51 protein-coding genes (2 of these 51 running past the window's edge) are annotated in these 56600 nt (G+C 66.2%); 21 read left to right on the top strand and 30 right to left on the bottom strand.

What is annotated here, in order from left to right; all coding sequences use genetic code 11:
* A protein-coding gene (locus tag AC3G88_RS09285; RefSeq protein ID WP_488772782.1) for a chemotaxis protein CheW crosses the window boundary here: on the bottom strand, positions 1-366 show its 5' portion. Its footprint begins 108 nt before the window's first position; only the first 366 of its 474 coding nucleotides appear in the window; it begins with the start codon at positions 364-366; its stop codon lies off the left edge, out of view.
* A gap of 21 nt (positions 367-387) precedes the next feature.
* The gene (locus AC3G88_RS09290; RefSeq protein WP_400395652.1) at positions 388-2007 is read right to left on the bottom strand and encodes a methyl-accepting chemotaxis protein; all 1620 of its coding nucleotides are present in this window, start codon (positions 2005-2007) and stop codon (positions 388-390) included.
* 289 nt (positions 2008-2296) lie between these two features.
* On the opposite strand from AC3G88_RS09290, the gene AC3G88_RS09295 reads away from it, so the two are divergent.
* On the top strand, positions 2297-3622 hold the full coding sequence (locus tag AC3G88_RS09295; RefSeq protein ID WP_400395650.1) for a putative bifunctional diguanylate cyclase/phosphodiesterase: 1326 nt from the start codon (positions 2297-2299) through the stop codon (positions 3620-3622).
* 261 nt (positions 3623-3883) lie between these two features.
* A complete protein-coding gene (locus AC3G88_RS09300) occupies positions 3884-6526 on the top strand; it encodes a DUF6600 domain-containing protein (RefSeq protein WP_488893356.1) in 2643 nt (880 codons plus the stop codon).
* A 165-nt stretch (positions 6527-6691) separates the two neighbouring features.
* Here AC3G88_RS09300 and AC3G88_RS09305 read toward each other — a convergent pair whose 3' ends face one another.
* The 7 genes from AC3G88_RS09305 to AC3G88_RS09335 all read right to left on the bottom strand — a co-directional run bounded on the left by AC3G88_RS09305 (position 6692) and on the right by AC3G88_RS09335 (position 12155).
* The gene (locus AC3G88_RS09305) at positions 6692-7864 is read right to left on the bottom strand and encodes an ABC transporter substrate-binding protein (RefSeq protein WP_488772780.1); all 1173 of its coding nucleotides are present in this window, start codon (positions 7862-7864) and stop codon (positions 6692-6694) included.
* A gap of 90 nt (positions 7865-7954) precedes the next feature.
* On the bottom strand, positions 7955-8662 hold the full coding sequence (locus AC3G88_RS09310; protein ID WP_488893357.1) for an ABC transporter ATP-binding protein: 708 nt from the start codon (positions 8660-8662) through the stop codon (positions 7955-7957).
* On the bottom strand, positions 8649-9413 hold the full coding sequence (locus AC3G88_RS09315; protein WP_488772778.1) for an ABC transporter ATP-binding protein: 765 nt from the start codon (positions 9411-9413) through the stop codon (positions 8649-8651). Before AC3G88_RS09315 ends, AC3G88_RS09310 begins: the two co-directional genes overlap by 14 nt.
* Entirely contained in the window at positions 9406-10434 is a 1029-nt protein-coding gene (locus AC3G88_RS09320; RefSeq protein WP_488893358.1) for a branched-chain amino acid ABC transporter permease, read from the bottom strand. Before AC3G88_RS09320 ends, AC3G88_RS09315 begins: the two co-directional genes overlap by 8 nt.
* A 13-nt stretch (positions 10435-10447) precedes the next feature.
* Positions 10448-11311 (bottom strand): branched-chain amino acid ABC transporter permease, encoded by an 864-nt coding sequence (locus AC3G88_RS09325; protein ID WP_153949226.1) that lies wholly within the window; start codon positions 11309-11311, stop codon positions 10448-10450.
* A gap of 316 nt (positions 11312-11627) precedes the next feature.
* A complete protein-coding gene (locus AC3G88_RS09330; protein WP_488772776.1) occupies positions 11628-11948 on the bottom strand; it encodes a hypothetical protein in 321 nt (106 codons plus the stop codon).
* 63 nt (positions 11949-12011) lie between these two features.
* Positions 12012-12155 carry a hypothetical protein gene (locus AC3G88_RS09335; protein ID WP_488772775.1) on the bottom strand — a complete coding sequence of 48 codons (144 nt, stop codon included), beginning with the start codon at positions 12153-12155 and terminating at the stop codon, positions 12012-12014.
* Between the two features lie 168 nt (positions 12156-12323).
* Between AC3G88_RS09335 and AC3G88_RS09340 the strand changes: the two genes are divergently transcribed.
* The 3 genes from AC3G88_RS09340 to AC3G88_RS09350 are packed head-to-tail and all read left to right on the top strand — an operon-like array spanning position 12324 to position 15062.
* Positions 12324-13166: an IclR family transcriptional regulator gene (locus AC3G88_RS09340; protein WP_153949229.1), complete on the top strand. Its 843-nt coding sequence runs from the start codon at positions 12324-12326 to the stop codon at positions 13164-13166.
* A 30-nt stretch (positions 13167-13196) separates the two neighbouring features.
* Entirely contained in the window at positions 13197-14009 is an 813-nt protein-coding gene (locus tag AC3G88_RS09345; protein WP_153949230.1) for an SDR family oxidoreductase, read from the top strand.
* A 57-nt stretch (positions 14010-14066) separates the two neighbouring features.
* Positions 14067-15062 carry a tripartite tricarboxylate transporter substrate binding protein gene (locus AC3G88_RS09350; protein WP_488772774.1) on the top strand — a complete coding sequence of 332 codons (996 nt, stop codon included), beginning with the start codon at positions 14067-14069 and terminating at the stop codon, positions 15060-15062.
* A gap of 29 nt (positions 15063-15091) precedes the next feature.
* On the opposite strand, the gene AC3G88_RS09355 is transcribed toward AC3G88_RS09350, so the two are convergent.
* Positions 15092-15784, bottom strand: coding sequence for a winged helix-turn-helix domain-containing protein (locus tag AC3G88_RS09355; RefSeq protein WP_488772773.1), 693 nt, complete (start codon positions 15782-15784; stop codon positions 15092-15094).
* A 668-nt stretch (positions 15785-16452) separates the two neighbouring features.
* Here AC3G88_RS09355 and AC3G88_RS09360 point away from each other — a divergent pair.
* Together AC3G88_RS09360 and AC3G88_RS09365 are read left to right on the top strand one after the other, a co-directional pair.
* Positions 16453-19149 carry a glycoside hydrolase family 18 protein gene (locus AC3G88_RS09360; RefSeq protein ID WP_488772772.1) on the top strand — a complete coding sequence of 899 codons (2697 nt, stop codon included), beginning with the start codon at positions 16453-16455 and terminating at the stop codon, positions 19147-19149.
* A gap of 119 nt (positions 19150-19268) precedes the next feature.
* A complete protein-coding gene (locus AC3G88_RS09365) occupies positions 19269-19511 on the top strand; it encodes a hypothetical protein (RefSeq protein WP_153949234.1) in 243 nt (80 codons plus the stop codon).
* On the opposite strand, the gene AC3G88_RS09370 is transcribed toward AC3G88_RS09365, so the two are convergent.
* The 4 genes from AC3G88_RS09370 to AC3G88_RS09385 all read right to left on the bottom strand — a co-directional run bounded on the left by AC3G88_RS09370 (position 19503) and on the right by AC3G88_RS09385 (position 26498).
* Positions 19503-20882 (bottom strand): MFS transporter, encoded by a 1380-nt coding sequence (locus AC3G88_RS09370; protein WP_488772771.1) that lies wholly within the window; start codon positions 20880-20882, stop codon positions 19503-19505. The genes AC3G88_RS09365 and AC3G88_RS09370 overlap by 9 nt on opposite strands.
* 179 nt (positions 20883-21061) lie before the next feature.
* Complete coding sequence (locus AC3G88_RS09375; protein WP_488893359.1) at positions 21062-24568, bottom strand: ATP-binding protein; 3507 nt, start codon at positions 24566-24568, stop codon at positions 21062-21064.
* 9 nt (positions 24569-24577) lie between these two features.
* Positions 24578-25222 (bottom strand): response regulator, encoded by a 645-nt coding sequence (locus AC3G88_RS09380; protein WP_153949237.1) that lies wholly within the window; start codon positions 25220-25222, stop codon positions 24578-24580.
* A gap of 340 nt (positions 25223-25562) precedes the next feature.
* The gene (locus AC3G88_RS09385) at positions 25563-26498 is read right to left on the bottom strand and encodes a hypothetical protein (RefSeq protein ID WP_488772769.1); all 936 of its coding nucleotides are present in this window, start codon (positions 26496-26498) and stop codon (positions 25563-25565) included.
* Between the two features lie 391 nt (positions 26499-26889).
* Here AC3G88_RS09385 and AC3G88_RS09390 point away from each other — a divergent pair, with 391 nt between their 5' ends.
* Positions 26890-27141 carry a hypothetical protein gene (locus AC3G88_RS09390; protein WP_153949238.1) on the top strand — a complete coding sequence of 84 codons (252 nt, stop codon included), beginning with the start codon at positions 26890-26892 and terminating at the stop codon, positions 27139-27141.
* 45 nt (positions 27142-27186) lie between these two features.
* Here AC3G88_RS09390 and AC3G88_RS09395 read toward each other — a convergent pair whose 3' ends face one another.
* The 5 genes from AC3G88_RS09395 to AC3G88_RS09415 form a co-directional block, all read right to left on the bottom strand.
* On the bottom strand, positions 27187-27630 hold the full coding sequence (locus AC3G88_RS09395) for a BLUF domain-containing protein (protein WP_488772767.1): 444 nt from the start codon (positions 27628-27630) through the stop codon (positions 27187-27189).
* A gap of 27 nt (positions 27631-27657) precedes the next feature.
* On the bottom strand, positions 27658-28380 hold the full coding sequence (folE, locus tag AC3G88_RS09400) for a GTP cyclohydrolase I (protein ID WP_488772766.1): 723 nt from the start codon (positions 28378-28380) through the stop codon (positions 27658-27660).
* Between the two features lie 77 nt (positions 28381-28457).
* Complete coding sequence (locus AC3G88_RS09405) at positions 28458-29717, bottom strand: arsenic transporter (protein WP_488772838.1); 1260 nt, start codon at positions 29715-29717, stop codon at positions 28458-28460.
* Between the two features lie 72 nt (positions 29718-29789).
* Positions 29790-31853, bottom strand: a complete 2064-nt coding sequence (locus tag AC3G88_RS09410) for a penicillin-binding protein 1A (RefSeq protein WP_488772765.1) — start codon at positions 31851-31853, stop codon at positions 29790-29792.
* Positions 31854-31863: 10 nt separating this feature from the next.
* Entirely contained in the window at positions 31864-32775 is a 912-nt protein-coding gene (locus AC3G88_RS09415) for an alpha/beta hydrolase (protein ID WP_488772764.1), read from the bottom strand.
* Between the two features lie 168 nt (positions 32776-32943).
* Between AC3G88_RS09415 and AC3G88_RS09420 the strand changes: the two genes are divergently transcribed.
* On the top strand, positions 32944-33177 hold the full coding sequence (locus AC3G88_RS09420) for a hypothetical protein (RefSeq protein WP_400394213.1): 234 nt from the start codon (positions 32944-32946) through the stop codon (positions 33175-33177).
* Between the two features lie 59 nt (positions 33178-33236).
* Here AC3G88_RS09420 and bglX read toward each other — a convergent pair whose 3' ends face one another.
* A complete protein-coding gene (bglX, locus tag AC3G88_RS09425; RefSeq protein ID WP_488772837.1) occupies positions 33237-35555 on the bottom strand; it encodes a beta-glucosidase BglX in 2319 nt (772 codons plus the stop codon).
* 296 nt (positions 35556-35851) lie between these two features.
* On the opposite strand from bglX, the gene AC3G88_RS09430 reads away from it, so the two are divergent.
* Positions 35852-37408, top strand: a complete 1557-nt coding sequence (locus tag AC3G88_RS09430; protein ID WP_488772836.1) for a glucan biosynthesis protein G — start codon at positions 35852-35854, stop codon at positions 37406-37408.
* Positions 37409-37459: 51 nt separating this feature from the next.
* On the opposite strand, the gene AC3G88_RS09435 is transcribed toward AC3G88_RS09430, so the two are convergent.
* Complete coding sequence (locus AC3G88_RS09435; RefSeq protein WP_153949246.1) at positions 37460-37699, bottom strand: DUF3820 family protein; 240 nt, start codon at positions 37697-37699, stop codon at positions 37460-37462.
* Between the two features lie 163 nt (positions 37700-37862).
* On the opposite strand from AC3G88_RS09435, the gene AC3G88_RS09440 reads away from it, so the two are divergent.
* Positions 37863-38156 carry a nicotinamide mononucleotide transporter gene (locus tag AC3G88_RS09440; protein ID WP_488772763.1) on the top strand — a complete coding sequence of 98 codons (294 nt, stop codon included), beginning with the start codon at positions 37863-37865 and terminating at the stop codon, positions 38154-38156.
* Positions 38157-38248: 92 nt separating this feature from the next.
* Entirely contained in the window at positions 38249-38398 is a 150-nt protein-coding gene (locus AC3G88_RS09445; RefSeq protein ID WP_487522784.1) for a hypothetical protein, read from the top strand.
* A 39-nt stretch (positions 38399-38437) separates the two neighbouring features.
* Here the strand turns inward: AC3G88_RS09445 and AC3G88_RS09450 are convergent, their stop codons facing one another.
* Positions 38438-39226 (bottom strand): NAD(P)H-dependent oxidoreductase, encoded by a 789-nt coding sequence (locus AC3G88_RS09450; protein WP_487522785.1) that lies wholly within the window; start codon positions 39224-39226, stop codon positions 38438-38440.
* A 107-nt stretch (positions 39227-39333) separates the two neighbouring features.
* Here AC3G88_RS09450 and AC3G88_RS09455 point away from each other — a divergent pair, with 107 nt between their 5' ends.
* The gene (locus tag AC3G88_RS09455; RefSeq protein WP_488772762.1) at positions 39334-40236 is read left to right on the top strand and encodes a LysR family transcriptional regulator; all 903 of its coding nucleotides are present in this window, start codon (positions 39334-39336) and stop codon (positions 40234-40236) included.
* A gap of 16 nt (positions 40237-40252) precedes the next feature.
* Here the strand turns inward: AC3G88_RS09455 and AC3G88_RS09460 are convergent, their stop codons facing one another.
* On the bottom strand, positions 40253-40717 hold the full coding sequence (locus AC3G88_RS09460) for a hypothetical protein (protein WP_488772760.1): 465 nt from the start codon (positions 40715-40717) through the stop codon (positions 40253-40255).
* A 407-nt stretch (positions 40718-41124) separates the two neighbouring features.
* Here AC3G88_RS09460 and AC3G88_RS09465 point away from each other — a divergent pair, with 407 nt between their 5' ends.
* Positions 41125-42369 (top strand): MFS transporter, encoded by a 1245-nt coding sequence (locus AC3G88_RS09465; protein WP_488772759.1) that lies wholly within the window; start codon positions 41125-41127, stop codon positions 42367-42369.
* Here the strand turns inward: AC3G88_RS09465 and AC3G88_RS09470 are convergent.
* Both AC3G88_RS09470 and AC3G88_RS09475 read right to left on the bottom strand, forming a co-directional pair.
* Complete coding sequence (locus AC3G88_RS09470) at positions 42353-43504, bottom strand: zinc-binding metallopeptidase family protein (RefSeq protein ID WP_488772758.1); 1152 nt, start codon at positions 43502-43504, stop codon at positions 42353-42355. The two genes, AC3G88_RS09465 and AC3G88_RS09470, sit on opposite strands and share 17 nt — an antisense overlap.
* Positions 43505-43618: 114 nt before the next feature.
* Positions 43619-44344 (bottom strand): DUF2076 domain-containing protein, encoded by a 726-nt coding sequence (locus AC3G88_RS09475; protein WP_488772757.1) that lies wholly within the window; start codon positions 44342-44344, stop codon positions 43619-43621.
* Positions 44345-44474: 130 nt separating this feature from the next.
* Here AC3G88_RS09475 and pip point away from each other — a divergent pair, with 130 nt between their 5' ends.
* The gene (pip, locus tag AC3G88_RS09480) at positions 44475-45425 is read left to right on the top strand and encodes a prolyl aminopeptidase (protein WP_488772756.1); all 951 of its coding nucleotides are present in this window, start codon (positions 44475-44477) and stop codon (positions 45423-45425) included.
* A gap of 395 nt (positions 45426-45820) precedes the next feature.
* Here pip and AC3G88_RS09485 read toward each other — a convergent pair whose 3' ends face one another.
* On the bottom strand, positions 45821-48259 hold the full coding sequence (locus AC3G88_RS09485; RefSeq protein WP_488772755.1) for a DUF3772 domain-containing protein: 2439 nt from the start codon (positions 48257-48259) through the stop codon (positions 45821-45823).
* Positions 48260-48413: 154 nt separating this feature from the next.
* On the opposite strand from AC3G88_RS09485, the gene AC3G88_RS09490 reads away from it, so the two are divergent.
* The gene (locus AC3G88_RS09490) at positions 48414-48818 is read left to right on the top strand and encodes a VOC family protein (RefSeq protein ID WP_488772754.1); all 405 of its coding nucleotides are present in this window, start codon (positions 48414-48416) and stop codon (positions 48816-48818) included.
* A gap of 117 nt (positions 48819-48935) precedes the next feature.
* Entirely contained in the window at positions 48936-49313 is a 378-nt protein-coding gene (locus tag AC3G88_RS09495; protein WP_153949257.1) for a c-type cytochrome, read from the top strand.
* Positions 49314-49334: 21 nt separating this feature from the next.
* Here AC3G88_RS09495 and AC3G88_RS09500 read toward each other — a convergent pair whose 3' ends face one another.
* Entirely contained in the window at positions 49335-50225 is an 891-nt protein-coding gene (locus tag AC3G88_RS09500) for a LysR family transcriptional regulator (RefSeq protein ID WP_488772753.1), read from the bottom strand.
* Between the two features lie 115 nt (positions 50226-50340).
* Here AC3G88_RS09500 and AC3G88_RS09505 point away from each other — a divergent pair, with 115 nt between their 5' ends.
* The 3 genes from AC3G88_RS09505 to AC3G88_RS09515 are packed head-to-tail and all read left to right on the top strand — an operon-like array spanning position 50341 to position 54149.
* Positions 50341-51912 carry an AMP-binding protein gene (locus AC3G88_RS09505; protein ID WP_488772752.1) on the top strand — a complete coding sequence of 524 codons (1572 nt, stop codon included), beginning with the start codon at positions 50341-50343 and terminating at the stop codon, positions 51910-51912.
* A 16-nt stretch (positions 51913-51928) separates the two neighbouring features.
* On the top strand, positions 51929-53104 hold the full coding sequence (locus AC3G88_RS09510; protein ID WP_488772751.1) for an acyl-CoA dehydrogenase family protein: 1176 nt from the start codon (positions 51929-51931) through the stop codon (positions 53102-53104).
* A 46-nt stretch (positions 53105-53150) separates the two neighbouring features.
* Positions 53151-54149 carry a tripartite tricarboxylate transporter substrate-binding protein gene (locus AC3G88_RS09515; RefSeq protein ID WP_488772750.1) on the top strand — a complete coding sequence of 333 codons (999 nt, stop codon included), beginning with the start codon at positions 53151-53153 and terminating at the stop codon, positions 54147-54149.
* 73 nt (positions 54150-54222) lie between these two features.
* Here the strand turns inward: AC3G88_RS09515 and AC3G88_RS09520 are convergent, their stop codons facing one another.
* The 3 genes from AC3G88_RS09520 to AC3G88_RS09530 all read right to left on the bottom strand — a co-directional run bounded on the left by AC3G88_RS09520 (position 54223) and on the right by AC3G88_RS09530 (position 56453).
* Complete coding sequence (locus AC3G88_RS09520) at positions 54223-54732, bottom strand: pilin (RefSeq protein WP_488772749.1); 510 nt, start codon at positions 54730-54732, stop codon at positions 54223-54225.
* 237 nt (positions 54733-54969) lie between these two features.
* Positions 54970-55287, bottom strand: a complete 318-nt coding sequence (locus AC3G88_RS09525; protein ID WP_488772748.1) for a YnfA family protein — start codon at positions 55285-55287, stop codon at positions 54970-54972.
* A gap of 224 nt (positions 55288-55511) precedes the next feature.
* Positions 55512-56453 (bottom strand): LysR family transcriptional regulator, encoded by a 942-nt coding sequence (locus tag AC3G88_RS09530; RefSeq protein ID WP_488772747.1) that lies wholly within the window; start codon positions 56451-56453, stop codon positions 55512-55514.
* Positions 56454-56585: 132 nt separating this feature from the next.
* Between AC3G88_RS09530 and AC3G88_RS09535 the strand changes: the two genes are divergently transcribed.
* A protein-coding gene (locus AC3G88_RS09535; protein WP_488772745.1) for a gamma-glutamyltransferase family protein crosses the window boundary here: on the top strand, positions 56586-56600 show its 5' portion. Its footprint extends 1815 nt past the window's final position; the window shows 15 of its 1830 coding nt (coding positions 1-15); its start codon is at positions 56586-56588; the stop codon falls past the right edge of the window.

Raw genomic sequence — 56600 nt, forward strand, 5'->3', positions numbered from 1 at the left:
AAGATAACGCGCCGGGCCCGGGTCGATGCCGCTGTCGACGAACGACGCCGGGTCGCAGCGCAGGGTATCGGTGGCGTATTCCAGCCGCAGCCCCAGCAAATGCATGGCGTCATCGGCCGCACCGGGGCGCCGGTAGTGGACCAGCACGGTGCGCGTGCTGGTGCGCGCGCCGGCTGTCACGCCGGTCGCCAGCGCGGTCACGTCGATCACGGGCACGGTCTGCCCGCGCCGCGTCATCAGCCCGCTGACCCACGGGGGCGACCCGGGAATCTGCTTGGTGGCGGTCAGCGGCAAGACCTCGGCCACTTCGGCGCTATCCAGCGCGTAGTAGTCGGGGCCGATGCGAAACAGCAGGAAGAGCGCCATGGGGACGGGCGGCTGGGCCGCTCAGACCTTGAAACGCGACACGCCGCTGCGCAGTTCGTTGGCAACCAGCGTCAGTTCGTCGATGGCCTGGCTCGACTGGCGCAGCGATTCCACGGTCTGCTGCGCCGCCTCGGACAGCTGCATCAGCGCCTGGTTGATCTGCTCGGCGCCGCCGGCCTGGGCCTGCATGCCTTCGTTGACCATCTGCACGCGCGGGGCCAGCGACTGCACCTGGCCGATGATCTGCGACAGCTGGTCGCCCACCTGGGTCACCTCGGACATGCCGCGCCGCACTTCCTCGGAGAACTTGTCCATGCCCATCACGCCGGCCGACACGGCCGACTGGATCTCGCGCACGATCTGCTCGATGTCGTAGGTGGCCACGGCGGTCTGATCCGCCAGGCGGCGGATCTCGGTGGCCACCACCGAAAAGCCGCGGCCGTATTCGCCGGCTTTTTCGGCCTCGATCGCGGCGTTCAGCGACAGCAGGTTGGTCTGGTCGGCTACCCGGGCGATGGTGGTCACCACCTGGTTGATATTGCCGGCCTTCTCGTTGAGCGTGGCCAGCCGGGCGTTGACCGATCCGGCGGCGTCCATCACGTGGTGCATGGTGGTTTCCATGCGCGACAGCCCCACCTGGCCGGTACCGGCCAGTCCGGCGGTCTGTTCCGCCGCGTGCGACACCTCGTTCATGGTGCGCACCAGGTCGCGCGAGGTGGCCGCGATCTCGCGCGACGTGGCGCCGATCTGCGTGGTGGTGGCGGCCGTTTCGGTGGCCGTGGCCTGCTGCTGGCGCGCCGTGGCGGCGATCTCGTTGACGGAGGTCGTGACCTGGATGGCCGATCGCTGGGCCTGCCCGACCAGCGAGGTCAGCTCGCCGGCCATCTGGTTGAAGCCGGCCTCCACGGCCTGGAATTCGTCGCGGCGGTTCAGTGTCATGCGCTGGCGCAGGTCGCCGCCACGCATGGCGCCCAGCAGCGACACGATCGAACGCATCGGGGCGGTGATCGCCCGCAGGAGCAGGTAGCCGCAGACCAGGGCAGCCAGCACGGCGATGGCCAGCGCCACCTCGATGCTGGTCTTGGCGGCGCTGACCGAATCGACGATGCCGGCGGCGGCCCGGTCGCTGACGGCGCCGTTGTCGTCCACCAGATCCTGCAGCGTCTTGCGGCCTTCGGCCCAGACGTCATGGGCGCCGCCGCGCAGCGCGGCTTCGGCGGCGGCCGTATCGCGCCAGCGCGTGGGATCGAGATAAGGCTGGGCAGCTTGCTCGTATCTTGCGCGAACGTCGAGGAACGCCTTGAAACGGGCTCTATCCTCTTCGCGCTGGATTGAATCGGCATACAGCTTCTGAAGCTTGTCCAGCCGGCGCGTGGCGTCCTCGGTCTGGGACAGCAGCCTGGCGCGCTGGGCCGGGTCGGATGCCGTGACGGTCTGCCAGGCCAGCACGTAGATTTCGCCCCAGACGCCGCGCATGCCGGCGCTGTAGTTCAGGCCGGGCAGCGCGTCGGTGCGCATGACCGTGGTTTCATGCTCGATGGCGGACAGGCGGTTGTAGGCCGTCACGCTCATCAGGGTCATGACCAGCAGGATGAAGGTGAAGCTTGCCAGGATGCGCGTGCGGATGGTCCAGTGGTTCACGGTCGATGGAGTTTCTCGTTGGGCGGACGGCCGCGGCCGGCGGGACTGGCGGGGGGCGGTCTGCCAGGGCCCACACTCGGATAAGGGGTATCCCTCGAATGGGTGGTAGGCGTTTGCGGCGTAGGGTACTGTAACGTCCGGGTCATTTCAACGCCGGCGGCCTTCCGCCAGCCCGCGCCGTTGCGCGGCAGCGGCGCCAATTTGTAGCCCTTGCTTTTTTCAAAGTTTTCGTCACACTTGCCAGATAGCTTGAGCGGGGAAAATGTTCATCACAACTGATAGGGCAGGGATGGTGGCCAAGTCGGAGGCACAGGTGACTGGCGCCTTGCCGCCGGCGGATCTGGATCCGCTGACCGGCGTGGTCGTCCGCCAGGCATTCTTGAAGCGGGTCGAAGCACGTCTGCATGGCGAGACGACGCCCCGCTTTGCCCTGTTGCTGGTGGGCGTCGACGATTTCCGCGCCTTCAATGACATGCACGGCCACCTGGAAGGCGACGCGATCCTTCAGCATGTGGCCCGCCGCCTGCGCGACGCCTCGCCGCGCGATGCCGTGGTCGGCCGGGTGGGCGGCGACGAGTTCGGCGTGCTGCTGACCTCCATTTCCGATCCCACGCTGGTGCGCCACGTCAGCGCGGCCATCCTGTCGATGCTGTCCGCCCCCTATGAGCTGGGCGGCAACCGCCATCACGTGCTGGCCAGCCTGGGCGCCTGCGTGATGCCGGCCGGCGGCGATTCCACGGCCGACGTGCTCGCGGCGGCCAGCCTGGCGCTGGCCCGGGCCAAGCACGACGGCGGCCGCACCATCCGCTTCTTCAAGCCGCAGATGCGCGCCGACGTGACGACGCGCCTGTCGCTCGTCCAGGCCCTGCGCGAAGCCTACGCCCAACGCCAGTTCGAATTGCTCTACCAGCCGCAGGTGGATTTGCGCGACGGCCGCGTGGTGGGCGCCGAAGCGCTGATGCGCTGGCGTCATCCCACGCTGGGCCTGCTGACCCCGGCGGCGTTCATCGACGCGCTGGCCGCCAGCAGCGTGGCCGCCGACGTGGGCATGTGGCTGCTGCATACGGCCTGCGCGCAGGCGCGGGCGTGGTCGCTGACCTTCCCCGACGCGCCGCGCGTCGCCATCAACCTGTTTGCGGCGCAGCTGGCCGAAAGCCGGCTGCTGACCGAGGTTCGCCACGTGCTGCGCGCGCTGGAACTGCCCCCGGACCGGCTGGAGATCGAGATTACCGAGACCATCGCGCTGCAACAGGGCGACGAGGTATCTGACCAGCTCCAGGCGTTGCGCCGCGACGGGGTGACGCTGACCTGCGACGATTTCGGCACCGGCTACGCGTCGCTGAGCTTCCTGAAGTCGTTCCCGGTGGACCGGCTCAAGATCGACCAGTCCTTCATCCGCAACGTCACCCACGACAATGTGGATGCCGCCATCGTGCGCTCGGTGATCAATGTCGGTCAGAGCCTGCGGATCGGCGTGGTGGCCGAGGGCGTGGAAACCGCCGAGCAGCGCGACTTCCTGCTGCGCAACGGCTGCATCGAAGCCCAGGGTTATCTGTACGGCAGGCCGATGCCGGCCGACCGCCTGACCGACTTCCTGCGCAACCAGCCGCGCTGAGTGGCGGCGCCGAACGCCGATGCTGCAATGCAGCGTCGGGCGCCTTCGTCCCTCTGGGGCCACGCCGGCCTGCCCATAATCCCTGCATCTGCAAGACTTGTATCCGCCTTTGTCCCGCATGCCAGCGCGCGGCGGCGGGGAAATATGTGCTTACAAAGTCTGGTACACAGGCCCGACGCTCCGCCGTTATCCGATATACGGTGGCAGCGGGTGCTTGCCGCCAAGGTCGCCGGCACGGCCCACCGGAATCAGGTAATCGATATGCAATCCCGTCATCGCTTCACGCTCGTGCCAGCCGCCATCGGCCTGGCCGCCGCCGTCCTGGTCCAGGTGAACGCCCGGGCACAGGACTACAGCCCGGGCGCGCCGGGTTTGCCGCCCGGCTATATCCAGCAGGACCCCAACGATGCCAACGTACTGGGCGATCCGTCCGCGATGGTGGCCGACCCGCCATCGCGCATTGCCACGGTCACCGACATGGCCGGCGGCCTGAGCTTCGCGCCAGCCGGCTCGGACGATTGGGCGGCCGTGGGGTTGAACCGGCCGATCACGACCGGCGACCGGCTCTGGGTGGACCCGGGCGGCCGCGCCGAACTGCACGCCGGCGCCACGGCGGTGCGGCTGGGCGGGGGCACTGCCGCGACGATCCTGAACCTCGACGACCGCGCCACCCAGGTAAAGCTGACCCAGGGCACGCTGCAACTGCGCGTGCGGGCGCTGCCGGCAGACCAGCAGGTGGAAATCGATACGCCAAATCTGGCATTTGTACCGCGCGAGCCGGGCGACTACCGGATCGACGTGTCGCCCGACGGGACGTCCACGCTTGTGTCGATGCGCCATGGCAGCGCCGTGCTGTATGGAGATACCCGGTCGATCGAACTCGGTCGCGGGCAGCGCATGCGGTTTGCGGGCACCGACCTGGCGGACGCGGGCACGGGCAACTATCCGCCGCCCGACAGCTTCGACCAGTGGACCGCCGCGCGCGATGCACGCGCAGACGCGTCGCCGTCGGCGCGCTATGTGCCGCCCGACATGACCGGATACACCGCGCTGGACGATTACGGCGACTGGCAGCAGGACCCCGGCTATGGCGCCGTGTGGTTCCCGCGCGAGGTGGCGCCGGGCTGGGCGCCTTACAGCACGGGCCGCTGGGCGTGGGTGGCGCCGTGGGGCTGGACCTGGATCGACGACGCGCCGTGGGGCTTTGCGCCGTCGCACTACGGGCGTTGGGCCCACTTCGGCAGCCGTTGGGGCTGGGTGCCGGGGCCGGTGGCGGTGCGCCCCTGCTACGCGCCGGCCGTGGTCGGTTTCATCGGCGGCACCAGCGTCCGCATCGGCGGCGGCCCGGGCGTGGCCTGGTATCCGCTGGGGCCGCGCGACGTCTACCGGCCCGTGTACCGGGCCAGTCCGCGCTATGTCACGCGTATCAACAATTTTCCGGTCAACGACACGTGGATGCGCGGCGGCGACCGTGACCGCTGGGTGAACCGCAATGTGCCGGGCGCGATCACGGGCATGCCGTCGCGCAATTTCGTGGAGGGCCGGCCCGTACCGCGGGGCAGCCATCGCGACGAATGGCGCCAGCTGCCGGCGGGCGAAGCGCGCGGCGGGCCGATCATGGCCCCGGTGAAGGCCAGCCTGATCGGCGGCGCGCGGCCGCAGGGTCTGCCGCCGATGGCGCGACAGGGATTTGAACGGCAAGCCATCGCCGCGCACCCGCCCGGGCGCGTTGGTGTGGACGACCTGGCCCGCCGTTTTGCCCGCGAGGGCGGGACGGGCGGCGCCGGGCCGGCCTGGCACGGGCCGACGCCCGGCGCGGACTACCGCCGTCAGGGTCAGCCCGGTCAGCCCGGCCGTGACGACGCGCGCCGCGGCCCGCAACCGGGGCAGGCCTGGCAGCCCGACGTCCGCATGAGCCAGGCCGCGCAGGCAGGCCGTGGGCCGGGGCAGCGGCCCGACGGGCTGCGCAGCGGGGTGTCGGATGCCCAGCGCCAGCAGTTCGAGCAGCAGCGTGACCAGCAGCGCCAGTTGCACGACCAGCAACGGCAGATGCAGGACCAGCAGCGGCTGTCCACGGACAACCAGCGGCAGCAACAGCAGGCGCTGCAGCGGCAGATGCAGGATCAACAGCGGCAGATGCAGGACCAGCAGCGGCAATCGCAGGATGCGCAGCGCCGGCAGCAATTCGACCAGCAGCGCGCGCAACAGGAGCGCCAGCAGCAGGACGTCCAGCGGCAGGCGCAGGAGCGCCAGCAGCAGTTTGACCAGCAGCGCGTGCAGCAGGAGCGCCAGCAGCAGGACGTCCAGCGCCAGGCCCAGGAACGCCAGCGACAGTTCGACCAGCAGCGCGCACAACAGGAGCGTCAACAGCAGGACGTCCAGCGACAGGCGCAAGAGCGCCAGCGGCAGTTCGACCAGCAGCGCGCGCAGCAGGAGCGTCAACAGCAGGACGTCCAGCGACAGGCGCAGGAGCGCCAGCGGCAGTTCGACCAGCAGCGCGCGCAGCAGGAGCGTCAGCAGCAGGACATGCAGCGGCAGGCGCAGATGCGCGATCAGCAGCAGCGGCAGGTCCAGGAACAGCAGCGCCAGCAGATGGAGCAGCAACGTCAGCAGGCCGCGCAGCGCCAGCAACTGGAGCAGGCGCGTCAGTTCCAGGAACAGCAGCGTCAGCAGTTCGAGCAGCAGCGGCAACAGGCCGTGCAGCGCCAGCAGATGGAGCAGCAGCGCCAGGCGCAGGAGCAACAGCGCCAGGCGCAGGAGCAGCAGCGCCAGCAGCAGGACCGGCAGCGGCAGTTCCAGGAGCAGCAACGCCAGCAACAGCAACAGCAGCAGCAGCAACAGCGGGCCCAGCAGGAACAAGCCCGCCATGCGCAGCAACAGGCGCGTAACGACGAGCGGCGCTGATCGCCGGGTGCGGTAAAGACAAAGGGCGTCCGGTTGTGCCGGACGCCCTTCGTTTCTCTCCACTTACGCTTTTTTTTAGACTGCTACATCAGTGCTGGCATGCCCGCCAGCGGGGTACAACTCCCTCCGCCTCTCTCTCTCTTCCTTGTGGTGCTGCTGCACTCCTTACTTGGCCAGTTCCGACAGCCGCACCGGCTCGATCTTGCCCTTCTGGACCCAACCCACCACGGTATCGGCCACCGAGCCGCCCTTGGCGTCGATGCCATCCACTTCGTTCGGATTCACTTCCTTGGGCAGTGCCTTCACCGCGTCGGGCATCTTGGCGCGGATTGCCGCGGCGTCGGTGGTGGTGCCGGCCAGCTTCATCGCGTTGGCCAGTGCCCATGTCATCGTGTAGTTCAGCGACATCTCCGTGGTGGCATCGCGGCCGTCGTGCAGCTTCTTGTACCGGGCGTTGTAGGCCTGCGCGGCCGGCCGGGCGTCGTTGACCAGCGGCATCACGCCGATCGAGCCTTCCAGCATGGCCAGGCCGTTCGTGACCTTGGCCATCTCGTCCATCTTGGCCTGGTCCATGATGATGAAGCCGCCCTTGAAGCCCAGTTCGCGGGCCTGCTTGACCACCAGCGCGGTAGGCTCGGACGGGCCGCCCACGAACATCACGTCGGGTTTGTCGGCGATGGCGCGCGACACGCCGGTGTAGAAGTCCGTGGCCTTGGTGTACGACATCGGATTGTTGCCCACCACCTTGCCGCCGGCACCTTCCCAGGCCGGTACGAACGCCTGCACCCAGGCCTTGGCGTAGTCGTGATCGGCCGGCACCATCGCCACGTTCTTGCCGTAGCGTTTCATCTGGGCCTTCACGAACGGCTCGATATAGCCGGTGTAGGCCGGGGGGATGCGGATCGTGAGCTTGTTGCCGGCGTCGGTGATGCGCGGCACGCTCGAATAGGCCATGACCAGGAATTTTTCCTGCTCGTTGAATGCCTGCAGCGCGAAGATGCCACCCGAGTGCGGCACGAACACGGCCGGCGTCTTGTGCTGCTGCACCAGCCGGCGCGCATTGATGGCGGCTTCGGCGGGCGCGTACTTGTCGTCCAGCGCCACCACTTCGAGCTTCACCTTTTTGCCGGCCACCTGCAGGCCGGCCGCGTTGATTTCATCCACGGCCATCTGGATGCCGGACAGCACGTTCTTGCCATAGAGCGCGGCGCCACCGGACAGCGGACCCGTGTAGCCGATCTTGACCACTTCCTGGGCCAGAGCGGGCGACGCGGCGACGATGGCGGCGGCTGCGCAGGTGGCCAGCGCGAAGAAACGACCCAATGTCTTCTGTTGCATGTGTTGTCTCCTTTGGATTCTATTGTTTACGCTTTTCGTTTACGCTTTTCGCTCCCCTCCCGCGCGCGGGAAAGGGGAGAACATCAATGGCTACCCGCCGATATACGCCTTGCGTATCCCTTCGTCCTTCAGCAGCGCGTCGCGGTCGCCTTCCATCACGATGCGGCCGCTTTCGATGACATAGGCGCGATGGGCGATGCCAAGCGCCGCGTAGGCGTTCTGTTCCGCCAGCAGCACCGTCGTGCCGGCCCGGTTGATGCGCTGGATCACCTCGAACATCTGCTTGACCACCAGCGGCGCCAGCCCCAGCGACGGTTCGTCGAGCAGCAATGCGCGGGGGCGGCCCATCAGCGCGCGGCCCAGTGCCACCATCTGCTGCTGTCCGCCTGACAGCGATCCGGCCGGGTCGTCCTTCTTCTGGCGCAGGATCGGGAACATCTCGTAGACCTCTTCCAGCGTGGTGCGGATGCCGCTGCGGTCGCGCCGATGCACGTAGGCGCCCAGCGTCAGGTTCTTCTCGACGCTCATGGCCGGAAACAGCTTGCGGCCCTCGGGGCAATGCACCAGCCCGGCCTGCACGATCTGCGACGGCTTCATGCCGCCCAGCTCGCGTCCGTCGAAGCGCATGCTGCCGCCCCTGGTACGGTGGATGCCGCTCATCGCCAGGAAGATCGAGCTCTTGCCGGCGCCGTTGGCGCCCAGCAGCACCACCAGCTCGCTGGCCCTGGCGTGCAGCGTGATGTTGTCCAGCGCGCGGAAGCTGCCGTACGACAGCGAGACACGTTCAAGCTGCAACATGGTCGGCTCCCAGATAGGCTTCGATGACGCGCGGGTCCTGCTGGATCTGCGCGGGCGTGCCCTCGGCGATCTTCTCGCCATAGTTGAGCACCATGATCTTGTCGGCCAGCCGCATGATCATGTCCATCTTGTGTTCGATCAGGCAGACCGTCTTGCCATGGCGCACCATCTTGCGGATCAGCTCCGCCAGGCCGACGGTTTCCTCGGGGTTCACGCCGCCGGCCGGTTCGTCGAGTAGCAGCAGGTCGGGGTCGGTGGCCAGCGCCAGGGCAAAGGCCACGCGCTTGCGGGCTTCCTGCGTGATATCGGCGGCCACTTCGTGTGCCAGGTGCGACAAGCCGACAAAGTCGAGCGCCGCCTCGGCCTTCTCGCGGCAGAGCTTTTCTTCGTCGCGCAGGCGGCGCGAGTTCAGCAGCACGTCAGCCAGGCCCGACTTCGTGCGCAGGCGGTGGCCGACGATCAGGTTGTCCAGCACCGTGGCGCGATCGAACAGCGACGTGGCCTGGAACGTCCGGGCCACGCCCAGCCGGGCGATCTGGTCGGCGCGCTGGCCGGCCACGTCCTGGCCCCGGATGAGGATCTGGCCCGACGACGGCGCATGCGTGCCGGCGATCAGGTTGAAGAACGTGGTCTTGCCGGCGCCGTTGGGGCCGATGATCGCGTTGATGTGGCCGGTCTCGAACGTCACGGAAACATCGTGCACCGCGGTCAGGCCGCCGAATTTCTTCGTCAGGTTGCGGATCTCAAGCATTCTCGGCTCCCGGGCGGGTGGTGGGGACGGGGGCGGGTTGCGCCGCCCGTGCGGCGGCCAGTTGGCCACGGCGCTGCGCGGCGGCGCGACGGGCCTGGCGCTTGAGGAACGATCCCACGATGCCATCGGGCACGAAGATGATCAGCAGGATCAGCACCGGGCCGAATACCAGCATGCGGTAGTCCTGCAGGAATTGCAGGGTCTGCGTGACCCACGGCACCAGCACGGCGCCCAGCAGCGGCCCAAGCAGCGTGCCGGTGCCGCCGACCAGCATCGACATCACCATGTCGAAGGTGATGTCGGTGCGGGCGATGTCCGGCCCCAGAAAGCGCACCTGGCCGGCATAGAGCGCGCCGGCGAATCCGGCGTAGGCCACCGACAGCACAAACGACAGCACCTTGGTGCGCATCAGGTTGATGCCCAGCGCCTCGGCCAGCGCGTCGCTGTTGCGCACGGCCATGAAGCTGCGGCCCAGCAGCGAGCCTACGATGCGGTGCATCACGAACGTGCCGATAGCCAGGAAGAACAGCACGAGGTAGTACTGCGCCTGCACGCTGTCGAACGCGACCGGTCCGATCGGGGCCGGCACCGGAATGCCGATCAGGCCCACCGCGCCGTGGGTCAGACCTTCCCACTTCTCGATGATCAGGTAGATGATGTAGCCCACGCAGAGCGTGAAGATCGAGAAGTAGTGGCCCTTCAGGCGCAGCGACACCACGCCCACGCCGTAACCCAGCACCATGCAGACCACGCCCGACAGCGCGAAGGCCAGCCAGAACGGCAGCTGGTGGTCAACGGTCAGGATGCCCAGCGTATAGGCGCCGATGGCCATGAAGCCGCCGTGCGCCAGGTTGAGCTGGCCCGTGTAGCCGGTCAGCAGGTTCAGCCCGAGCGTGGCGATGGCGGTGATGAACGCCAGCGTCATCACGGTCAGGAAGTAGCTGTTCGGGACCACCAGCGGGAACGCGATGGCGGCCGCCAGCAGCAGCGCCCAGCCGGTCTTGCCTTGCAGTGCTTTCATGTCGGTGTCCTCCTCAGGCGGCGCGGCCGGCGAACAGGCCCTGCGGCCGCACCGACAGGATGATCACAAGCAGCAGGAACGCGATGATGTCCTTGTAGTCGGTGGAGATGTAGAAGCCACCGAAGCTCTCGGCCATGCCGATGATCAGCCCGCCGACGATGGCGCCCGGAATGCTGCCCATGCCGCCCAGGATGATGATCACGAACGCCTTGGTGATGACCAGGTTGCCCATGCTTGGGTACACCAGGTTGATCGGCGCGTAGAGCGTGGCGGCAATCGCGGCCAGTGCCCCGGAGATGGCAAACACCAGCAGCGTCACGCGCGTGGCGTCGATGCCGACCAGCGCCGCGCCTTCGCGGTTCTGCGCCATGGCAACGATCGTCGAGCCGGTGACCGTCCGCGTCAGGAACAGATGCAGCAGCACCATGAGCCCGAACGCGGCGACGATGATCAGCACGCGCTGCAGCGGCGCGGTGAGGCCGAAGATGTCCACCATCTGGCCGTAGGGCGTGGGCATGCGGTGGAAATCGGCCCCCCACAGCGCCTGCGCCCCGGCTTCGAGAAACAGCAGGATGCCGATGGCGGCGATCATGTCGTGGATCTCGGGCGCATTGCGCAGCGGATGAAAGACCAGCCGGTCCGCCAGCATCGACAGCACGGCCACGACCGCCGCAGCGGCCAGCATGGCCAGCCAGTAGTTCAGCCCGAGCGTGGTCATCGCGTAGTACGACACATACGCGCCGGCCATGTACAACGCGCCATGCGCGAAGTTGGGCACGTGAAGGATGCCGTAGACAAGGGTTAGTCCCAATGCCACCAGGCTGTAGACGCCGCCCAGTGTGAGACCGTTGAGGAACTGCTGGAAAAACAATGCCATGCGTTGTCTCCTTGCGTTGGTGTGCCGTGACGGCACCCGCGCTGTCTCCGACGCCGTGTCGCGTTCTCGCACGGTCGTTCGTTTTCGGCGACTTTGCATAGCGTTTCAGCGAGCGTCAAGCAATCGGACGTAGTATTCCGATACGCGAAATAGGGAGTCCGCATCCCGCCGTGTTGCGTCGGTGAATTCCCTGATTTCAGCGTGCAAGTGGCTCGGGGTGGGAAGGCGTGGGCCTTATTTGCGCCGCCTATGACGCGTATGTCTTCACTGCATGGGCAGGGCCGGGAAAACCCCCGGGGGAAGGACGCGCCGCGCCTTAAAGAATTTCCGATATCCAGTCCGTAGCGATGACCCCGATCAGCACGAGCAATGGCATGACGCATACCCTGCGCCAAGGCAAAGCCATCGAGCCCGCCCACATGCCAAGCAGGGCAAGCACACATGCACATGCAATGAGCGTGGCAGTGAGCAGGTAAGCTGCCAGCGACCGATATGCCCAGCGGTTCGCCATGGCGCCGCCGTCGCCGCCGAAGTGATACGGCGCCGAATCCCGCCATGCGTTGAGTGCATCAATCCCGACGGCTAGCAGTAGTAGCACTGCGAGGCAGGTCGCAAGCCACCTAATAGCTGACTTCAAGGGTCATGTCCTTTGCGTACAGAATCAACTCGTGGACGAATGCCGGCATGTTCGAGGTGAGATCTATGCAGCCTGCGGAGCCGGGTTCAAGGCCGCCATGGACTCGGCCTGCAGGAACTGGCTGGCGTCGATGGCTCGGCAAATGCCGCGTTCATCCAGCCACATGTTGATAGCCTCCCAGTTAGTGTTGGCGAGCCAGTGTGGCAAGGTCACTCCGGGGGTGGAATCGTAGCCGTCCGAATTTTGCCCAGGCGCCCGGTTGAACCGTCGCGGAATGGCGACTGCGTCCTTCGGTCCATGAACCGTACTTCTGACGGACATGTTTTCGCTACATAGCGACGTGCATCGGGCACGGAAACTGATATCAATCGCACCATGAAGCGCACGACCTCGATTCCGCAGCCGCCCGATTCCGCCCTTGTGTCGAGCGAGGCCGCGCACGCGATGGATGGCGAGGACCGCAACTTCGTCACGGCGCTGGCGCGGGGGCTGGAACTGCTGCGCGCCTTTGGCCCGGACGACGACTTCCTGGGCAACGCCGAACTGTCCCGGCGTACGGGTATTCCCCGACCCACGGTGTCGCGGCTCACCTACACACTGGCCAGCGTCGGCTATCTCGTCTATGTGGAAGACCAGGAAAAGTACCGCATCGGCCAGGGCGCGATGCTGCCCGGGCAGCGTTATCTGTCCGGCGCCGGCATCCGCAATATCGCGCAGCCGCTGATGCAGTCTCTTGCATTTGCGACGGGATGCACCGTGGCGCTGGCGGCGCCCGATCGGCATGACATGCTCTACCTGGAAGTCTGCCAGCCACGTGGCGCGCTGGTCATGCGGCTCACGCCGGGATCGCGCTTGCCGATGGCGACGTCGGCCATCGGCCGCGCCTGGTTGGCTGGGCTGCCCGTGGCGCGGCGTACGGCCGTGATGACCGAACTGGAACGCCAGCACGGCACGCGCTGGCCCGGCGTGCGGACGCGGCTCGAACGTGCCATGCGCGAGCACGCGCGCCGGGGCTTCTGCGTGGCGCATGCCGAGTGGGACAGGTCGGTCAGCGGCGCGGCGGCGCCCGTCCGGCTGGCGGATGGCTCCGAAGTGCTGTCGATCAATATCGGCGGCGCGTCGACGCGGCTGTCTCCGGAAGTCCTCGAAGGCAACCTTGGGCCGCGCATTCGTGAGCTGGCCGACACACTTGCAACGCGGCTGTGGCAGTCCGCGTGACCGGATTCTGAAAACGGGAAGGAGATATCGATGGAGATTCGTAACAAGACTGTGATCGTGACGGGTGGCGGTACGGGCATCGGACGCGCGCTGGTGCTGGCGTTTGCCAGGGCCGGCGCCCGCGGCGTGGCCGTGGCCGACATCGATGCCGCCGGCGCCGCGCAGGTGGCTGCCGAAGCGGCGGCCGCCGCGCCGCAGTGCCAGGTGTTCTCGCAGCGGGTGGACGTGGCCGATGCCGCCGCGGTGCAGGGCCTGGTCGATACCGCCACGCAACGCTTTGGCCAGGTCGACGTCTTCTGCTCGAACGCCGGCATCATCCTGCGCAAGGGGCTGGAGGCATCCGCCGAAGAGTGGCAGCGGATCTGGGACATCAACGTGATGGCCCATATCCATGCCGCCAAGGCCGTGCTGCCGCAGATGCTGGAGCGCGGCGACGGCTATCTGGTCAATACGGTCTCCGCCGCCGGCCTGTTGTCGCAGATCGGCTCGGCGCCGTATGCCGTGACCAAGCACGCAGCCATCGGCTTTGCCGAGTGGCTATCGATCACATATGGCGACCGTGGCATCAAGGTGAGCTGCATCTGCCCGCAGGGCGTGCAGACGAAGATGCTGTTCGGCGAGGACGGCGAGCGCAAGGGGTTCCTGCAGGCGGGCTCGGTCACGCCGGAACACGTGGCCGAGAAGACGCTGGAGGGCATGGCCGCCGAGAGTTTCCTGGTGCTGCCGCATCCGGAGGTGCTGGAATACTATCGGCGCAAGGGGCAGGACTATGATCGCTGGTTGCGCGGCATGCGTCGCCTGCACGACCAGGTGTCAAAGGAATTCGGCAATATTGCCGTGTAGTCGCAAGGCAATGGCAATTCCGGTATCTAAATAAAGAACGATTCAGGAGACAGAATCATGCGTGCTCGAATGATCCGGCGCCGCCAGGTGCTGGGGATGCTGGCTGCCACGGCCGCTCTCGCCGCCGTGTCCGCCGCGCCTGCCGTGCTGGCCGCCGACGCCTACCCGACCAAGCCCGTCCGCATCGTGGTGGGTTTTCCGAGCGGCGGGGCGCCCGATATCCTGGCACGCATCGTTTCCGAGAAGTTTTCGCTGGGTCAGCCGGTGGTGGTCGACAACAAGCCCGGTGCCGGCGGCAATATCGGCGGCGAGGCGGTGGCCCATGCCGCGCCGGACGGCTACACGCTGGCCATGGGCACGGTGGGCACGCATTCGATCAACGGCGCGCTCTACAGCAAGATGCCGTATGACATGGTGAAGGACTTCACGCCGGTGATCCTGCTGGCGTCGACCCCCAACGTGCTCGTCGTGCACCCGTCGGTGCCGGCGAAAAACGTCCAGGAACTGATCGCACTGGCCAAGTCGAAGCCGGGCCAGCTGACGTTCGGCACGCCGGGCGTGGGGACGTCGCTGCATGTGGCGGGCGAACTGTTCAACACCATGGCCGGCACCAAGATCGTTCACGTGCCGTACAAGGGCCGGGCCATGGCCATTCCAGACCTGCTGGGTGGCCATATTACGATGATGTTCGACAACCTGCCCTCGGCATTGCCGGTGGTGAAGGAGGGCAAGCTGCGGGCGCTGGGTGTGACCAGTGCGCAGCGATCGGCGTCGGCGCCGGACATTCCGACCATCGCGGAGCAGGGGCTGCCCGGTTATGAGGCCACCTCCTGGTTCGCGATCTTCGCGCCGGCCCACACGCCGAAGGACGTGGTGGCCAAGCTCAACACCGAACTGAACCGCATCTTCACGCAGCCCGACGTCCAGGCCAAGCTGAAGACGCTGGGCCTGGACCCCGTGCTGGGCACGCCTGACAAGCTCGCCGACTACCAGCGCGGCGAGATTGCCAAGTGGGCCAAGGTCGTCAAGGATTCCGGCGCGAAGGCCGAGTAGCGACATGGAGCCAGGGCGGCGGCTAGCGGTCAGAGGACACGCGCCGCCGTGCCAGTCTGCGGACGAAAGCGGTAGCCCACCTTGGGCACCGCCGATACGCAACTGTCCAGGCCCAGCGGATGCAGCGCGCGCCGCAGCCGCGACACCAGCTGCGTCAGGCAGTTTTCATCCACCATCGCGCCCGGCCCCCAGACCGCGGCAATGATCTGCTGCCGCGACATGACTTTCTCGCCGTGGTCCCTCAGCACGATCAGCAACCGCAACTCGAAGCGCGTGAGCTTGGCGATGACGCCGTTGCACGAGATGATGCCCTGCGACTCGTCGATATGCAGCGCATCGTCGATATCCGAAAATGCCGAGACTGACGATGTGGAGATCGGCATGCCCAGGCGCGCCAGCACATGGGCCAGGCCCCGCGCCTGCTCCAGCGCGGAATCCACCGGCGGCACCGCTTCCGGCGCGGGCGGGACCGTGGTGGTGTACGGCACCGGAATGAACCGATAGCCCTGGCGCGGCACGGTCACGATATGGGCGTCCAGGCTGACCGGACTCAGCGCCTTGCGGAGGCGGTACACCAGTTGGACCAGGTAGAGTTCGTCCACCAGTGCGGCGCGTTTTCCCCAGACACCCTTCAACAGGGAATCGCGGGATTTGATGGCGGCCTTGCCTTCCACCAGCAGGCGCAGCAGTTTCTTTTGCTGGCCGGTTATCTTGGCTACCACGCCGCCGCGTAATACACGGTCGGTGTCCCAATCAAAGAATACCGAATCGCTATTCCGGATCATTTCGATTACCCCATGTCGTCTGCGATGGACGACAAGCGTATCGACACGCAGAAATAGCTCCCATGGAAGATATTTCTTCGGAATCTGACCCGCACGGGTGACGGCTCAACGCCGTTCTCTGCCGTATATCGCCAATTACGGAAACAATGGACGGTGCTGTGGGCTCACCATCTTCGTCTGGATAAGGAATATCCGTGCGTGCTGATCGATTGTCAGGACAAGATGACCTGACGATATTAAAGTCCGCGGACGCGGGATACCGCCCGCATCATAACCCATACGGGTATTAAGTTATTGCCGCAGTCAGGCATTGCGCGACCGATGGATTTGCACGAATCCACGTCATCCATTAGCGGCGATGGGTCATTGCCGATCCATGTCCGGGGATTAGCGGGTATTGGCGCGGAAACCCGATTGCGTATATGCACGGGGGCAAATCGGAGAATCCGGGTTGAAACGGATATGACCGTTTATATTCCACGCCGGATCCATGTCATTGCAGTGGCCGGAAGAGAAAGATGCGTCTGGCCGCCGGTATCACGGGCCGGAATCAAAAAGGCGCAACACGCCGGCGGCATTCAAACCATTCTGCAAGGACAGATGTCATGACAAAGAAATCGTGTGACAGCAACGACCAACCGGCCGGCCAGGCAACTCAGGGGCGCGCCGGCTGGAACTCGCGCACATATCGCAGCGGGGACCCCTCGGATACGGAGCCGCCGCGTGTGCCGCTGCGCCGCTTTGCCGGCGTGCGCAATGTGCTGGGCAGCGGGCGCAACAACAGCAAGCTGGTCTACGCGCAAGATCCGGGCGATCCCAATATTCCGGATTCGAAGGGCGCGTCGGACCGCACCTACAAGCAAAACAACTACGATCCGGCCACCGAGGTCGAGAAGTACTCGTACACCTCGACCCGTGTTGCCAAGCGCGTGTACAACACCTACGGTGCGACGCAGAAAGGTACGCAGGTTTTCGGCTACTACACCGACTGGTCGCAGTACGACGGCCGGCTGGATGGCAATTACGCCAATAGCGCCGCAGGCCGTGGCACCGACCTGATGCTGCTCAATGCATCGGCTTACGATCGTCTGATCATCGGGTTCGCCGGCATCGTGGGCGACACGGGCGAGAAGCAGTACACGATCGACCAGGCGGCGGTGGATTTTGGCAAGAAGCTCAACGAAGCCACCTTCACCGACCCGTGGGGCGATGTGGCGTCGTACCGCAACGTGGGCTTCAGCGGCTGGGTCAGCAACGACTACCGAGAGCTGTTCGACCAGAGCAAGGCCCAGGGCGTACTGGGCGGCCTGGCCAAGCTCAAGCAGCAGAATCCGAACCTGAAGCTGTCGTTCAGCCTGGGCGGCTGGACGATGAGCGGCGCCTTCCACGCCGCAACGGCCGATGCCACGCGGCGCCAGACGCTGATCGAGAGCATCGCCTATATCTTCGACCGGTTCCCGATGTTCACCGAGGTCGACCTGGACTGGGAATATCCGGGCATGCCCGGCGCGGGCAATCCGCATGGCCCCGAGGACGCGGCCCACTTCCAGGCGCTGGTGCGTGGCATCAAGCAGCGCCTGCCCCACGTGCGGGTGAGTATCGCGGCGGGCGCGGCCATGGACACGATGATTGCCGCAGACATCCCGGGCATGCTGCCCGCCGGTGTGGAGGGCATCAACCTGATGACCTACGACTTCTTCGGCACGCCATGGGCCGAGAAGCTGGCGCACCACACGAACCTGTACGACTACGAGGGCAGCCAGTTCAGCATCGACAAGTCGGTGCAGTACCTGCTGAGCGTGGGCGTGCCGTCGAAGAACATCTTCGTCGGCTACGCGGCCTACAGCCGCAGCGCGCGCAATGCCGTGATCGAAAGCTGGTCGCCGCTGGTGGGGACGTACAGCCCGGGTACCGGCACGACCACCGGCACCTACGAGTCGGGTGCGAGCGAGTTCTACGACATCCTGTACAACTACCTCGACCTCGAAAACCGCACGGGCATCAACGGGTTCAACGTGTACACGGACCAGGAGGCCGACGCCGATTACCTGTTCAATCCGGAAACCGGCCTGTTCCTGTCGATCGACACGCCGCGCTCGGTGAAGGCAAAGGGCGAGTACGTGCTCCAGCACAACCTGGGCGGCCTGTTCACCTGGACCATCGACATGGACAACGGCGTGCTGCTGAACGCCGCACGTGAAGGCCTGGGGGCGACGGCGAAGACCGAAGTCGTCGACATGGAGCCGTTCTACTTCGAAGGGATCAACACCGGCAATGTGGGCGCCACGGTGGCCGTGATCGAAGGGCCGACCGAGGCGTTCGAGGGTGACGAGGTGTCGTTCTCGGGGCTGCGCTCGCATGGCGCCGAACCGCTCACCTACAAGTGGAGCGCGCCCGGCCTGACGTTCCTGGACGGCAAGACCTCCGCCGTGGTGGAGGGCGCGCTGCCGCTGGTCACCCGTACCTACACGGTGACGCTGACGGTGACCGATGCCAACGGCAAGACGGCCACCGACAGCCAGAACCTGGTGGTCAAGAAGAAGACCCAGGAGCCGCCCACTTCCCGGATCACCGTGCTGCTGGAATCGGGCACGCCGTATGCACTGTCGGCCGAAGCGTCGTTCGACCCCGATGACAATCCCCTGACCTATGTCTGGGATGCGCCGGACCTGCCGTTCGACGGCAGCACCGACGAAACGGTGGAAAGCACCGCGCCGTCGGTGACGGCGCCGACCGACTATTGGGTCAAGCTGACCGTGAACGACGGCACCGAAACGGACCAGAGCGCGATCTTCCTGACCATCGTGCCGGGCGAGGCCTCCGAAGGCGACGTGGTGGCCGTTATTACCGGACGGACGCAGGTCGAAAGCGGCGCCCCGATCCAGTTGTCCGCCGCCGACTCCAGCGGCCCGCCGCCGCTGCTGTTCTCGTGGTCGGCGCCGGGCCTGTCGTTCAATGGTGCGGATTCGGTCACGGTCAACGCCAACGCGCCGCTGGTGGACCGCGACACGATCATCGAGGTGAAGCTGACCGCCACCGGCCTGGCAGGCACGGGCGACAAGGACACCACGTCGGTACAACTGCGCGTGCTGGCAGGCGGCAGTTCGGACACCTCCGGCACGTGGCGTCCGCAATCGTACGAGACCGGCGCCGAGGTGACCAACAACTACGAGGGCCAGGGGCTGCACAAGTACCGCGCCAAGTGGTGGGTGGGCGCCGACCAGGAGCCGGGCGATCCGAACTACACGTCGACGGTGGAAGGTGGCGATTCCAAGCCGTGGCTCGACCTGGGCCCGGCCTGAACTGACCAGGAAGTACCCAGCCGGCGGGTAAGCCGGTAGCGGTTCCGGGCAACGCGCTGTCAGGCAGGACGGTGCATTGCCCGGTTTTTTTGTTGGCTGGCCGATGTCACGAGGAAATCATGGCGAATCGATACGTGCGCAAGGGGCGCGGCATGGGCGGCGTGTTTGGCACGGCGGCGCTGGTGCTGCTGCTGGCGGGTTGTACCGTGATTTCGGTGGAAGGTGATCACAACCGGATTCGCGATGCCGGCGGCCACGGCGGCCTGGCGGTCCCGGCACCGGATGATGCGTCCACGTGGCACGAGCGCCTGGAGCGGATCGAGCGCGCGCTGGGCATGGCCCATCGGGACGCGCTACGCTGAGGGGCCCGCCGTATCCGCAACCTGGCGATCGCGCAACCGGCTCAGGCTGACAATGGCGCCGAGGGTGGCCACCAGGGCGGCCACATACAGCGCGGTCCGCGCGGCGTCGCCGCGATCCAGGCTGAACAGCACGGCAACGACGGCGGTGCCTGTGGTTTGTCCAAGCAGGCGCGTCGTGGCCTGTGCACCGCTCGCGCCACCGCTGCGCTCGTGCGGCGTGGCGCTGATCATGGCGCGGTTGTTGGGCGACTGGAAGAACCCGAAGCCGATTCCGCATAGCGCGGTGCGCCAGGCGATGTCGAGGCTGCCGGCATCGGGGCTCAGCACCGCCAGGCCGACCAGCCCGGCAGCCAGCATCAGCAGCCCCGCACCGGCCAGCACGCTGGCGGGATACCGGTCCGACAACCGGCCCGACAGGGCGGCCATGAGGGCCACCATCAGCGGCCACGGTGTGATCAGCAGGCCGGTTTCCGCCAGGCTGCGGCCAAGCTGGTATTCGAGGTAGAACGGCAGCGCCACAAACGCCAGCATCTGCGTCATGAAGGAACAGAACGAGGTGCCAACGGCCAGCGTGAAGGCGCGGCTGGCAAACAGGTCTACCGGCACAAGCGGCGCCGGCTGGCCCTGCTGCCGGCGTACCAGCAGCCAGCCAAGCAGGATGGACAGCAACAGGCCGGTCACCCCGGCGATCCGCAACGTATCGTGTCCCAGCCCATCCACGCCCAGTACGAAAAGCCCGATCACCACGGCGGACAGCACGGCGCTGGGATAGTCAAAGGCGCGCGGCTGCGGCGGCGTTTCGGGCAGCGCGCGGCGCGATAGCGCAAGCGCAAAGATAGCGACTGGCACGTTGACTGCAAAAAGCCAGGGCCAACTGCCGAATCCGAGGATCAGGGCGCCCAGCGACGGCCCCACGGCAATGGTCACCCCGACCACGAGCGCGTTGAGACCGATGCCGCGGCCCAGCCGGGTCGGCGGGTAGATATAGCGGACCAGTGCCGTATTGACACTCATGATGCCCGCGCCGCCGATGCCCTGGATGACACGCGCCGCCACCAGCACCGGCAGGTTGGGTGACAGCGCGCAGAGCAGTGACCCCACCAGGAACGTGGCCAGCCCGACCCGGTAGACGCGCTTGTACCCGAGGATTTCGCCGAGTGATGACAGCGGCAGCAGGAAGATCGTGACCGAGAGCTGATAGGCATTCACGACCCAGATGGTTCGTGCCGGGTCGCTCTGTAGATCCCGCGAAATGGACGGAAGCGCGATATTGGCGATCGATCCATCGAGAACGGCCATGACCAGGCCGCAAAACACTGTCAGGATTGCCCAGGTACGCTGGGGGCGCGGGAGACCTTGGTGGGACTGCATCGGGAGAGGACGGACGGCTTGCGCTGTTCTTGGAAAGCCCTGAACACGCAGTGGAATACCGCGACGGCGCGCTCGGACGCGCCATTATGGTCCGCCCGGCCTGGCCGTGCAACGACGGCAATCCTCTCCCGATGCATGTGTGGCGTGTTCGCACGGCCGCGCCGCCATGTGCCGACAGGTCAGGCGTCCAGCCCGGCGGTCTCGTCGCGGAACGTGCGCACCGCTTCATGCAGCGCAGTGCCGGCGGCGGCGATGGCCGGTGTCCACCCGCTGGCCTTGCTGCAAAGCGATTCCACCTGGCGGCACAACCGCACCATGTCCTGTGCATCGATCACCAGAAAGGCACCGGCCGACCGATGCGCCCAATGGCGGAGCGCCACCGGGTCATGACGCAGCAGGATGGCTGCCAGCTCCGGGCCGTCGTCCTTCAAGTGTTCGAGCAGCATGCTCTTGTAGCGCGCAATCTCGGTGGATGGAATTGGCGGGTTGGCCTGCTGGCCGCTTGCCGGTAGGGCGTCGTGCGCGTTGGGATGGTCTGCTGCCTGGTTGCCCGGGATCGCTTGCAGCGCCTGTTCGAGCGCCTTCAATGACGCCGGCTTGGCGATATGGCCGGTAAATCCCCGGTCCCTCCACGCGCCCGCCTGTTCCGTGTGCGTGACCGCGCTGAACGCCAGGACCGGCACGACCGGATCGATGGCGCGGATCGCGGCAAGCAATTCATAGCCGTCCATGACCGGCATATGGACGTCGGTCAGGACGGCATCGAAGTGGCCATGCTCGAAGGCGGACAGTGCCTGACGCCCGTCGCCAACCACAATCGGGTCCCAGCCGAGGGCACTCAGTTGTTCGGCGATCAGCGCCTGGTTCAGCGCGTTGTCCTCGGCAACCAGAATCGTGGGGCGTGGCAAGTCGCCACCGGCGGAGGCCGCATCGGGGCGAGTCGGGCCGATTTCACCGTCGCGGTGCGCGTTGCCCAGGCTGTCGTCTGCGTGGGCGGCGGTGGCCGTGGCGTCGACGGCGTCGGCGGCGTTAGCTGGCTCCGCGTCCAGAGCGGCCAGTGTGCCAGCCAGGATGGCATTGTGGCTGAACGTCGAAACCTCGAATACGCCGTGGCCGCGGTCGGCAGGGTGCTCCGGGCCGTCCCGCGTCACCCACACCACGTTGGCCGGGTGCAACTGCCGAAGGTCCGCAACGGTATCGAGCCCGTATTCGCCGGTCACCACGAAAATATGGGGTCGATTGGCCCGCAGCCACGCCTGGGCGGCGCCGAGTTGACGGAACACGTCGCACCGCCAGCCCGCGCGCTCCAGCCAGGCCTGCAGCATGGCACCCGAATCCGATTCCTGGCAAAGAATCATGGCCCGCGTGCCGCGCGTCACCGGGTCGGGCGGCGAGGTCTTTGTGGCCGCGGCGCCCAGTGGCACCACCACGGTGAACGCGCTGCCAACACCTTCGACGCTTTCCACCGTGATATGGCCGTTCATCAGTTCGGTCAGCCTGGCGCAGATCGACAGTCCAAGTCCGGTACCGCCATATCGGGCCGATGTACTGGCTTCCCCCTGGACGAACGGGTGGAAAATGCGCACGACCAGCGCGGGCGGCATGCCGATGCCCGAGTCCCGCACGCGGCAGACCAGCAGGCTGCGGTCCTGCGTGTCGATGGTGACCTCCGCGCTGAGCGTCACTTTGCCGCACAGGGTGAACTTGAAGGCATTGCTGAGCAGGTTGTTGATGACCTGGGCAATGCGGGTCCGGTCGCCGGTCAGCACTGTGTCCAGCGTTGGGGAGAGATGCACGTAAAAGCGGATCGGCTTGCCCTGCGCCATCGGCGCATAGGACATCGACAGGCTTTCGAGATCGTCAATCGGCCGGAACGGTTCGGCGACCAGTTTCATTTCGCCGGCGTCGATCTTCGAAAAGTCCAGAATGTCGTTGACGATCCGCTGAAGCCCTTCCGATGCCAGTTGTAGCGCCCGGAGCCGTGGCGCCTGCGCTTCCAGCCCGTCCGTACGTGCCAATAGCTCCAGATTGCCAAGCAATGCGTTCAATGGCGTCCGGATCTCGTGGCTCATCGAGGCAAAGAAGTTCGACCGCGCGCGCATCATCGCTTCGGCCGTCTCGCGCGCCTCTCGCAGCTGCAGTTCAAGCTGGTGCTGCGCCGTGATGTCCTGGACCGCGCAGAACAGTACCGATTCGTCGCGATATCTGGCCGGCGCGCAGGTCACCTGCAGAAACTGCCGGGGTGCCCCCGCGGAAGCTTCCTGAACCGGCGATGCCGGCGTGCCTGCCACCGCCACCGCCGCCGCCGCGGCGGGCACTGTCACCTGGACGATCGAGGCGAGCCGCGTCTGGCCGGACGAGGCGGCCTGATTGCGCAGCGCATCCATGATGGACGCCGGCATGCGAGCGCCCTGGGTGCAGCCGAGTAGCGAGTCGGCGACGGCGTTCGACGTCAGGATCGACTCGTCATGCTGGCGCACGATGCACAGCCCGATCGGCGTGGCACTGACCAGAATATGGTTGATGGTCTCGTTCTCGAGCGAACGCGCGGCTTCGGCGTGGCTGCGGCGCAGAAGATGGATGTCCCAGTAGCGCGCGGTCAGCACGATGCCCAGGATCAGCAGCAGCCCGGCGCCGAGCATGGCGAACAGTTCCGTCGCGATCGCATTCAGCAGTGTGCCGTACGAGAGCTGGTAGATCAGTGTGCCGAATGCGGGGTCCAGCGGCTGCACCAGCAGCAGCCCATAGCGTGTCGGGGTAGGGGTGTCGACGGGAAGGCTTCTGGCATGCCGCGGGATGTCGTCGGACAGCGAGGTATCGGCATCCGGGGATACGTCGATACTGGCGTTGTCGCGATTCACTAGCCAGAGCGTGGCCGGATCGGGGGGGCGTGCAAGGCCGGCGAGAAACGACCGGGCCGGAATGCTCGCTGCAACAAGGATGGCGTGCCCGTTCCCATCCGTGCCCCGCGCGTCCAGAGTCGCAATCATGGCGCGCGTGCGAAGAATCGGGTCGCTGACGGGCCCGACCCAATGCGGCGCCGTCAGGTCCGGACCCGCGCCATGGCTGGCGACACCGCGCGCAAGGTCGTCTCGCAGGCGGGTCACGAGCGCGGCATCGATTTGCGTGTTGGGGGGGATACCCCCCGGAGACACCAGGATGGCGAACGACGCATCGGGCGCGACCACGTACGCCTGCATGTCGAGCCCGAATGACATGCTGGTAGTGAGCGTGGCCGTGGCGATCTGCTGCAGTTGCCAGATCCTGTGCGGCAGCGTGTTCGCCCAGGCCTCGCGCGCGGCGTTGGTCACCAGCAGCACATACTTCCCATCGGACGACCGCGCCGCACCGGTACGGCGGACCTGCGCAAGCAGTTCGGGGTCGGGCGGCGCATCGCTGGATGCGGCGAGATAGTAGTCGACAGTCAGTGCCGTACGGCGCAGGAACGACGTCTGGCTCTGCAGCTTGACGGAGATGCCGCTCACATATTGCGCGACATGGCTGCGGCGAGCATCGAGATGACGCGCGGCCGCCAGTCCGGCCAGCAACAGCCCGGAAACGATGACGATGGCGATCAGCAGCCCGACGGTGGCGTAATAGAGTTGTTGCTGGCGCCGCGCGTTATGCGCGAGAGCGGCAAACGACTGCGCCAGGGACTCCTGGGTACGATCCAGTATCTGCTGCATGACGAAAGCTCAGATCAGCCCGTTCTCGTAGGCGTAGCGAATCAGATCCGTATTGGTCTGGACGTTGAGCTTGCGCATGGCCACGGTCTTCTGGCTGGAAATCGTACTGACTGACCGGCCCAGCTTGCTGGCGATCTCGTTGAGCTGGAAGCCCTGGGCATACAGCCGCACCACCTCGAGTTCGCGTAGCGTCAGTTCTGTGGCTGGCGCGGCCGAGGCAACGCTGTCGAGCACGGCGCGGATGGAGGGCGAATAGAAATTGCCGTTGCTGACGGTCACATGGATGCAGGCCCGGACGATCTCGTCGAGTTCGTCTTCCTTGCTGACGAACGCGCGGGCGCCGAGTTTCATGGCGCGGATGACAACACCGGGGTTGGTTTGCGCACTGACGATGACAATGCGCGTTTCCGGATAGAGGCGCCCCAGCCTGCGCAGCAGGTTGAAGCCGTCCAGTGACGTATCGCCATGCCCCATGCTGAAGTCGGTGACGGCGACGTCCACCGGGTTCTGGGCCAGGGCGCCGACCAGCTCGCTGCCGTTCGTGCATTCACATTTCACCTGGAAGCCCGGTGTGCGCTGCAGGCAGTCGCGCAGGGCCGTGACGACAAGGGGATGGTCGTCAGCCAGAGCGACCCGAATGGTTTTTGCAGGCATGCCTCAAAGTCCTTTTCGCAGACAGATGACGCGTCCAGTAGGAATCGCGACTCGTTTTGGTGCTTTTTCAAGCATAGGAAAAATACTCCATCCGTTCCCGAAAATCACATTTCTATGACAAGACGAATTGCGCATTGTCAGATTTCAATTACATAGAAAATTCTCGTCGGATTTCAGCATTGGAAGACAGGATGGAGGGCAATAACGCGGCGTTTCCAGGCCGCGTTGGCCATGCATGGACGATGTGCCGTTCCATCGAACCATGCATCGGATCGGTCGCATTTTGGCGCTTGCGGACCGATCAAGAAATAGTCATTCAACTAGATTGTTGGCATGACCATTACGAACGCGTCTCTGACAGTATTTTTACCTGCCGGTCGATGGCGTCGGTAAATGCCCGGTACTGCGGCAGCAGCCTGCTCACGCGTTCGACGAAGCCCGCGCAGCGTTGGGACTGGACCGGTGGCCCCCCTTTCAACAGCATGGCCGCGGGGTGCGACAGCGCGGCATGTTTCGTCAGGTATTCGGGAAGGTGGTTCGATCCGCGCAAGCGCATCAGCATAAGAAGCTCGACTGGAATCGTCTGCTCGACCGGATGATCGAAATCAAATAACGAGTGATCGGTATCCAGCCGGCATTGCATGAGGTGACGGTCGGCCAGTTCGAACGCCAGCGGCATGAAGGTTTCGTCGTCGGCCTGCCAGCGTTCGACGATGCGGGCCAGCAGCGCGTCGCTCTTGTGGAAGACGGTTTGCGGAACGCTGACGCCCAGCGCCTGCCCGGCGATGTTCACGATCATCCCGGTCATGCCATTCATCGGGTGCAGTGCCGCGAGGTCGCTGTCGATGCCGAACCAGGCGTCCAGGCAGAAGGTGCCGAGTTCCTTCCAGTCGAGCGCCAGCAGCATGGCGATCTGCTGGGACATGTCGCGCTCGTAGGTCTGTCGGCGTGTCGGGCCGCTCCATTGCTCCTTGTGCAGGGCCAGCGCGTGCGTGCCGGACAGCGATTCCACAACGCCCAGCTGCAGTGACAGCCAGTTCGGCGTGGCGCAGGTGTCGCCATTGTCCAGGTCGATCGCGCGCCATTGCCTGAGCCGGCCCAGCCAGAATATCGCACGCGCGGCCCGCGGGACGGGAACGGCCGAAGGTGTGGCGGTGAAGGTTGCAAGCGTGTCCCGGTACATGCCATGCAGGGCGTTCGCTTGCGCCTGCGCAGTATGGAAGATGGTCTGACGCCGTTGCTCGTCTTCCGTCTCGTGTGTGATCTTCTTCCGCATTGTCGTTTCCATAGGGATGGAGATAAGAAGATCGACACTACGAGTCCCTGCGATTACAGTCCATCACTTTTCATTGAAAAATCAGGAAATTGTTCAAGACGACTGCGCAGAAATGCAGGAGGCGAAAGAATGATGCGGATGCAAAAAAGAAGATTCAGTTTTTTAGTCGAATTACTATTTATCTTCGATTCTTAAAGTGTGTGGGGCGCAGGCTTAGCCGTCCTGGTGCACTGTAGACGACGTCCCGTTGCACGTCGCCGGGTGTAATAGGCCATGTGATGCTTGCGATTCAATACATTCGAAGTGCGCGTGGTCTTTCGCACTGCATCACGTACAGCATTGAAAAGTGGCATGCTATGTCCGCGCGCAAATACCCGCGTGGAGGTGTGCCATGACGATGCGTCAATTCGACGAGTTTCCCCCTCAGGAACGGCAGGAGGTCGAGGCGGTGTTCAGACAGGTCGGTCTCGCCTTGCAGGAATTCGACATTTCCGATGTCAATGGCACGGCGGCACGCCAGGTGACGGTGCGAAGGCAGGCGACCGGCGCCGAAAGCGTCTACGACGCCGGGCCGGGCACGTCATGGGTGGAAGAACTGGAGAGCGACCTGGAGTGCGGGCTGTTCGGGCAATTGTCGGCCTGAGCCCATCCGCCCACGGCGACGCGCATTCCCCACCAGACGCCAGGTTCAGCTTCGTCCGCGATCCGGACTGCGTCCGACGATGGAGGCGCCGGCAATCAGTTCCCTGAGCAAGGCCAGCGATGCGGTGCCAGGCATGCGGTATGGGTCGAGTTCGCCCTGTGCCGAATACTTGAGCAGCGTCGCGGCGTTGATCTTTCCGGCATTCACGCGTCCCATCGACCAGCCGGAAAATGCCCGCTCGGCGATCTCCTCGTAGTGCAGCAGGACCACTTCGTGATGGCGCCTGTCCTGGCCGATATTGAGGTAAAGCCGGGATACCGCATCGCGGCTGCCCTCCAGCGCCTGCAGGAAAATGCTGTTGCTGTGGCACAGCACGCCGGTAATGCCGTGGCGGGGGTTGTGCGCCAGGCTGGTTTCGAGGATGGCATCCAGCACATCGGCGGCCAGTGGTTCCCTGGCGCGGCTGGCGTAGAGCAGACGAACTAGCATGGTGGCCTCCTGCGGTGGCGGGGCGGATCAGCGGCGGTTCAGGTTCAGCAGCGTCAGGAATTCGCGGCGCAGCTTGTCGTCCTTCAGGAACGAGCCGCGCATCACGCTATTGGTCATCTTGGCGTCGGTGTCGCGCACCCCGCGCCAGTGCATGCAGAAATGCTCGGCTTCCATGACGATGGCCAGGCCATCGGGATTCATCTTTTCCTGGAGCAGGTCCGCCACCTGGGCCACCGCCTCTTCCTGGATCTGCGGGCGGCACATGATCCATTCGGCCAGCCGGGCGTACTTGGACAGGCCGATCAGGTTCGAGTGCCGGTTCGGCATGACCCCCACCCAAAGGCTGCCGATAATCGGGCACAGATGGTGTGAGCAGGCGCTTCGCACCCGGATCGGGCCCACGATCATCAGCTCGTTCAGCTGTTCGACGTTCGGGAATTCCGTGACTTCCGGGGCCTTGGCGTACCGTCCGGCAAAGATCTCCTTCAGGTACATCTTGGCGACGCGTCGGGCCGTCTCGCGGGTGTTGTGATCCTGGTCGACGTCGATCACCAGCGTGCGCAGCACGTCTTCCATGCGCGCTTCGACCTCGGCCTGCAGGGCATCGAGTTCGCCGTGCTCGAGAAAGCGCGCGATGTTGTCATTGGCATGAAAACGCTCTCCGGCCTCGGTGATGCGGGCCCGGATCCGATCGGAAACCGGAGTATTGGCAGGGTGCCTGGCCCCCACGGGGTGATCCTTGTGTGACATGTGCGGCCGCTGGAGATCGGCGGAAAAGGGGCGCGGTGCGCGGTGCTTCACTATAAGCGAAAACGGCCGGCGCGGATTCAGCGCAGGACGGCAAGCGCCGGCAGCAGGGCCAGCGGCATCACGATCGCCCCCGTTTTAAGGAATGTGCCAGCACTGACGGCGTGGCCCTCGCGGCGCAGGGCGGTCAGCCACAGCAGCGTGGCCAGCGATCCGGTGACCGACAGGTTCGGCCCCAGGTCGACGCCAATCAGCACGGCCGCCGTCACAGTCTCCGAGGCGTGGCCGGCGGCCAGCGCCGACGCGGCAAACAGCCCGGCCGGCAGGTTGTTGACGATATTGCTGACGATGCCCACCGCCGCCCCCGCCATGCCGGCGCCGACCGCCGCATCGGTGCCCTGACGCATGGACAGTTCGCGCACCCAGTCGGCCAACTCCGCGGTGAGGCCGGTCTGCGACAGGCCGGCCACCAGCACGAACAGCCCCGCCACCATCGGCAGCACGCCCCAGGATACCTCGGCCAGCGACGGGCGCAGCAGGCGCGGCTGCGTGGCGCAGACGGCCAGCAGCGTGGCGGCGCCGCCGATGAACGTGGGCCAGCCCAGGTCCATGCCACGCAGCGATGCCGTCAGCAGTGCCGCGCCGGTCAGGATGATGCCTGCCGTGGTCAGCCATGCCTGCAGGGTCAGCGGCGGCGTTTCCACGTCGTCGGCAATGCGCTCGGCCAGCGCGTCGCGCTGGGTCCAGTACAGGGCCACGAACGTCATGACGATGGCCACGGCAGACGGCAGCGAAAACCGCGCCAGCCAGCCCAGCAGCGGCGGCATGCGTTCGCCGAACAGCACGAGGTTGGCCGGGTTCGAGATCGGCAGCACGAAGCTTGCCGCGTTGGCGATGAACGCGCAGGCGTAGAGGTAGGGCAGGGGATGCCGTACGCGTGCCGCGCGCGTGGCGGCCAGCACGGCGGGTGTCAGCACCACCGCCGTGGCATCGTTCGACATGAAGGCCGTCACGGCGATGCCAAAGCCATAGACCAGCACGAACAGGCGCCGCGCCGACCCACGGGCGCTGCGCACGGCCAGGGCCGCGACATGGTCGAACAGCCCGGTCTTGCGCGCCAGTTCGGAGATCAGCATCATCCCCGCCAGGAACAGGTAGACGTCGTTGCCGCGTGCCACCGCTTCGAGCGCATCGCGCCAGGGCAGCAGGCCCGCCACGCAAAGCAGCAGCGCGCCGGCCATGGCCCAGAATGGCTCCGGCAGCCGGAACGGGCGGAACAGCACCCCCAGGGTGGCCAGCATGGCAACGGCCCAGATCAGCGGCGTGGCGTAGGCGGGCATGGTCGGCATCAGAAGGGCGCAGTCAAAAGGGGGGGTGTCAAAAAAGTGGCGTCAAAGGGATGACACCGACGATCAAAGGGGGGCGCCGCTGGCGCGCGGCGCGCTGGCCGATGCCGGCATGTCCAGTGCGGCGGGCGTCGGGGGCGGGGTCATGGGCGCACCCGGCCCGCCGGGTGCGCTGCCATCGGCGGGCAGGTCCGGCACGGCCGGTGGCGGCGGCAAGCCCAGCGACGCCAGGCCGTGCGTGCCGTCGGCGTTCTCGGCGTAGGCCAAGTCGTTGTTGAACTGGGCCAGCTGCGGCGGCGTCGCGAAGCTGGCGTCGGGCACGCCCGCCAGGCGTCCTTCCATATAGGCGGCCCAGATCGGCAGTGCCGTGGTTGCGCCGAACTCGTGGCGGCCCAGCGTGCGGTTGTCGTCAAAGCCCATCCAGGCCACGGTGACCACCTGCCCGCCGTAGCCCGCGAACCAGCCGTCCACCGAATCGTTCGTGGTGCCGGTCTTGCCGGCGACGTCTTCGCGGCGCAGGTAGCGTTTGACGCCGGCGCCCGTGCCTTCGTCCACCACGCTTTGCAGCAGGCTGTTCATGACAAAGGCATTACGCTCGGAGATCACGCGCGGCGGCTCGCTCGTGTCGGCGGCAAACAGAACACGGCCGTCTCCGTCGGTGATCTTCTCGATCAGGTACGGCTCGACGCGGTGGCCCTGGTTGGCGAACACGCCGTAGGCGGCCGCCAGCCGCAGCGGCGACGTGGTGCCCGTGCCCAGCGCCATCGGCAGATACGGCGGCAGGCGCTTGGTGGCGAAGCCGAACTTGCCGGCGAAATCGATCGCATACGGAATGCCGATGGCCTGCAGCGTGCGGATGGCCGGCAGGTTGCGCGATTCGGCCAGTGCCTGGCGGACCGTGATCGGGCCGACAAAGCGGCCGTCGTCGTTGCCCGGCTGCCAGCGTGGCGAGTTGTCGAGCGGTGCGTCGTTGATCAGCGTGCCCGGCGAGATGCCTCGTTCCAGCGCCGCCGAATAGATGAACGGCTTGAACGTCGAGCCCGGCTGGCGCTGCGCCTGCGTGGCGTGGTTGTAGCGGTTCGCGTTGAAGTCGCTGCCGCCGACCATGGCCTCGATGGCGCCGCTGCGGGCGTCCAGCGAGATCAGCGCCGCCTGGGGCAGCGCCTTGGCGGCCTTTTCCGCGCCATGCCGCTTGCCGTAACGCTCGATGCCGGCCTGCACGGCGTCATACGCCAGCGTCTGGTGCATCGACGACACCGTGGTGTAGACGTTGATGCCACGGGTATAGGCCTCGTCGCCGAAACGGTCATGCGCCAGCTGGCGCGCCAGTTCGGCCACGTATTCGGCGTGCCCGTCGAAGCGGCCATTGGCATCGTGATTGACCACGATCTGCGCATTGCGCGCCTCGCGATACTGGTCCTGCGTTATCATGCCCAGCGCCAGCATGCGGCTGAGCACGTACTCCTGGCGGCGCTTGGCGCGGGGCAGGTTGACCACCGGATTCATCGTCGAGGGGGCCTTGGGCAGGCCCGCCAGCATGGCCGTCTCGGCCAGCGACAGTTGCGCCAGCGGCTTGCCGAAGTAGGTCTGCGCGGCGCTGCCGAAGCCGTAGGCGTGCTCGCCCAGGTAGACCTGGTTCATATAGAGCTCGAGGATGCGCTCCTTGGGCAGCGATCGGTCGATCTCGAAGGCCAGCAGGATTTCATACCACTTGCGCGACAGCGTCTTCTCGCGCGACAGGTAGAAATTGCGGGCCACCTGCATCGTGATGGTGGAAGCGCCCTGGGCGTAGCCTTCGCCAATATTGGCCAGCGCGGCACGTACCAGGCCCGGCACGTCCACGCCGACATGGCTGTAGAACTGGTCGTCCTCGGCGGCCAGCAGCGCATCGGACATCAGCTTCGGCATGCGGTCGATCGGGATGAACTCGCGATGCTCGGTGCCGAATTCGCCAATCTGCACGTTGTCACGGGTGAAGACACGCAGCGGCACCTGGGGGCGATAGTCGCGCAGTGCGTCGACGGACGGCAACTGCCGCAAGCTGACCACGGCGGCAAAACCGGCCAGCAGCACACCGGCAGCGGCCAGGCCAGCGGTCACGGCCGCGGCCTTGACTACGATTCTTTTCATGGCGCGCATTCTACCGTGCTGCGGAAAGCGGCAACGGCACACCGGAATCGGTCATGTCGGCAGGCGGCGCTTTGGCCGCGCGGCGGGGCGCTTCCATCGGCGGAGGTGGTTGATGCGGCACCTGGCGGGCAAATTCGCACAGCGCGAGCCAGGTTTCGGGCAATTCGACAATGGTGTAGTGGTCCGCCCCGGCAATGGTCTGCACCGCCACCGGCCCTGGCCACGCGGCCATCAGCCGTTCGGAGCACGCATGCGGCACCACGTCGTCCCGTTCGGCAAGCAGCACCTTGGTGCTCTGCACGACCTTCTTGCAGTGGGAGATCGAGTCGAAGTGATGGCGCATCAGCTGGCGCAGCGGCACCAGCGGAAAGCGTTTGCGCACGATCTCCAGCAGCGAATCGTAGGGGGTGATCAGCTGCAGGCTCTCGAAATCCTGCAGGTCGGCCAGCTGGATGGCCACTCCGGTACCCAGCGAGCGGCCTACCACATGCACGCGCACACCCGGAAAGGCGCGGCGGATATGCAGCAGGAACTGGCTCGCATCGGCCACGGCGGCGGCCTCGGACGGCATGCCGTCCGAGTGGCCCAGCCCACGGTAGTCGAAGGTGGCGAAGCCCATGCCGGCGGGCAGCCATTTCATGAACTGCAGCGTTTCCAGGACGTCCTCGCCGCGGCCCGGCAGGTAGAACAGCAGGTCGCGCACGCCTTCGTGGTCGGCGTGGTAGGTGTAGCCCCGGAACAGGCCGCCCGGCACCGGATGCGAATAGGCGTCGATGCCGTCGGGCAGGTCGCGCGGCGGGCGCCGGCGCGCGTCGAACAGCAGGCGCTCCTGGTTGACGGTGAGGTAGGTCCAATAGCAGGCAAAACCGCCGGCCGTCACAAGGGTGGCGGCCAGTGTCCTGCGCAATAACGACGATGACATGGGGGCGTTGAACGGTGACGTCGGGCGGTGACGGATGGGGTCACGGACAGTAATGTCCCGTCCAGCCTACCCGAATTTCTGGCAATGCGGCGTTGGACCCGGCAGGATGCCCGCAAGTTCTTGTACGATATGTCGCATATCGACATCAAGGCCACCGGGGGCTGTTGCATGAGTGACGAACAGAAGCGCGCCGAGGAGGCGCAGGCAATGGAGCGCGTGGTCAATGCCACGCGCCAGGTGCAGGTGGCTTTCACCGCGCTGCAAAGCCAGTATCCGCCGGAAGGTGGCGGCAAGCCATCGAAGATCGCCTTGCAGACCTTCGATGCCGCGCTGCAGGCGCTGGAAGACGCCCAGGCAGCGTTCGACGCCGTGCTCAACGACCTGCTGGACGGCAACCGATAAGGCTTCCTGCCGAGGATATCCAGCCCCGACCCCTTGCGGGACCGGGGCGCTGATATCGATCATTCGAGCGTGAACTTCGCTTCCTTGACAGCAGCCGAGTCAAAACCCACCTGCACGCTGAACTCGCCCGGTTCGGCCACGTATTCGAGCCTGGCGTTGTAGAACTTGAGCTTGTCTTCGCCGATCGGGAAATCGATCACGCGCGATTCGCCCGGTGCCAGCATCACTTTGCGGAAGTCCTTCAACTCCTTGACCGGCCGCACGGTCGATGCCATCACGTCCTGCAGATACAGCTGCGCGACGGCTTCGCCGGCACGGTCGCCGGTGTTCTTCACGGTCACGCTGGCCGTAAGCTGGCCGTTGCGCGCCAGCCTGGTGCCCGACAGCCGCACGTCGGACATGCTGAACGTGGTGTAGCTCAGGCCGTAGCCGAACGGGTAGAGCGGGCCGTATTCCTCCTCGAAGTACTGCGAGGTGTAGTTCGGCGCCTTGCCGGGCGTGAACGGCCGGCCGATCCGCAGCGCGTTGTAGTAGGTGGGAATCTGGCCCAGCGAGCGCGGGAACGTGACCGGCAGCTTGCCCGACGGATTGGCGTCGCCGAACAGCAGGTCGGCGATGGCATGGCCGCCTTCGGTGCCGGGATACCAGGCCTCCAGAATGGCGTCGGCGTTCTCCTTTTCCCAGTTGATCGTCAACGGCCGGCCGTTCATCAGCACCAGCACCAGCGGCTTGCCGGTGCGCTTGAGCGCCTTGAGCAGCGCCAGCTGGCTGCCGGGCAGGCCCAGGCTCGACCGGCTCGATGCCTCGTGCGACATGCCCCGCGTCTCGCCCACGGCCACCACCACCGTGTCCGCGCCGCGCGCCACGCGCACGGCTTCCTCGATCATGTCGCCGTCCGGGCGCTTGTCCTGCACCACCTCGGGGTTGTCCCAGTTCAGGAAGTTCAGGTAGCCCACCACGCGCGGGTCGTCGGTGATATTGACGCCGCGCGCGTACGTCACCTGGCCCTTGCCGGCCAGCGCGTCGCGCATGCCCTGCAGCAGCGTGACCGATTGCTTGTCCACGCCGGCGGCCGACCAGCTGCCCATCATGTCGATCTGCGAATCGGCCAGCGGGCCGATCACGGCCACCGTGCCGGCCTTCTTCAGCGGCAGCGTGCGATTGCGGTTTTCCAGCAGCACCATCGACTTGCGGGCCGCCTCGCGCGCCTCGGCGCGGTGCAGGCGGCTTTCGGCATTGACATCGGGCGGATCGTCGGCAGCGCGGCCGATACGGCGGAACGGGTCCTGGAACAGGCCCATGTCGTACTTGGCGGTCAGCACTTCGCGTACGGCTTCATCGATCAGCGACATCGGCACCGCGCCGGACTTGACCAGCGTGGGCAACTGCTCCAGGTAGCGCGTATCGGCCATGCTCATGTCCACGCCGGCCTCGATGGCCAGCCTGGCGGCGTCGCGGCCCGTGGTGGCCACGCCATGGCGCAGCAGTTCGTCGATGGCGCCGTGGTCGCTGACGGTCACGCCCTTGAAGCCCCATTCCTTGCGCAGCAGGTCACGCAGCAGCCATTTGTTGGACGTGGCCGGCTGGCCGTTGACCGAGTTCAGCGCGATCATCACGCCGCCGGCGCCCGCGTCCAGGCCGGCGCGGTAGGGCGGCAGATAGTCGTTGTACATGCGCTGCGGGCTCATGTCGACGGTGTTGTAGTCGCGGCCGCCTTCCACGGCGCCGTACAGCGCGAAATGCTTGACGAATGCCATCACGCTGTCCGGATTGGCCGGCGATGTCCCCTGGAAACCCTTCACGCTGGCGCGCGCGCATTGGGATACCAGGAACGGGTCTTCGCCGAAGCCTTCCGACGTGCGGCCCCAGCGCGGGTCGCGCGAGATGTCGACCATCGGCGCGAAGGTGGCGTCCAGGCTGTCCGATGCGGCCTCCAGGCCCGAAATCCGCGCGGCCTTTTCCACCACGGCCATGTCCCAGCTCGACGCCAGGCCCAGGCTGATCGGGAAGACGGTGCGGTGGCCGTGCACCACGTCATAGGCAAAGAAGATCGGAATCTTCATGCGGCTGCGCATGGCCGCTTCCTGCAGCGGGCGGTTGTCCTTGCGCGTGACGGAGTTGAACGTGCCGCCCACGCGTCCAGCCGTGATTTCCTCCATCAGCTTCGGGGCGGGCATCTCTGGCCCGATGCTGATCAGCCGCAACTGGCCGATTTTCTCGTCGAGCGTCATCCGACCGATCAGGCCGTCGACGAACGCCTGCCGGTCGGTGGCAGGCGGGGTGCCGGCCGATACCGGGGCGGCAGTTTCGGCGGCAGCGGCGCCGGCAAACATGGGCGCGCAGGCAAGGCTGGCGGCAACGGCCAGCGTGGAAAGCATTCGCATTATTCGTTGTCTCTGATGGGCGGACTGGCGGACGCACTGCCGGGATCATCGCCCTGCATGATGCGGGAAGGACGCTTCGCCGGCTGTCGCCACGTGTCTGACAGGCACGTCAGGAGAAATCGGTTATTTTTCTGAACTGCGCCGCAAGTTTACAGCCTTACTGTGCCTAAAATGGCCGGTTTGTGGCCGCTGTGTGGCTTTTTTCCGATGTAATTCCAGGAGGTTGATTGGTGTTTGCCGCTTTCGTCGCCCGCCCCGTCGCGTCGTTTCGTAACAGGTTGCAACTTGCCTTGCCGGGCGTCGCCATTGCTGCGTGCCTGCTCGGCACCGCGCCGGCGCACGCCTTTTCGCTCGACGACGTGACCGCCCGCGCGAAGACCCTGGCCGACCGGCCCTATGCGGCGCCGGCCAGCAACCTGCCGCCCGTGTTCGCACAGATGCAGTTCGGGGACTACATCAAGATCCAGCCGAAGATGGACAACGTGGAATGGAAGGGGCAGGGCACGCCGTTCAAGCTCGGCTTCTACCATCAGGGCATGCATTTCAGCACGCCGGTGCGGGTCAACGAGATCGTCGACAGCCGCATCCACGAGATCAAGTACGAACCCAGCCGCTTTGACTTCGGCGATCTGAAGCTCGACAAGGCTGCCACCAACAAGCTGGGGTACGCGGGCTTTCGCGTGCTGTACCCGATCAACCGTGCCGACAAGCTCGACGAAGTGATGAGCGTGCTGGGGGCCAGCTATTTCCGCGTGATCGGCAAGGGGCAGGTCTATGGGCTGTCCGCGCGCGGCCTGGCGATCAACACCGGCCTGTCGGAGCCCGAGGAATTCCCGGCCTTCCGCGAGTTCTGGATCGAGCGCCCGAAGCCCGAGGACAAGCGCCTGGTGTTCTACGCGCTGCTCGATTCGCAGAACGCCACGGGCGCCTATCGCTTCGAACTGCAGCCCGATTCTGATGCGGTGCTGAAGGTGCAGGCGCGCGTGTTCATGCGCGGCGCGGTGAAGAAGGTGGGCATTGCGCCGCTGACCAGCATGTTCCTGTTCGGCCCGCAGCAGATGCGCGATGCCAACAATTTCCGCCCAGCGCTGCATGACTCGAACGGCCTGGCGATCCATACCGGCGACGGCGAATGGCTGTGGCGCCCGCTGAACAACCCGAAGTACGTCGCGCTGAGCATGTTCCAGGTGAACAATCCGCGCGGCTTTGGCTTGATGCAGCGCGGCCGCGACTTCGCGTCGTATGAAGATCTGAAGGACCGCTACGACCTGCGCCCCAGCGCATGGATCGAGCCGCAGGGCGACTGGGGGCGCGGCAAGGTCGAACTGGTGGAAATTCCCACGCCGGACGAAACCAACGACAACATCGTGTCGTTCTGGACGCCCGACCAGCTGCCGCCCAAAGGCACGCCAATCAAGGCCGACTACACGATCCACTGGACCATGGACGAGCGCGGCATGTTCGCCAAGGACCTGGCGTGGGCCAAACAGACGCTGCGCACGGCCGGCGAGATCACGCAGAAGAACCTGATCCGTCATCTGGACGGCAGCCTGGGCTTCGTGATCGACTTCGAAGGCGGCCCGCTGGCCTCGCTGCCGGCAAATACGCCGGTGCAGGCGCAGTTCAGCGTGGGCGACAACGCCGAGGTCATCGAAAACGTGCTGCAGCCCAATCCGGTGACCAAGGGCTATCGGGTGACGCTGCGCATCAAGGTCAAGGATCCGAACAAGGTGGTGGAAATGCGCGAGGCGCTGGTGGCCAACGGCAAGCCGCTCAGCGAGACCTGGAGCTACCAGATCCCGCCGGGTACCGCCAACCAGCCGACGCCGGCCCAGGCCGTCAAGTAACGGCGGCCGGCACGATCGAAGGCAAAGGGCCAGCCACGCGGCTGGCCACTGTTATTTCCGCGCGCGGCCGGACACGCGCTCGCGCAGCGGCTTCAGCAGGTCGGACAGGCCGTTGTGGTCAAGCTCGTGCATCAGCGCCAGCAGCCGGCCGATCTCTCCGGGCGGAAAGCCCTCGCGCGCAAACCAGTTCAGGTAGTTGCCCGGCAGGTCGGCAATCAGCGTGCCCTTGTGCTTGCCGAAGGGCATCTCGCGCGTGACGAGCAGGAGTAGCGATTCGCTGTCCGGCAGCATGGATCGTGTTCCCGTGGTGAAGAGCGGGCATTGTAGCGCCGCATCGGGCGGCCGCCGCGTAGCACGCCCGCCGCCATGCGGACATACCGCTTGCGTGATCCCGCCCATTTCCGGTAGTCTCCGTTTTGCATACAAAAAATGAACGCAAACAGGAGACAACCCCATGGAGCTTGCCGCTCAACTTCCTCAATTGCTGACTGGACTCGAATGGTCGGGGTGCGCCCTGGCCATGAGTGGATCGTTCCTGGTGGCGTTGCACAACCGTGCATCGCGCTGGGGATGGATTGCCTACCTGTGCTCGAACCTGGTGTGGAGTGCATTTGCGCTGGTCACGGGTACCTATGGCCTGTTTGTCCAGCAGCTCGGCTTTACGGCGACGAGCCTGTACGGGCTGTATCGTCACACACGTCACTACCGCCAGGCGGCGCGTGAGGCACGCGGGGCGCAGGCGGCCTGAGCGGTCAGGACTGGCCGGCGGGCCGGGAAACGTGAAACTTCCCGGCCCACCCTGACGTCGAAGCCTGCATTGCAACGATTCAGGCTCGGCCCATGCGCGTCATTTTCACAACCCTCGGCATATGGTTTCTGCTGGCTGCGGCCCAAGGGTGTACCACCGTTTCCGATACCGGAGAGCGGCAATCGAGCGTGACCGCCTACGGCACCGTCGATGCCGGTGTCAGCGTCACCCGGGACCGCTGAGGCCCGTGGCCGCCGCCGGGCTCTCTCGATTTCCGCATCTCAGGCCGCTTCGGACACATGTACGGCATAGCCGGTCTGTCCCGGGGCGATATCGGGCCGTAGCGTCAGTGCCGGTATCTCGTAGGCGCCGCTGTTCTGCGGCCGAAACGCGATGGGCGCGGCCGTGAACAGTTGGTCCAGGCGCTCGCCCAGTGCATCGGTCGTGGCCTGGAAGCGCGCCGCGTCCATGCGGCTGGTGCGATAGACCACGAACGGCGGCAGCACGTCGAAGCCCGGGTAGTACAGGATGCCGTGCTGGATCGGGAACAGGATGTCGTCCATCGGCCCATTGATGCCGCGCGGGCCGTAGTGCGATTCCCAGCCGCCCGTGGTCACCACCAGCATCGCCCGCTTGCCGGCCAGATTGCCTTCGCCGTAGCGGTCGCCCCAGCGCTCGTCCGAGTGCTCGCCCACGCCGTATGCGAAACCGTAGGCGTACACACGCTCGACCCAGCCCTTGAGGATGGCCGGCATCGAGAACCACCAGAGCGGGAACTGCAGGATCACGGCATCCGCCCAGCGCAGCTTTTCCTGTTCCGCGGCGATATCGGGGCTCTGCACGCCGTTTTCGAAGGCGTGGCGCGAATCGAGCGACGGGTGGAAGGGCGCGCCGCCGGGACGCCGCTCCAGCGTATCGCCGGCATCGAGCGGTGCCTTCCACTGCATCGCATAGAGATCCGAAACCTGCACCCGGTGCCCGGCGGCTTCGAGCCGTTGCACCGCGAAATCCCGCAGCGACCCGTTCAGCGACGTGGGCTCGGGGTGGGCGTAAACAATCAGTACGTTCATGACAGCCTTCCATTGATCAGTCGGTGAAGGCAGGATAGGCGTGGCTTCGGTATATTAGAAATGAATATCCGGAATTCCAGCCATTAACCTTTGCTATGCCACCAGCCATGACCAACCTGCGCCGCCTCGACCTGAATCTGCTGGTCACGCTGGATGTGCTGCTGTCGGAGCACAACGTCACCCGCGCCGCGGAGCGCCTGCACTATTCGCAGCCATCGGTCAGCGTGCATCTGGCCCGGCTGCGCGAGATCTTCGACGATCCCCTGCTGTTGCCGGGGCCGCGCGGCATGCGGCCCACCGCGCGTGCCGAATCGCTGCGGACGCCGTTGCGCGAGGCGCTGGCCGCGCTGGAGCTTGCCGTGTCGCCCGAGCGCCCATTCGATCCGGCCGTGGCCACCCACACCTGGCGGATCGCGGCCACCGACTACAGCGAATCGACGGTGTTGTTGCCGGCGCTGGCCGGCCTGCGGCAAGCCGCGCCCGGCACCCGGGTGGCCGTGGTGGAGATGGTGCCGGCCAGCCTCGTGCGTCTGGCCGAACGTGGCGATATCGACCTGGCATTCCACACCACCGAAGGCTCGCCGGCATCGCTGCATCGGCTGCCGCTGTTCACGGAGCGTTACGTGCTGGTGGGGCGCGCCGGGCATCCGCGCCTGAAGCGCAAGCCCACGCTGGCGCAGTTCTGCGCGCTGGAGCACGTGATCGTGTCGCCCGACGGCGGCGGCTTCTTCGGCGTCACGGACGAGGCGCTGGCGGCGGCGGGGGTGTCGCGCCGTGTGGCGTTGTCCGTGCCACATTTCCTGTACGTGGCGGCGGTGGTGGGCAGCACCGATCTGGTGGCGATGCTGCCCGCGCGGCTGGTGGCCGATAACCCGGCGCTGCAAGTGGTGGAGGCACCCGTCGAAGTCCCCGGCTACGAGATGTCGATGCTCTGGCACGAGCGCGTGCATCGCGATCCCGCGCACCAGTGGCTGCGGCAGGCCATCGTTGCATCGCTGCCCGCCGCCTGAGCGGGCGACCCCCGATTCAGTTGCAGGCCGTGCCCGGCACGGGTTTGCCCGTGGTGGTCAGCCCCTGGCAGGCATCGCCAGCCACCAGCGGTGCGTCGCCGGACTGCGGCGGAGCCAGGCGCAACTTGCCCGCCACGGTACAGCAGTTGCGCGGCACGCTGACGTGTTGCGACTGCGGTTGTCCCTGCGAGGGTGGCGACTGTTGCGGCGAGGGTTGCAAAGGCGGCAGCGGCTGCGAGGACGGCTGCACCGAGGGCGGGTTCGATGGCTGCGGTGACAGCTTGATCGTTGGCATCGACTTGCTTGACGAGGCTGCCGGGCCCGAGGCGTCGGGACCATCGGCATCGGGCGCCATGCAGCTGCCCATGTTGCAGATCCGGTCGCCCTTGCACTGCATGTCGTGCTGGCATCCCTGCCCAAGGGCGGGAAGGGTCCAGGCCAGGCCGATGGCCGTAAGAAACAGAGTATTACGCAGGGACATATCCCCTCCCACCCGATAAAACGCGCGGCACCCGGCGCCATGCTTCGTGGGTACGGCGCCCCGGCGTCGCATGTATCCAGCATAGGGCGACGCGTGCATGCCCCGCCATGCTCTTGTGCCCTATCCCACAGTGGCGAACCCGCACCGGGATACCGGCGGATACAGGACTCCGGCGAAGGGGCATTGCGCCGGGCTCCGGCAGCGAAAACGGTTTTGCTTCACAATAGCGCCCTCGCGTAGGCGGTGCCGTCCCCGGCGGCGCAGCGTAGTACTACGTAGCAGCATCACCCCGTATTACCCATTACGACGCCGCACCGGAGCACGCTGGAGCCCCCGAGGCAGGACGCAAGATCCCGCCCGCCAGTCCGCGGCGCAACGCCATAACAAGTGTCTCGCGATCTCTCCTCATGACCGTTCCTTCCGGCAATTTCCATAACGTCCCCGATCCTGCCCCGCATGCGCTCGCCGATACGCCCCGCGACCGAGCCGCCGACCGCCGCGCGCTGCTGGCGCTGGGCGTGGGCAGCTTTGGCATTGGCACGGGCGAGTTTGTCATCATGGGCCTGTTGCCCGATGCCGCACGCGATCTGGCCATCAGCATCCCCGAGGCCGGCCACCTGATCAGCGCCTACGCGCTGGGCGTGGTGATCGGCGCGCCGCTGCTGGCGGTGCTGGGCGCACGCTGGCCGCGCCGCAACCTGCTGATCGCGCTGATGGCGTTCTTTGCCGTCGGCAACGTGGCCAGCGCGCTGGCGCCAACCTATCTGTCGATGCTGGTCCTGCGGCTGCTGACCGGCTTTCCGCATGGCACCTACTTTGGCGTGGCGGCGCTGGTGGCGGCCGGGCTGGTGCCGCGCGAGCGCCGCGCCCAGGCCGTGGGCCTGGTCATGCTGGGCCTGACCGTGGCGACGCTGGTGGGCGTGCCCATCGCGGCCGGCATCGGCACGTGGCTGGGCTGGCGCGCCGCGTTCATGATCGTGGGCGCCATTGGCGGGCTGACGGTGCTGCTGGTGTGGCGCTGGGTGCCGTTCGTCCCGGCCGACCGCCATGCCAGCCCGCTGCGCGAACTGTCGGCGCTGGCGCGCAAGCAGGTGTGGTTCACGCTGGCCATCGGCGCGATCGGCTTTGGCGGCATGTTCGCCGTGTTCAGCTATGTCAAGCCGACCATGCTCGAAGTGGCGCACATGCCGGCCAGCGGCATCCCGATCGTGCTGGCGCTGTTTGGCGTGGGCATGGTGGCCGGCAACCTGGCGGGCGCCAAACTGGCCGACCGCGCATTGATGCCGACCGTGGGCGGTGTGCTGGTGTGGTCGGCGCTGGTGCTTGGCGCGTTCGTGTTCACGGCGCACCACGCCTGGCTGGCGTCGCTGAACGTGATGCTGGTGGGTACGGCGGTGGCGCTGGGCCCGCCGCTGCAGATCCGGCTGATGGACGTGGCCGGCGATGCACAGACGCTGGCCGCCGCGCTCAATCATTCGGCCTTCAACATGGCCAACGCGCTGGGCGCGTGGCTGGGCGGCGTGACCATCGCCGCCGGCATGGGCTGGACATCCACGGGCTGGGTTGGCGCGCTGCTGGCGCTGGGCGGCCTGGTGGTGTTCGCGTGGTCGCTGTCCAGCGCGCCGCGCCGTGACGTTACCGTGACGGCTTGATGTCAGGGTTGGCGGCGGGCGCGCCGGCTGGCTTGGCCGCGGGCTCGCCGGGCGGCTGCGGTACGGGGCTGGCATGCTCGCGCGCCGCCGCATCGATCACCCGATGCACGAACTCCAGCTTGGCCACCACGGCTGGCGACAGTGTGAACGGGTAGCCATCCGGCACGCCCAGGCTGCGGTTCAGGCTGTTCAGCACGTAGGTCAGCGGAAACCAGCGTTGCATCAGGCTGCGGAAGCTGGCGTCCTCCACGGGCGTCCGGTCGGTCAGCGTCGGCTCGCGCGGGCTTTCCGGCTTGAGCACCAGCCCGCATGACTGGGCTGTGTCAAGCGTATCCACCATATGCAGGTAGTGGGCCCAGGTTTCGGCCCAGTCTTCCCACGGGTGCATCGTCGCGTAGGCGCTGACGAACGACGCCTGCCAGTCGGGCGGCGCTCCGTGGTCGTAGTGCCGTTGCAACGCCGCCGCGTAGTCGGCGCGTTCGTCGCCGAACAGCTTGCGGAACGGTTCGATGCGCCGCGTGCCGGCAACCAGCCGGTTGAAGTAGAAATGTCCCACCTCGTGCCGGAAGTGCCCCAGCAGGGTGCGATAGGATTCGCCCATCTCGGTGCGGGTGCGCTCGCGGTACGCGTCGTCGGCTTCGGCGATGTTGATGGTGATGCGGCCGTTGTCGTGCCCGGTCATCGCCGGGTCGTGCGGGCCGGTGTTGGCCAGGAAGTCGAACTGCAGGCCCGATACGGGGTCGTCGTCGCGCGAGATGACCGGCAACCCGAGCGACAGCAGCGTATAGAGCAGGCGCCGCTTGGCGGATTCCAGCCGGTACCAGTACAGGCGGTTCTCGGGTGCGTCGAGGTTGGGGATGGTGTGGGTCAGCTTGCACGCCTCGCACAGCGTGCCGGGATCGTCCGCGGGCACCATCCAGTTGCAGACCGCCTCCACCTGGTAGTTGTGACAGCGGCGGAACATGGCGCCGTGGGCGTCGGGATGCAGGCTGCGCCAGCCGCCGGCATCGTCGCCCTCGAAGGCTGCCAGCTGCGATATCGCAGGAATGAAGCCAAGCGTGGCCTGGCAGCGTTCGCAGGCGATGTTCTCGAAGAACACCAGGTTGTCGCAGCGATTGCAGTGGAACGTCTTCATGGCGCCGGCTCCCCTTGCCGGGCAGGCGGCGCCCGGTTGCCCTGATCGTGCCCGCAACGGGGCGGGCCGGCAACCGGAGGCTGTCCTACAAAGGCGGCTTGCGCCGCCGTGAGGTCAGAAGAACGACGAGTCGTCGTCCTGGCTGGCGTCGACGTAGTCGTCCAGCCCGTTGTCCAGGTTGCCGTTGTCGGCCAGCAGCGCGTTGTCGCGCTGGCCGCCGCCGCTGTTATCGTCGCCGTAGAAGTTGTTCACCACGGTCTCGGAACCTGCCGCCGGCTGGCCGCCAAAGAAGCCGCCGCCGCTGTTGCCGTGATGGAACAGGTTTTCAATTCCCTGGAACAGCATCGCGCCGCCCGCCACACCGGCAGCCGTGGTGGCGATGGTGCCGAGCGTGCCGCCCAGCCCGCCGCCCAGGAAGCCCGGACGGGCCGCCGGGGCCGATTGGCCCGATTGTGCCGGCGCGGCCTGGTACGGGGTTGCGGCAGGAGCCGCGGAAGGATAGGGCTGCTGCGGCGGATACTGCGGTGCCGGGGCAGCCTGCGGCGCGCGGCCGGCGCTGTTGCCCCAGGTGGCGTCGTTGTCCAGGAAGCCGCGTCCGCCGGGGCCATTGGCGGCCTGCGCCGCCTGCAGCTGCGCCTGGAGCGAATGGATCTGCGCCTGCGCCTGTTGCAGCGCGCGGTCGAGCAGCATCGACCGCTGCACCAGCAGATAGGCGGTATCTGGCTGGCGGGCGGCGGCATCGGCAATCATTGCCGCCGCCTGGGCGTCCTTGTTGTCCACGCGCGCCTGGGTCAGCTGGTTCAGGAAGGCTTCCAGTGCTTGCACGTCTTGGGGAGTCATGGCTTCACCTCTTGGGGTTCGGTTGCGGTACGGCTCAAATCTAGGGCCGCAGACTTAAACGAAACTTAAAGCAACCGGCGTGGCCGGGGGCTACACTTTTGTTTCGAATGATCTTCACGCGAAACAATTCATGTCCGCCCTGCGCACGCTCTATCCCGAAATCGAACCCTACGAGACCGGCACGCTCGACGTGGGCGACGGTCATGTCCTGTATTTCGAACGCGTCGGCACGCGCGGCGCCAAGCCGGCCGTGTTCCTGCATGGCGGGCCCGGCGGCGGCATTTCGCCGGACCACCGCCGCCTGTTCGATCCGGCGCGCTACGACGTGCTGCTGTTCGACCAGCGCGGCTGCGGGCAATCCACGCCGCATGCGTCGCTGGAGGCCAATACCACCTGGCATCTGGTGGATGACATCGAGAAGCTGCGCCAGTTGATCGGCGTGGAACAATGGCTGGTGTTCGGCGGCTCCTGGGGCTCGACGCTGGCGCTGGCCTACGCGCAGACCCATCCGGCGCGTGTCAGCGAACTGGTGCTGCGCGGGGTCTACACGGTCTCGCAGGCCGAGCTCGACTGGTACTACCAGTTCGGCGTGTCGGAGGTGTTTCCCGACAGCTGGGCGCGCTTCCAGGCCCCGGTGCCTGCCGCCGAGCGCGGCAACATGATGGCGGCCTATCGCAAGCTGCTGACCGGCGATGACCGGCAGAAGCAACTGGAAGCCGCGCGCGCCTGGAGCGTCTGGGAAGCCGAGACCATCACGCTGCTGCCCAACCCGGACATTGCAGCCAAGCACGACGAAGGGCACTTTGCGCTGGCCTTCGCGCGCATCGAGAACCATTACTTCACCCATCATGGCTGGCTCGAAGACGGCCAGCTGCTGCGCGATGCCCACAAGCTGGCTGGCATTCCTGGGGTGATCGTGCATGGCCGCTACGACATGCCGTGCCCGGCACGCTATGCCTGGGCGCTGCATCAGGCTTGGCCCGACGCCGACTTCCACCTGATCGAAGGCGCGGGCCATGCGTGGACCGAGCCCGGCATCATGGACCAGCTTCTGGCCGCCACTGACCGCTTTGCGGCGTAGATTCCCGGCAAATCGAGGAATGGATCTACCGGCCGCAAAGCGCGTGGCGATCGAACGATCGTGCGCCTATACTGGCCTCTGTTGCGTTGCAGCAATGTCTGCCCGCCAAGCGGACATGGTTGTTGCAGGGTCCGAAATCAGAGTCTGGAGAGCACGATGGTTCCTTGCGAACTTTGCAAGAACCTGCTGGGTCGTCCCGGTCATGTTCCGCCCCATCCGCGCCTGGCGCGGTCCGGCGATGCCACGATGCACGCCGGCAGGCAGGTCTTTGTCTACACATGCCAGCATTGCCATCAGAGGATCGTGCTGTCCACGCACGATGATGGCGCCGATTACTGGACCGGGCACGAGCCCGGCGGACCCTAGGCCTGCCGGGGCGGCGCCCGTAGCGGCCGTCAGGTGCCTAGCGCCGCCGCCATGTTTTCCACGCGCAGCGTCTGGGGTTCGGACAGCGAGATATTGGCCGCCCGCAGCCGCTTGAGGATCTCGAACAGCAGGTCGCTCTTGGTGCCGGCCGCAATGCGCGGACTGCTCACATAGCCCGTGACGCTCAGCGTGATGCCATTGGACGCCAGCTGGCTGAACGTGACCGACGGCGCGGGAATGTCCAGGATGCTGTCGTTCTCGCGGTAGACCTCCAGCAGCAGGTCGCGCACCGCTTCGGGGTCGGTGTTGAGCGGGAACGTGAGCTGCAGCGTGGCCACGCCCTGCGTGCTGTTGCTCATCGTGACGTTGCGAACGTTCTGCGAGATCAGCTGCGAATTCGGCACGATCACCGTCGAGCGGTCGCCCAGCTGGATCTCCGTGGCGCGCACGTTGATGCGGCGGATATCGCCTTCCACGCCGGCCAGGCTGACCATGTCGCCCACTTTCACCGGCCGCTCGGTCAGCAGGATCAGGCCCGACACGAAGTTCTTCACGATCTCCTGCAGGCCGAAGCCGATACCCACTGACAGCGCGCTGACGATCCACGCCAGGTTTTCCCATTTCACGCCCAGCAGCGACAGCGTCAGCAGCACCAGCAACACGTAGCCGACATTGCTGAACAGCGTGATCAGCGATGCGCGCAGGCCCGGCTCGGCGCAGAGCTTGGGCAGCAGTTCGGCGTCGAGCCAGCGGCGCACCGAGCGCAGCAGCCAGATGCCCACGGTCAGCGCGATCACCGCATTGAGGATGCGGTCCGGCATGATGTTCATGCTGCGCAGCCGTTCGCCGCCCAGCACGATCAGCAGGCTGTTGAGCAGGTCTACCGGCGTGGTGCCGAAGCCGCCCGTCAGCAGGGCCAGCACCGCCAGCAACAGCAGCACGCTGGCACCGATGCCGGACAACACCGTCGACACCTGTTCCAGGTGCGAATCGCCCACCCCGAACAACTGCTTGATGATCCGGCCGCTGCGATGGCTGGCCGAGAACAGCGCCTCGCAGATGTCGCGCGTGAGCTGGGTCAGCAGGTACAGGCTGCACAGCACGATGTCGAACCAGACCAGTTCGTAGGTCAGGAAGCGCGCGAAGCTGATGTAGCCGATCAGCAGGGCACCGAACGACACCGCCACGATCAGCGTGACGGCCGCGTGGATCAGTCCGGCCAGCGTCGCGCGCTCTTCGGGCCGCTCGCCGGCGGCCACCAGTTCGCTGCGCACGCGGTTGGCGCGCAGCAGCGCCGCCCCGATGGTCAGCACCACCACCAGCGAGACCAGGCCGCGCCCGAGCAGCGTGACCTGCACCGTGGTATCGGCCATGCGGTTCAGTTGTTCCACCGTGCCCGCGAGCAGCAGCAGGCCCGCCAGCACCGTGGGAAACGGCCGCAACGCCAGCGCCACCGGGTCCGCCAGCGCGGGCAGCCGCCAGCTCGGGTGCCGCGTGCAGAGCAGCGCGCGCCCCAGGCCGGCGATCAGCGCGCTGGTCATGGTCAGCTTGGCGATCTCGTTCATCAGGTCCTGCAGCGCGGGCGATATCTCGTCGCCGCCCGTGAAGGCTGCATAGACGATGCGCACGGCCAGCGCCGTGGTGGCCACGGTGGTCAGCGCCGTGGCCAGGGCCAGCGCGCTGCGGCGCAGGCGCGTTTCAGGCAGCTGGGTCAGGCAGAACCACGCCAGCCCGCGTTCCAGCAGGCGCCGGCCCAGCGACCACACCGCCAGCGCCAGGGCCAGCAGGATGATGGTCTTGCCGCGCTGCGATGCATCCCAGGCCAGCCGGATGCGCGGCCCGATGTCGTCGGTAAAGTTGCCCAGGCGCTCGCGGTCTTCCTCGGACACCTTGAACAGCGGCGTCCAGAAGGCGGGGTTCAGGATGCTGTCCGAGCGCAGCGCGAGCTGGTCCTTCAGGCGGCTGCGCTGCAGCTTGGCCAGCTGGTCGCGCAGATGGGCGATGTTGTCCTTGCTGTCGGCGGCCTGCTTCAGTTCGTCGTCGAGCTGGCTCTTGCGCGCGTTCAGCTCCGCCCGCTGCCTGATGACGGCGGGCGCTTCCTTGGCGGCGTCCTTGGCCTTGCTGTCGGGGCTGGCTTCGGGCGGCGGCCCGAGCAGGTCTACCTGTGCCTGCAACTGGGCGCGCTGCGGCGTCAGCGCCGCGGTGAGCTTGTCGACATCGTCGTCAAGCTGCTTCAGCGTGTCGTTGAGGTCGCCCAGCTTGATGATGCCGGACGCACTGGACGCCTGCTGTTTCACGCGATCCTGCTCGGACTGCAGGCGCTTCAGTTCGGAGATGGCTTCGGCGTGCGTCAGCGTGGGAATTTGCTGCGCTTCCGCCTCGGAGGCGGGTTCGGCCGCGAAACCTGCGGGCACTTGAATCAGTGCCGCGATGACAAGGCTCATGATGAGCCAGGAGATTCGGCGCATGACTTGGGGCGCGGTGGTTGACCGGCCCGGCAGTATAAAAGCCGCGCTCCGCTGGCCCGGTGTACATTACGCCTTGCACTGCACAGCTACACATGCTGTTACATAATCGCCGCTCCCGGGGGCACCTCCGGGACCACGAAAGGACGCCCCCGCCATGACGCTAGCGATCGAACGCCTTGACCATATCGTGCTCAATGTGAAGGACGTGGAGGCCAGCGTGGCCTGGTACGAACAGGTGCTGGGCATGCAGCGCGAAGACTTCGCGTCGCGCACCGGCAAGCGCGTGTCGGTCAAGTTCGGCCAGCAGAAGATCAACCTGCGCCCGGTGGATGAAGACACGGTGGCGTGGTTCACCGGCGTTCACCCGACGTCGGGCAGCGACGATCTGTGCTTCATCACGAAGATGCCGCCGCAGGAGGTGGTCGCCCATTTCCTGGCACACAAGGTGGCCGTGGAAGTGGGGCCGGTGCAGCGCACCGGCGCGCTGGGGCCGATGACGTCCGTGTATTGCCGCGATCCCGACGGCAACCTGATCGAAGTGGCGAGTTATCCGGTGTAGCAATACCCCTCGTGCGGCCAGTGCCTGCCCTCTCCCCCAACCCCTCTCCCGCGCGCGGGAGAGGGGAGCAACCCGGCAGCGTGCGAAAAGCCGCCTGCTGTCTCCCCCTTGCGCATCATGAAGTACGCTGCACCGCTTGCATTCGCCCTGTTTGCCGTCACCGCTGCCCATGCCGCCGGCGATATCGACAAGGGCAAGGACATCTTCGCCACGCGCTGTGCGTCGTGCCACCACGTGGGTCCGTCGGCCCGGGCGGCCTTCGGGCCGCAGCTGAACGGTGTGTTCGGCCGCAAGGCCGGCGGGACTGACGACTACCGTTATTCCGATGCGATGAAGGCGTCTCCGGTGGTCTGGGGCGACGATACGCTGCGCGCGTTCCTGCAATCGCCGGCCAAGGTCGTGCCCGGTACGAAGATGCGCTTCTGGGGCATGAGCAACGCGCGCCAGCTGGACGACCTGCTGGCCTACCTGCGCACGTTCCCGCCGCAGCCATAGCGGCAGCCATAGCCCCAGCCGTCATGCCACGTGGGCTTCCAGGATGTCGATCATCCGCTGCGCCAGCGGTGACAGGTAGGCCCCTGCGCGCGTGATCACGCCCACGCGGCGCCCCAGGTCCAGCGCATCGGCACGCAAGGCAATGGGCCGCAGGCCCAGGCGCCTGCTGTTGGTCGTCGATCCGGCAATGCACAGCATCTCGGTGCCGCGCACCAGGTCGAATAGCGTGGCGCTGCCGAAATCGGTCTCCACGCGCAGCGTGGGCGCCGGCAGGCCGATGCTGGCAAAGGCGCTGTCGATCTGCTGGCGGATCAGTACGTGCCCGGTCGGCAGCAGCCAGTGCTGGCCCACCAGATCGGCCAGCGTCAGGTCGCGCCGGCGCTGCAGCGGATGGTTTTCGTCGGCCACCACGGCCAGGCGGTCGGTAAACAGTTCTCGCGTGGCCAGCGCGGGGTTGGCCTGGCGCGGCAGCGGGGCCACGGCCAGGTCCAGCTCGCCGGCCTGCACCTGATCCATCAGCTCGCGCGCCACGCGCATGCTCAGGCGCAGCCGCGCCACGGGCCGTTCGCGCAGCAACTGCTGGCAGGCGCCCAGCACCAGCGCGTTGGGCATCGAAGGCGAATAGCCCAGCCGCAGCAGGCCCTGTTCGCCGGTCTGGATGCCGCGCATCTCCTTGATGGCATCGTCGTATTCGAGCCGGATGCGCCGTGCCCGCTCCAGGAATACCGTGCCGGCTTGCGTCACGCGCATGCCCAGCGTGGTGCGCTCGAACAGCGGTACGCCAAGTTGCGCCTCGACTCGCTGGATCGCCTTGGTCAGCGCGGGCTGGGTCATCCCAAGGGCCTCCGCCGCGCGCCCAATGCCGCCGTGCGCGCCCACCGCCAGCACATAGTCCAGATCACGTGTCTCCATCGTGTCTTGTGTTCCTCATTCCCATTGTTTATGACTTGATGCCAGTCGCGACATTGTGGTGATGTCCGCCATCTTACAGACTTGGCTCACCACAACATTCAAATGGGAGACCACGATGACGTTCGCCTACTTCCTCCGGCGTGCGGCGCTCTACTGGGGCGACAACCCCGCCGTGCTGTACCGGGACCGCGTGCTGACGTACCGCCAGCTGGACGAACGCTCGACCCGGCTGGCCAACGCGCTGCTGGCGCTGGGTTTGCGGAAGGGGGACCGCGTGGCGATCCAGTCGCGCAACTGCCCGCAGATCGTCGAGATCGAATGTGCGCTGTATAAGGCAGGGCTGGTCAAGGCGGCGCTGAACCCGCGTTTTACGGCCAACGAGGCATCGGACGTGGTCGAGAACTGCACCCCGCGCGTGATGATCGCGGGGCCCGGCTATACCGGCTATACCCGAGACACACGCGGGTTTGGCTGCGTCGAGCATTTCATTGCCATCGCGGGCGCCGAAGTGGCCGAAGGGGCGGATGGGGCCTATGCCACCTACGAATCCCTGATCGAGCGTGGCGCGAATTCGTCGATCGACTATGTTCCGCGGCCCGACGACCTGGCCGTGCTGCATTTTTCATCCGGTTCGACGGGCAAGATCAAGGCGGCCATGCAGAGCTACGGCAACCGGCTGGCGTCGATGCGCAAGATGATCCTGACCATGGACCGCCCGGCGCGCCCTGGCGACCGGCTGGCGCTGATCGGCCCGGTCACGCATGCGTCGGGCATGCTGATGCAACCCTATCTGTTCCTGGGCGCCACGCTGGTGCTGTTCGAGAAATTCGAGCCCGCCGGCTTCCTGGCCGATGTGGCGCGCCTGAAGCTGACCCACGTCTTTATGGTGCCGGCCATGATCAACATGCTGCTGGCCGAGCCGGCACTGGCCACGGCCAACCTGAGCAGCCTCAAGACGCTGGCCTACGGCGCCGCGCCGATGGCGCCGGCACGCATTCGCGAGGCCTGGGAACGCATCGGCCCAGTGCTGTCGCAGGGCTACGGCGCCAGTGAATCGACCTCGGGCGTGACGCGCCTGTCCACGGCCGACCATGCGCTGGCGATCGAAAGCAAGCCCGAGCGGCTGGCATCGTGCGGCCGCGCGCTGGGCGAAACCGAAGTGCGCGTGGTCAACGAGCGTGGCGAGGAAGTCAGCGGCGATGAAATTGGCGAACTTGTGATCCGTGGCGAGGATGTATTCCAGGGCTACTGGGGCGAGCCCGACCTGACGCGCGAGGTGCTGGTCGACGGCTGGCTGCATACCGGCGACCTGGCGCGTGTGGATGCCGATGGCTACCTGTACCTGGTGGACCGCAAGAAGGACATGATCATCTCGGGCGGCTTCAACGTCTATCCGACCGAGGTGGAGGCCACGCTGTACCAGCATCCCGACGTGATGGAAGCCTGCGTGATCAGCGTGCCCGACGACACCTGGGGCGAAAGCGTCAAGGCCGTGGTGGCGCTGTGGCCCGGCCGGCAGGCCAGCGCCGCGGAGTTGATCGGGCACTGCCGCGCGCGCATTGCCGACTACAAGTCGCCGCGTTCGGTGGACTTCGTCGCCGAACTGCCCAAGAACGCCAGCGGCAAGCTGGCACGCAAGCTGGTGCGTGAGCAGTACTGGCTCGGCGCCAGCCGACGCGTGAACTGATCCACGGAGAAAAGACATGTTCGACCATCTGACCAATCCCGTGCTGATCGAAACGCGCGCGGCGGTGCAGCGGTTCATCAACGAGGAACTGCTGCCGCTGGAACGCCAACTGGGCCTGGGCACCGAAGACCCGTGGCCGCGTGAGGTGCTGCGCAACGTCTGGCGCCGCTCCAGCGAACTGGGGCTGTACGCGGCCTGCCTGCCGGCGGAACTGGGCGGCAAGGGCCTCAATATCTCGGAACAGTGCGCGCTGAAGGCCGATCTGGCCGCCAGCGGCGCGGTGCTGGCGCCGCACGTGCTGGGCGACCTGGGCGGGCCGCCGCGCGTGGGCAATATGCTCAAGTACGCCACGCCCGATCAGGTGGCGCGCTATTTCGAGCCGGTGATCCGGGGCCAGAAATCCACCTGCTTCGCGCTGACCGAGCCGCATTCGGGTTCCGATGCGCAGAGCATCCGCACCAGCGCGGTGGTGGACGGCGACGAACTGGTCATCAACGGCGAGAAGCACTACATCAGCGGCGCGCCGTTTGCGGACTTCGCCATCGTGATGTGCGTGACCGATGCCACCACCACGCCGCCGTCGATCACGGCCGTGCTGGTCGATCTGGACCTGCCCGGCGTGACCGTCAGCACCGAGTACGTGCCGATGTCGGGCCAGCATATCGACGCCGACATCCGCTTCGAGAACGTGCGCGTGCCGCGCGCCAACATCTTTGGCGGCGAAGGGCGGGGGTTCAAGCTGGGCATGTCGCGCATCAACGTGAACCGGCTGCTGCATTGCCCTTCGATGCTGGGGCTGGCCGCGCGCGCCTACGAGGCATCGGTGGCGTACGCGGGCCAGCGCCGCCAGTTTGGCGGGCCGATTGCGCGCTTCCAGGCCATCCAGCATATGCTGGCCGACATGGCGGCGGCGCTGTGGGCGTGCGAGAGCATGATCGCGCAGACCGCGCTGCTGGCCGATGCCGGTGCCGACCTGCGCATGAAGGCGGCCGCGTGCAAGCTGTTCGTGTCGGAACGCTGCTTCGAGGTGGCCGACAAGGCCGTGCAGATCCACGGCAACCTGGGCGTCACGCGCGGGCATCCGGTGGAGCAGACCTGGCGCAAGCTGCGCATGTTCCGCATCTTCACGGGCACCAGCGAGATCCAGCGCAACACCATCGCCAAGGCCATCCTGGACCCGGCGGGGGCCTGACTGCGCGCCACACACAGGCCGCACATCAAAAAACACAGGAGACAACATGAATCGTCGTCAATGGCTGGGTACGGCAGGCGCCGCAGCCGGTGCCGCCGCACTGGGGGGCGTGATGAGCCGCGTGGCCGTGGCCGCCGCGCCGTATCCGTCGCGCCCGATCCGGCTGATCGTGCCGTTCATCGCGGGCACCGCGCCCGATTCCATCGCCCGCACCATCTCGGCGGAACTGTCGCCGGTGCTGGGGCAGCCGCTGGTGGTGGAGAACATCGGCGGGGCCGGCGGCATCATCGGCGCCCGGGCGCTGAAGCGCGCCGAGCCCGATGGCTACACGCTGGGTATCCTGGCCAACCAGCACGTGATCAACGTCCATCTGTACAAGGACCAGCCCTACGACGCCGCCCGCGACTTCACGGCGATCTCGGCGCTGTCGGGCGGCCCGGTGGTGCTGGCGGTGCCGGCGTCGTCGCCCTTCAGGACGGCGCGCGAGCTGATCGACGCGATGAAGCAGAAGCCCGGCGCGCTGAACTACGGCTCGGGCGGCAAGGGCAGCGTCTCGCATCTGGCCGTGGAATCGCTGCTGCACCAGCACCATGTCGAGGCCGTGCATATCCCGTACAAGGGCGCCAGCGAGATATTGACGTCGATGCTGAGCGGCCAGACGCAGTTCGGCATGCCGGTGATGTCCACGGCGGCGCCGTTCCTGCGCAACGGCCAGATCCGCGCGCTGGCGGTGTCATCGGCCGCGCGGACCAGCTACTTCCCGAACGTGCCGACGCTGGCCGATTCGCTGCCGCCGGGCTTCGTACTCGATAACTGGAGCGGCCTGTTCGCCCCGGCCGGCCTGCCGGCGCCCATGGCGAAACGGCTATTCGATGCGGTGGCGGCGCTGCAGGGGAGCGGAAAGCTAGACGCGACGATGAAGGCCAATGCGGGGGAACTTCGGAAGAGCGATTCACCGGCCCAGTTCACGCGGATGGTGGCAGCGGACAACGCGCGGTATGGGAAGCTGATCGGGGAGATTGGGATGCGGGGGGAGGCGGGGTGACTTCATCGCCGGCCAGAAATGAAAAAAGCCCCGGGGAAAGTCCGGGGCTTTTTCAGATGTGGCCTATTTCTACTTAACCACCTGCCGGAGCAACGATCGGGCAGCTTGCCGGAGCGTAATTTGCGCTCCAGCTCGACGACGTGCCAGCGGTCATGCTGCAGCTCCAGCTGCCGGTGTTTGCCACACGGTTCCACGTAATGACGGCGCCAGAGACTGCAGCCGATGCCGTATTGCCCAATGTGGCCGAGATGGTCATCGGGTCAGTCGTCAGCACGACGACAGGAATGCCGCCAGCGTTAGTTAGCAAGGTCGATACGGTGCGGCCAGGATTGCACTCCGTCGCGCCCGGGTTTGCCGACGTCACAACAGTCGTGCGACCTTCATTCAGGCAGGTTTCGACAGCCGTGCGCAGCGCCGACGTTTCACCGATCACGCGATTGATCTGCGACTTCGCGACATACGATTGATATTGCGGAATCGCAATCGCAGCCAGGATACCGATGATCGCGACCACGATCATCAGTTCGATCAGCGTGAAACCCTTCTGGACCCGTTGGTGGATTCCCATCCGTGCTTTTTTCATGGAATTGACCCCTTTGAATTAGTTGAGAACAGCAGCTGCTGTCGGGGTCCTATAGAGCAACAGGTGTGCCAGGTCACATTTCGGCTAGAAATCGTTGAAATGTGAGATTTCTTGTCACCTGTAACCAGATGTGTCTGCCAAATCCTGTCACCCCACTCTGGTAGGGTGTGGCTCAAGATGCATAAAGTGACGGATTTTGTCAGAAAAAGTGGCGCTTAATTCGCCCTTAATCTGAGTTCAGCGCGGCTGAAACACGATTACCGCCATGCCGGCGACGGCGATTGTGACACCTGTCATATCCCAGATGCTGGGCCGCACGCCGTCCACCAGCCAGAGCCAGACGATGGCCACTGCTATATAGATACCGCCGTAGGCGGCATAGACCCGGCCCGAGGCGTCGGGGTGCAAGGTCAGCAGCCAGGCAAAGACCGCCAGCGAAGCCGCGCCGGGCAGCAGCACCCAGGGGCTGGCGTTCTGGCGCAGCCAAAGGTAGGGCAGGTAGCAGCCGAGGATTTCGGCCAGGGCGGTCAGGACGTAGAGCACAACGGTCTTCATTGGATTGTTTGTCTTGGTTGATGGAAGGTGCTGGCGGTTCAAATTGCCATATGCCGGCAAGCTGAACCTCGATGCCCTCTCCCCCGGCCCCTCTCCCGCCGGCGTGAGAGGGGAGCAAAACGCAAGCCTTTGAAGGCCTCGTGGTGTTCTCCCCTCTCCCATGAAATGGGAGAGGGGTTGGGGGAGAGGGCAAGCCCATCCCCATCCACCGCCCCCAAATCCCACTACCCCACCGCCGCCTTCAACGCCGCCACCAGCGGCTTCACCAGATCGTTCTCCTCTGACTCCCGCCGCCACATCACGCCCACAGGCGGCAAATCCCAACTCAGGGAAAACGGCAGCGTCGCCGCGTCGCCCAGTTCGATCAGTTCGGCGGCCACGGCACGCGGCACGATGGTGATGGCGTCGGGCTGGCTGCGCAGCAGCGTGGCCATCGGCTTGATCGAGTAGGTTTCGACGATCGGCAGCGGCGGCGCCACGCCGGCCACCGCGAACATCGTATTGATCGTACGGCGTACCGGCGTATGCGGCGGCGGCAGAATCCAGTCGAGTTCGGCCAGCCGCTTCCAGTCGAGGTCGCCGCGCGACAGCCGCGCCCTGGCCCGCGAAGGTACCACGAGCACTGGCTCTTCCCGGTACAGCGGCTCCTGCACGATGTCTTCCCCCGCCAGGTAGAACGAGCGCGCAATCGCGCAGTCCAGTTCGTGCTGGCGCAGCGCGCCGACCAGTTCGTCGGTGGTGCCCTCGCGCACGACCACCGAGAGGCGTGGCTGCTGGTTGAGCCCGTACGCCAGCGCGGCGTCCAGCACCGCGCGGGCCGTGTAGGGGATCACGCCCAGCCGCAGCCGGCCACGCCGGCCGGCCTCGATCACCGCCAGTTGCCGGCCCAGCGCCTCGGCATCGGCCAGCGTCATGCGCGCGTGGCTCAGCACGGCAGCGCCGGTGGCGGTGGGCTCCAGGCCGTTGCGCGTGCGCGTGAACAGCGGCGTCATGAAGATGTCCTCGATCTCGCGCAGGGCCTTGGTCACGGCCGGCTGGGACAGGTTCATCTCGGCCGCCACGCGCGACACGGATCGCTGCCGCTCCAGCGCCAGCAGCAGCGGCAAATGGCGCAGACGCAGGCGCGACACGATCTGATGCAGCAACTTGTCGGTGGCAATCGGCATGGCGGGGCGAGAAGGCGGCGAATGGGTATAACCGAATGGTAATGCAACGATAAGTTATTCGACGTTGGCAGTTATTTCGGCTGCCTATACTCGAACCACAAATCAAATGCATCAAACAGGAGTCATTTGCCCATGTTCACGACACGC

The sequence above is a fragment of the Cupriavidus sp. 86D6 genome, assembly GCF_057815095.1.

Excerpts from the sequence above, each read along its gene's own strand:
- AC3G88_RS09295 (WP_400395650.1), top strand. The coding sequence starts at position 2,297 with ATGGTGGCCAAGTCGGAGGCACAGGTGACTGGCGCCTTGCCGCCGGCG.
- AC3G88_RS09300 (WP_488893356.1), top strand. The coding sequence starts at position 3,884 with ATGCAATCCCGTCATCGCTTCACGCTCGTGCCAGCCGCCATCGGCCTG.
- AC3G88_RS09305 (WP_488772780.1), bottom strand. The coding sequence starts at position 7,864 with ATGCAACAGAAGACATTGGGTCGTTTCTTCGCGCTGGCCACCTGCGCA.
- AC3G88_RS09310 (WP_488893357.1), bottom strand. The coding sequence starts at position 8,662 with ATGTTGCAGCTTGAACGTGTCTCGCTGTCGTACGGCAGCTTCCGCGCG.
- AC3G88_RS09315 (WP_488772778.1), bottom strand. The coding sequence starts at position 9,413 with ATGCTTGAGATCCGCAACCTGACGAAGAAATTCGGCGGCCTGACCGCG.
- AC3G88_RS09320 (WP_488893358.1), bottom strand. The coding sequence starts at position 10,434 with ATGAAAGCACTGCAAGGCAAGACCGGCTGGGCGCTGCTGCTGGCGGCC.
- AC3G88_RS09325 (WP_153949226.1), bottom strand. The coding sequence starts at position 11,311 with ATGGCATTGTTTTTCCAGCAGTTCCTCAACGGTCTCACACTGGGCGGC.
- AC3G88_RS09340 (WP_153949229.1), top strand. The coding sequence starts at position 12,324 with ATGAAGCGCACGACCTCGATTCCGCAGCCGCCCGATTCCGCCCTTGTG.
- AC3G88_RS09345 (WP_153949230.1), top strand. The coding sequence starts at position 13,197 with ATGGAGATTCGTAACAAGACTGTGATCGTGACGGGTGGCGGTACGGGC.
- AC3G88_RS09350 (WP_488772774.1), top strand. The coding sequence starts at position 14,067 with ATGCGTGCTCGAATGATCCGGCGCCGCCAGGTGCTGGGGATGCTGGCT.
- AC3G88_RS09360 (WP_488772772.1), top strand. The coding sequence starts at position 16,453 with ATGACAAAGAAATCGTGTGACAGCAACGACCAACCGGCCGGCCAGGCA.
- AC3G88_RS09365 (WP_153949234.1), top strand. The coding sequence starts at position 19,269 with ATGGCGAATCGATACGTGCGCAAGGGGCGCGGCATGGGCGGCGTGTTT.
- AC3G88_RS09370 (WP_488772771.1), bottom strand. The coding sequence starts at position 20,882 with ATGCAGTCCCACCAAGGTCTCCCGCGCCCCCAGCGTACCTGGGCAATC.
- AC3G88_RS09375 (WP_488893359.1), bottom strand. The coding sequence starts at position 24,568 with ATGCAGCAGATACTGGATCGTACCCAGGAGTCCCTGGCGCAGTCGTTT.
- AC3G88_RS09380 (WP_153949237.1), bottom strand. The coding sequence starts at position 25,222 with ATGCCTGCAAAAACCATTCGGGTCGCTCTGGCTGACGACCATCCCCTT.
- AC3G88_RS09385 (WP_488772769.1), bottom strand. The coding sequence starts at position 26,498 with ATGCGGAAGAAGATCACACACGAGACGGAAGACGAGCAACGGCGTCAG.
- AC3G88_RS09390 (WP_153949238.1), top strand. The coding sequence starts at position 26,890 with ATGACGATGCGTCAATTCGACGAGTTTCCCCCTCAGGAACGGCAGGAG.
- AC3G88_RS09395 (WP_488772767.1), bottom strand. The coding sequence starts at position 27,630 with ATGCTAGTTCGTCTGCTCTACGCCAGCCGCGCCAGGGAACCACTGGCC.
- folE (WP_488772766.1), bottom strand. The coding sequence starts at position 28,380 with ATGTCACACAAGGATCACCCCGTGGGGGCCAGGCACCCTGCCAATACT.
- AC3G88_RS09405 (WP_488772838.1), bottom strand. The coding sequence starts at position 29,717 with ATGCCCGCCTACGCCACGCCGCTGATCTGGGCCGTTGCCATGCTGGCC.
- AC3G88_RS09410 (WP_488772765.1), bottom strand. The coding sequence starts at position 31,853 with ATGAAAAGAATCGTAGTCAAGGCCGCGGCCGTGACCGCTGGCCTGGCC.
- AC3G88_RS09415 (WP_488772764.1), bottom strand. The coding sequence starts at position 32,775 with ATGTCATCGTCGTTATTGCGCAGGACACTGGCCGCCACCCTTGTGACG.
- AC3G88_RS09420 (WP_400394213.1), top strand. The coding sequence starts at position 32,944 with ATGAGTGACGAACAGAAGCGCGCCGAGGAGGCGCAGGCAATGGAGCGC.
- bglX (WP_488772837.1), bottom strand. The coding sequence starts at position 35,555 with ATGCTTTCCACGCTGGCCGTTGCCGCCAGCCTTGCCTGCGCGCCCATG.
- AC3G88_RS09435 (WP_153949246.1), bottom strand. The coding sequence starts at position 37,699 with ATGCTGCCGGACAGCGAATCGCTACTCCTGCTCGTCACGCGCGAGATG.
- AC3G88_RS09440 (WP_488772763.1), top strand. The coding sequence starts at position 37,863 with ATGGAGCTTGCCGCTCAACTTCCTCAATTGCTGACTGGACTCGAATGG.
- AC3G88_RS09445 (WP_487522784.1), top strand. The coding sequence starts at position 38,249 with ATGCGCGTCATTTTCACAACCCTCGGCATATGGTTTCTGCTGGCTGCG.
- AC3G88_RS09450 (WP_487522785.1), bottom strand. The coding sequence starts at position 39,226 with ATGAACGTACTGATTGTTTACGCCCACCCCGAGCCCACGTCGCTGAAC.
- AC3G88_RS09455 (WP_488772762.1), top strand. The coding sequence starts at position 39,334 with ATGACCAACCTGCGCCGCCTCGACCTGAATCTGCTGGTCACGCTGGAT.
- AC3G88_RS09460 (WP_488772760.1), bottom strand. The coding sequence starts at position 40,717 with ATGTCCCTGCGTAATACTCTGTTTCTTACGGCCATCGGCCTGGCCTGG.
- AC3G88_RS09465 (WP_488772759.1), top strand. The coding sequence starts at position 41,125 with ATGACCGTTCCTTCCGGCAATTTCCATAACGTCCCCGATCCTGCCCCG.
- AC3G88_RS09470 (WP_488772758.1), bottom strand. The coding sequence starts at position 43,504 with ATGAAGACGTTCCACTGCAATCGCTGCGACAACCTGGTGTTCTTCGAG.
- AC3G88_RS09475 (WP_488772757.1), bottom strand. The coding sequence starts at position 44,344 with ATGACTCCCCAAGACGTGCAAGCACTGGAAGCCTTCCTGAACCAGCTG.
- pip (WP_488772756.1), top strand. The coding sequence starts at position 44,475 with ATGTCCGCCCTGCGCACGCTCTATCCCGAAATCGAACCCTACGAGACC.
- AC3G88_RS09485 (WP_488772755.1), bottom strand. The coding sequence starts at position 48,259 with ATGCGCCGAATCTCCTGGCTCATCATGAGCCTTGTCATCGCGGCACTG.
- AC3G88_RS09490 (WP_488772754.1), top strand. The coding sequence starts at position 48,414 with ATGACGCTAGCGATCGAACGCCTTGACCATATCGTGCTCAATGTGAAG.
- AC3G88_RS09495 (WP_153949257.1), top strand. The coding sequence starts at position 48,936 with ATGAAGTACGCTGCACCGCTTGCATTCGCCCTGTTTGCCGTCACCGCT.
- AC3G88_RS09500 (WP_488772753.1), bottom strand. The coding sequence starts at position 50,225 with ATGGAGACACGTGATCTGGACTATGTGCTGGCGGTGGGCGCGCACGGC.
- AC3G88_RS09505 (WP_488772752.1), top strand. The coding sequence starts at position 50,341 with ATGACGTTCGCCTACTTCCTCCGGCGTGCGGCGCTCTACTGGGGCGAC.
- AC3G88_RS09510 (WP_488772751.1), top strand. The coding sequence starts at position 51,929 with ATGTTCGACCATCTGACCAATCCCGTGCTGATCGAAACGCGCGCGGCG.
- AC3G88_RS09515 (WP_488772750.1), top strand. The coding sequence starts at position 53,151 with ATGAATCGTCGTCAATGGCTGGGTACGGCAGGCGCCGCAGCCGGTGCC.
- AC3G88_RS09520 (WP_488772749.1), bottom strand. The coding sequence starts at position 54,732 with ATGAAAAAAGCACGGATGGGAATCCACCAACGGGTCCAGAAGGGTTTC.
- AC3G88_RS09525 (WP_488772748.1), bottom strand. The coding sequence starts at position 55,287 with ATGAAGACCGTTGTGCTCTACGTCCTGACCGCCCTGGCCGAAATCCTC.
- AC3G88_RS09530 (WP_488772747.1), bottom strand. The coding sequence starts at position 56,453 with ATGCCGATTGCCACCGACAAGTTGCTGCATCAGATCGTGTCGCGCCTG.